This is a genomic window from Myxococcota bacterium, from assembly GCA_035498015.1.
Classification (GTDB): domain Bacteria; phylum Myxococcota_A; class UBA9160; order SZUA-336; family SZUA-336; genus VGRW01.
Map to the genome: position 1 here is coordinate 1 of DATKAO010000108.1, position 51686 is coordinate 51686.

Annotated in this window: 54 protein-coding genes and 1 pseudogene; 40 read left to right on the forward strand and 15 right to left on the reverse strand. The window is 71.2% G+C overall.

Annotated elements, in window-relative coordinates; all coding sequences use genetic code 11:
* Window positions 1–114: 114 nt before the first annotated feature.
* The 3 genes from VMR86_09360 to VMR86_09370 all read right to left on the reverse strand — a co-directional run bounded on the left by VMR86_09360 (window position 115) and on the right by VMR86_09370 (window position 1608).
* The gene (locus VMR86_09360; GenBank protein HTO07248.1) at window positions 115–393 is read right to left on the reverse strand and encodes a hypothetical protein; all 279 of its coding nucleotides are present in this window, start codon (window positions 391–393) and stop codon (window positions 115–117) included.
* Window positions 386–970: a tyrosine-type recombinase/integrase gene (locus VMR86_09365; protein ID HTO07249.1), complete on the reverse strand. Its 585-nt coding sequence runs from the start codon at window positions 968–970 to the stop codon at window positions 386–388. The genes VMR86_09360 and VMR86_09365 overlap by 8 nt, the downstream gene beginning before the upstream one ends.
* Before the next feature lie 374 nt (window positions 971–1344).
* Window positions 1345–1608 carry a TM2 domain-containing protein gene (locus tag VMR86_09370; GenBank protein ID HTO07250.1) on the reverse strand — a complete coding sequence of 88 codons (264 nt, stop codon included), beginning with the start codon at window positions 1606–1608 and terminating at the stop codon, window positions 1345–1347.
* Window positions 1609–1705: 97 nt separating this feature from the next.
* On the opposite strand from VMR86_09370, the gene VMR86_09375 reads away from it, so the two are divergent.
* Genes VMR86_09375 through VMR86_09385 form a run of 3 tightly spaced genes read left to right on the forward strand, consistent with a single transcriptional unit; the run spans window position 1706 to window position 3526 of the window.
* Window positions 1706–2554 carry a polysaccharide deacetylase family protein gene (locus tag VMR86_09375; protein HTO07251.1) on the forward strand — a complete coding sequence of 283 codons (849 nt, stop codon included), beginning with the start codon at window positions 1706–1708 and terminating at the stop codon, window positions 2552–2554.
* Window positions 2538–3266, forward strand: coding sequence for a class I SAM-dependent methyltransferase (locus VMR86_09380; GenBank protein HTO07252.1), 729 nt, complete (start codon window positions 2538–2540; stop codon window positions 3264–3266). The genes VMR86_09375 and VMR86_09380 overlap by 17 nt, the downstream gene beginning before the upstream one ends.
* Window positions 3267–3274: 8 nt before the next feature.
* Window positions 3275–3526 (forward strand): hypothetical protein, encoded by a 252-nt coding sequence (locus VMR86_09385; GenBank protein HTO07253.1) that lies wholly within the window; start codon window positions 3275–3277, stop codon window positions 3524–3526.
* Window positions 3527–3536: 10 nt separating this feature from the next.
* Here VMR86_09385 and VMR86_09390 read toward each other — a convergent pair whose 3' ends face one another.
* Genes VMR86_09390 through VMR86_09400 form a run of 3 tightly spaced genes read right to left on the reverse strand, consistent with a single transcriptional unit; the run spans window position 3537 to window position 8899 of the window.
* A complete protein-coding gene (locus VMR86_09390; GenBank protein ID HTO07254.1) occupies window positions 3537–5324 on the reverse strand; it encodes an MFS transporter in 1788 nt (595 codons plus the stop codon).
* A gap of 43 nt (window positions 5325–5367) precedes the next feature.
* Complete coding sequence (locus VMR86_09395) at window positions 5368–8493, reverse strand: fused MFS/spermidine synthase (protein HTO07255.1); 3126 nt, start codon at window positions 8491–8493, stop codon at window positions 5368–5370.
* Window positions 8494–8512: 19 nt separating this feature from the next.
* A complete protein-coding gene (locus VMR86_09400) occupies window positions 8513–8899 on the reverse strand; it encodes a hypothetical protein (GenBank protein HTO07256.1) in 387 nt (128 codons plus the stop codon).
* A gap of 116 nt (window positions 8900–9015) precedes the next feature.
* Here VMR86_09400 and nudC point away from each other — a divergent pair, with 116 nt between their 5' ends.
* Window positions 9016–9924 carry an NAD(+) diphosphatase gene (nudC, locus tag VMR86_09405; protein ID HTO07257.1) on the forward strand — a complete coding sequence of 303 codons (909 nt, stop codon included), beginning with the start codon at window positions 9016–9018 and terminating at the stop codon, window positions 9922–9924.
* Here nudC and VMR86_09410 read toward each other — a convergent pair.
* Window positions 9902–10333 carry a CoA-binding protein gene (locus tag VMR86_09410; GenBank protein ID HTO07258.1) on the reverse strand — a complete coding sequence of 144 codons (432 nt, stop codon included), beginning with the start codon at window positions 10331–10333 and terminating at the stop codon, window positions 9902–9904. The two genes, nudC and VMR86_09410, sit on opposite strands and share 23 nt — an antisense overlap.
* A gap of 25 nt (window positions 10334–10358) precedes the next feature.
* Between VMR86_09410 and VMR86_09415 the strand changes: the two genes are divergently transcribed.
* From VMR86_09415 to VMR86_09425, 3 genes are all read left to right on the forward strand, one after another.
* Window positions 10359–11447, forward strand: coding sequence for an acyl-CoA dehydrogenase family protein (locus VMR86_09415; GenBank protein ID HTO07259.1), 1089 nt, complete (start codon window positions 10359–10361; stop codon window positions 11445–11447).
* A 10-nt stretch (window positions 11448–11457) separates the two neighbouring features.
* Window positions 11458–12702 carry an acyl-CoA dehydrogenase family protein gene (locus VMR86_09420; GenBank protein HTO07260.1) on the forward strand — a complete coding sequence of 415 codons (1245 nt, stop codon included), beginning with the start codon at window positions 11458–11460 and terminating at the stop codon, window positions 12700–12702.
* A gap of 80 nt (window positions 12703–12782) precedes the next feature.
* Complete coding sequence (locus tag VMR86_09425) at window positions 12783–13175, forward strand: SCP2 sterol-binding domain-containing protein (protein HTO07261.1); 393 nt, start codon at window positions 12783–12785, stop codon at window positions 13173–13175.
* A gap of 151 nt (window positions 13176–13326) precedes the next feature.
* On the opposite strand, the gene VMR86_09430 is transcribed toward VMR86_09425, so the two are convergent.
* Window positions 13327–13860: a hypothetical protein gene (locus VMR86_09430; GenBank protein HTO07262.1), complete on the reverse strand. Its 534-nt coding sequence runs from the start codon at window positions 13858–13860 to the stop codon at window positions 13327–13329.
* Window positions 13861–13952: 92 nt separating this feature from the next.
* Between VMR86_09430 and VMR86_09435 the strand changes: the two genes are divergently transcribed.
* Together VMR86_09435 and VMR86_09440 are read left to right on the forward strand one after the other, a co-directional pair.
* Entirely contained in the window at window positions 13953–15314 is a 1362-nt protein-coding gene (locus VMR86_09435) for a metallophosphoesterase (protein ID HTO07263.1), read from the forward strand.
* Window positions 15315–15357: 43 nt separating this feature from the next.
* Window positions 15358–16512, forward strand: coding sequence for a PilZ domain-containing protein (locus VMR86_09440; GenBank protein ID HTO07264.1), 1155 nt, complete (start codon window positions 15358–15360; stop codon window positions 16510–16512).
* On the opposite strand, the gene VMR86_09445 is transcribed toward VMR86_09440, so the two are convergent.
* Window positions 16500–17771, reverse strand: a complete 1272-nt coding sequence (locus tag VMR86_09445) for an FAD-dependent oxidoreductase (GenBank protein HTO07265.1) — start codon at window positions 17769–17771, stop codon at window positions 16500–16502. The genes VMR86_09440 and VMR86_09445 overlap by 13 nt on opposite strands.
* Window positions 17772–17828: 57 nt before the next feature.
* Between VMR86_09445 and greB the strand changes: the two genes are divergently transcribed.
* The 18 genes from greB (at window position 17829) to secF (ending at window position 33265) form a co-directional block, all read left to right on the forward strand.
* A complete protein-coding gene (gene greB / locus VMR86_09450) occupies window positions 17829–18317 on the forward strand; it encodes a transcription elongation factor GreB (GenBank protein HTO07266.1) in 489 nt (162 codons plus the stop codon).
* Window positions 18318–18380: 63 nt separating this feature from the next.
* On the forward strand, window positions 18381–18743 hold the full coding sequence (locus VMR86_09455) for a hypothetical protein (GenBank protein ID HTO07267.1): 363 nt from the start codon (window positions 18381–18383) through the stop codon (window positions 18741–18743).
* A gap of 164 nt (window positions 18744–18907) precedes the next feature.
* A complete protein-coding gene (gene lptC, locus VMR86_09460; GenBank protein ID HTO07268.1) occupies window positions 18908–19432 on the forward strand; it encodes an LPS export ABC transporter periplasmic protein LptC in 525 nt (174 codons plus the stop codon).
* Window positions 19429–20076: an LptA/OstA family protein gene (locus VMR86_09465; protein ID HTO07269.1), complete on the forward strand. Its 648-nt coding sequence runs from the start codon at window positions 19429–19431 to the stop codon at window positions 20074–20076. Before lptC ends, VMR86_09465 begins: the two co-directional genes overlap by 4 nt.
* Window positions 20076–20801 carry an LPS export ABC transporter ATP-binding protein gene (gene lptB / locus VMR86_09470; GenBank protein ID HTO07270.1) on the forward strand — a complete coding sequence of 242 codons (726 nt, stop codon included), beginning with the start codon at window positions 20076–20078 and terminating at the stop codon, window positions 20799–20801. Before VMR86_09465 ends, lptB begins: the two co-directional genes overlap by 1 nt.
* A 3-nt stretch (window positions 20802–20804) precedes the next feature.
* A complete protein-coding gene (rpoN, locus tag VMR86_09475) occupies window positions 20805–22268 on the forward strand; it encodes an RNA polymerase factor sigma-54 (GenBank protein ID HTO07271.1) in 1464 nt (487 codons plus the stop codon).
* A gap of 31 nt (window positions 22269–22299) precedes the next feature.
* Window positions 22300–22761 (forward strand): PTS sugar transporter subunit IIA, encoded by a 462-nt coding sequence (locus tag VMR86_09480; protein ID HTO07272.1) that lies wholly within the window; start codon window positions 22300–22302, stop codon window positions 22759–22761.
* Window positions 22762–23304 (forward strand): hypothetical protein, encoded by a 543-nt coding sequence (locus VMR86_09485; GenBank protein HTO07273.1) that lies wholly within the window; start codon window positions 22762–22764, stop codon window positions 23302–23304. It begins immediately after the preceding gene.
* Window positions 23301–24176, forward strand: a complete 876-nt coding sequence (rapZ, locus tag VMR86_09490; GenBank protein ID HTO07274.1) for an RNase adapter RapZ — start codon at window positions 23301–23303, stop codon at window positions 24174–24176. The genes VMR86_09485 and rapZ overlap by 4 nt, the downstream gene beginning before the upstream one ends.
* Window positions 24173–24595 (forward strand): PTS sugar transporter subunit IIA, encoded by a 423-nt coding sequence (locus VMR86_09495; GenBank protein ID HTO07275.1) that lies wholly within the window; start codon window positions 24173–24175, stop codon window positions 24593–24595. Before rapZ ends, VMR86_09495 begins: the two co-directional genes overlap by 4 nt.
* On the forward strand, window positions 24592–24867 hold the full coding sequence (locus VMR86_09500; protein ID HTO07276.1) for an HPr family phosphocarrier protein: 276 nt from the start codon (window positions 24592–24594) through the stop codon (window positions 24865–24867). Before VMR86_09495 ends, VMR86_09500 begins: the two co-directional genes overlap by 4 nt.
* Complete coding sequence (gene ptsP / locus VMR86_09505; GenBank protein ID HTO07277.1) at window positions 24864–26633, forward strand: phosphoenolpyruvate--protein phosphotransferase; 1770 nt, start codon at window positions 24864–24866, stop codon at window positions 26631–26633. The genes VMR86_09500 and ptsP overlap by 4 nt, the downstream gene beginning before the upstream one ends.
* A gap of 36 nt (window positions 26634–26669) precedes the next feature.
* On the forward strand, window positions 26670–27833 hold the full coding sequence (gene metK, locus VMR86_09510) for a methionine adenosyltransferase (GenBank protein HTO07278.1): 1164 nt from the start codon (window positions 26670–26672) through the stop codon (window positions 27831–27833).
* Window positions 27834–27851: 18 nt separating this feature from the next.
* Window positions 27852–29291 (forward strand): adenosylhomocysteinase, encoded by a 1440-nt coding sequence (gene ahcY, locus VMR86_09515; GenBank protein ID HTO07279.1) that lies wholly within the window; start codon window positions 27852–27854, stop codon window positions 29289–29291.
* 2 nt (window positions 29292–29293) lie between these two features.
* On the forward strand, window positions 29294–30400 hold the full coding sequence (locus VMR86_09520; GenBank protein ID HTO07280.1) for a SpoIID/LytB domain-containing protein: 1107 nt from the start codon (window positions 29294–29296) through the stop codon (window positions 30398–30400).
* Complete coding sequence (gene yajC, locus VMR86_09525) at window positions 30397–30741, forward strand: preprotein translocase subunit YajC (protein ID HTO07281.1); 345 nt, start codon at window positions 30397–30399, stop codon at window positions 30739–30741. Before VMR86_09520 ends, yajC begins: the two co-directional genes overlap by 4 nt.
* On the forward strand, window positions 30738–32294 hold the full coding sequence (secD, locus tag VMR86_09530; protein HTO07282.1) for a protein translocase subunit SecD: 1557 nt from the start codon (window positions 30738–30740) through the stop codon (window positions 32292–32294). The genes yajC and secD overlap by 4 nt, the downstream gene beginning before the upstream one ends.
* Window positions 32294–33265 carry a protein translocase subunit SecF gene (secF, locus tag VMR86_09535; protein HTO07283.1) on the forward strand — a complete coding sequence of 324 codons (972 nt, stop codon included), beginning with the start codon at window positions 32294–32296 and terminating at the stop codon, window positions 33263–33265. Before secD ends, secF begins: the two co-directional genes overlap by 1 nt.
* A 7-nt stretch (window positions 33266–33272) precedes the next feature.
* Here secF and VMR86_09540 read toward each other — a convergent pair whose 3' ends face one another.
* The 3 genes from VMR86_09540 to VMR86_09550 all read right to left on the reverse strand — a co-directional run bounded on the left by VMR86_09540 (window position 33273) and on the right by VMR86_09550 (window position 36465).
* Window positions 33273–33740, reverse strand: coding sequence for a polymer-forming cytoskeletal protein (locus VMR86_09540; GenBank protein ID HTO07284.1), 468 nt, complete (start codon window positions 33738–33740; stop codon window positions 33273–33275).
* A gap of 335 nt (window positions 33741–34075) precedes the next feature.
* Window positions 34076–35836, reverse strand: a complete 1761-nt coding sequence (locus tag VMR86_09545; GenBank protein HTO07285.1) for a TolC family protein — start codon at window positions 35834–35836, stop codon at window positions 34076–34078.
* Window positions 35833–36465 (reverse strand): helix-turn-helix domain-containing protein, encoded by a 633-nt coding sequence (locus VMR86_09550; GenBank protein HTO07286.1) that lies wholly within the window; start codon window positions 36463–36465, stop codon window positions 35833–35835. The genes VMR86_09545 and VMR86_09550 overlap by 4 nt, the downstream gene beginning before the upstream one ends.
* 197 nt (window positions 36466–36662) lie before the next feature.
* Between VMR86_09550 and VMR86_09555 the strand changes: the two genes are divergently transcribed.
* From VMR86_09555 to VMR86_09600, 10 genes are all read left to right on the forward strand, one after another.
* Entirely contained in the window at window positions 36663–37145 is a 483-nt protein-coding gene (locus tag VMR86_09555) for a CarD family transcriptional regulator (GenBank protein ID HTO07287.1), read from the forward strand.
* 17 nt (window positions 37146–37162) lie between these two features.
* A complete protein-coding gene (ispD, locus tag VMR86_09560; protein HTO07288.1) occupies window positions 37163–37852 on the forward strand; it encodes a 2-C-methyl-D-erythritol 4-phosphate cytidylyltransferase in 690 nt (229 codons plus the stop codon).
* The gene (gene ispF, locus VMR86_09565) at window positions 37852–38331 is read left to right on the forward strand and encodes a 2-C-methyl-D-erythritol 2,4-cyclodiphosphate synthase (protein HTO07289.1); all 480 of its coding nucleotides are present in this window, start codon (window positions 37852–37854) and stop codon (window positions 38329–38331) included. Before ispD ends, ispF begins: the two co-directional genes overlap by 1 nt.
* On the forward strand, window positions 38328–39731 hold the full coding sequence (gene cysS, locus VMR86_09570; GenBank protein HTO07290.1) for a cysteine--tRNA ligase: 1404 nt from the start codon (window positions 38328–38330) through the stop codon (window positions 39729–39731). The genes ispF and cysS overlap by 4 nt, the downstream gene beginning before the upstream one ends.
* The gene (uvrB, locus tag VMR86_09575; GenBank protein ID HTO07291.1) at window positions 39724–41814 is read left to right on the forward strand and encodes an excinuclease ABC subunit UvrB; all 2091 of its coding nucleotides are present in this window, start codon (window positions 39724–39726) and stop codon (window positions 41812–41814) included. The genes cysS and uvrB overlap by 8 nt, the downstream gene beginning before the upstream one ends.
* Window positions 41811–43763, forward strand: coding sequence for an excinuclease ABC subunit UvrC (gene uvrC, locus VMR86_09580; protein HTO07292.1), 1953 nt, complete (start codon window positions 41811–41813; stop codon window positions 43761–43763). The genes uvrB and uvrC overlap by 4 nt, the downstream gene beginning before the upstream one ends.
* An 18-nt stretch (window positions 43764–43781) precedes the next feature.
* On the forward strand, window positions 43782–44705 hold the full coding sequence (locus VMR86_09585) for an aspartyl protease family protein (protein HTO07293.1): 924 nt from the start codon (window positions 43782–43784) through the stop codon (window positions 44703–44705).
* Window positions 44706–44878: 173 nt separating this feature from the next.
* A complete protein-coding gene (locus VMR86_09590; protein HTO07294.1) occupies window positions 44879–45211 on the forward strand; it encodes a hypothetical protein in 333 nt (110 codons plus the stop codon).
* A 101-nt stretch (window positions 45212–45312) separates the two neighbouring features.
* Complete coding sequence (locus tag VMR86_09595) at window positions 45313–47466, forward strand: DNA internalization-related competence protein ComEC/Rec2 (protein ID HTO07295.1); 2154 nt, start codon at window positions 45313–45315, stop codon at window positions 47464–47466.
* Window positions 47467–47478: 12 nt separating this feature from the next.
* A complete protein-coding gene (locus tag VMR86_09600; protein HTO07296.1) occupies window positions 47479–47634 on the forward strand; it encodes a hypothetical protein in 156 nt (51 codons plus the stop codon).
* Here VMR86_09600 and VMR86_09605 read toward each other — a convergent pair.
* Complete coding sequence (locus VMR86_09605; protein ID HTO07297.1) at window positions 47617–48114, reverse strand: HAD family hydrolase; 498 nt, start codon at window positions 48112–48114, stop codon at window positions 47617–47619. The genes VMR86_09600 and VMR86_09605 overlap by 18 nt on opposite strands.
* Window positions 48111–49064 carry an aminopeptidase gene (locus tag VMR86_09610; GenBank protein ID HTO07298.1) on the reverse strand — a complete coding sequence of 318 codons (954 nt, stop codon included), beginning with the start codon at window positions 49062–49064 and terminating at the stop codon, window positions 48111–48113. The genes VMR86_09605 and VMR86_09610 overlap by 4 nt, the downstream gene beginning before the upstream one ends.
* Before the next feature lie 41 nt (window positions 49065–49105).
* On the opposite strand from VMR86_09610, the gene VMR86_09615 reads away from it, so the two are divergent.
* On the forward strand, window positions 49106–49972 hold the full coding sequence (locus VMR86_09615; protein HTO07299.1) for a 50S ribosomal protein L11 methyltransferase: 867 nt from the start codon (window positions 49106–49108) through the stop codon (window positions 49970–49972).
* Here the strand turns inward: VMR86_09615 and VMR86_09620 are convergent.
* On the reverse strand, window positions 49954–50898 hold the full coding sequence (locus VMR86_09620; GenBank protein ID HTO07300.1) for an NAD-dependent epimerase/dehydratase family protein: 945 nt from the start codon (window positions 50896–50898) through the stop codon (window positions 49954–49956). The two genes, VMR86_09615 and VMR86_09620, sit on opposite strands and share 19 nt — an antisense overlap.
* Window positions 50899–50952: 54 nt before the next feature.
* On the opposite strand from VMR86_09620, the pseudogene VMR86_09625 reads away from it, so the two are divergent.
* Window positions 50953–51258 (forward strand): annotated as a pseudogene (locus VMR86_09625) (hypothetical protein).
* A 273-nt stretch (window positions 51259–51531) separates the two neighbouring features.
* On the forward strand, window positions 51532–51686 hold a 155-nt coding region (locus VMR86_09630; protein ID HTO07301.1), incomplete at its 3' end, for a cytidine deaminase.

Below are 51686 nucleotides of genomic sequence, written 5' to 3' on the forward strand. Positions count from 1 at the left end.
CCGGCTAGTTCACGTTGGCGGGAGTCTCGACTTCCGTCACGCCCTCGAAGATGTCCTGGAGCGCGGGCCAGGTCCACAGACCTAGGCCTGAGCGACCGCGCTCGGGTGGACCGGTCAGCCTCGGGACTTTGGATAGGGGAGCCGCGCGAACGCCTCGCTAGTAGCGTTCGCTCTACGCTCGTCGAGGGCGATAGCGTAGAGCGCCTGCACTAGTCCCTCAAACACGACGGGCCGAGACTCGGGCCGCAGGCCGAACGCCGCCACTAACTGGTCTGTCTTTTCGAGGAAAGGCGGTCTCTCCGACTCCTCAAGCAGAGCCTCGGAAGACGAGAGGTGGTCGTCGGCGTGCGGTGATTCTGCTTCGATCCGCGTGAACTTCGACGGCTCAGCCATCGCCGACGATCTCCATCAGCGCCTTCGACCACAGCTCCAGCGCGGCTCGCTTCTCGGCAGCCGCCTCGCTCTTGTCGTAGATCCGCTCGAGGCCGACACGCGCGTGCCCGAGCACGGCTTCGGCGACGTGCGGCGCGACGCGCAGCTCGGTGAGTCGCGTGCGTGCCGTCATGCGGAGGTCGTGCACGCGGAAGTGCGGCAGCTCCAGGCTGGCGTCGCGCCGCAGCACGATCGCGGCTGCGTCACGCAGTGCGTCGCTCGCGCGCGTGAAGCCCGAGATGGGCGAGCGCCCGAACGTGTTCGTGAACATGAAGTCACCTCGTCGGAACCGCGGTAGCGCGGTCACGACGCGCCACGCAGCCTCAGAGAGTGGGATGAGCTGGCCGCGCCGGCTCTTGTGGCGCTCGGGTGAAATCCGCGTAGGCCGAGATGTGCCCCGGCGACGCGGTAGCGAAGCCCGTCCAGCCCGCCCCGCTGAGTGGACACGGAGGGGTGTCACAGAGGGGGTTTTCCGGATCTCCGGCGCCCGCGGTCGTGAACATCTCGCTCGAACCACCGGTGACTGAAACCGAGCCACCCGGCCCGGCGGTGGGCACGAGCTCGGAGCGGTGAGGAGTCACACCGTCGTCCCCCGAGGTATACCCGCCGCCGCTGGCGCTCGCGGATGGGGCCGCTGCGCTCGGAAGCGGGTTGGCGACCGCAGCCAGGACCCACGATGCCAAGGCGAGACGACGCGCGATCACGCGGAGCCCCTTTTTCATGAGCGGAGCTTGATCTTCGCCATCCAAAGCATGACTCAGGGAGACATCGTAAATCAGTGACTGGGGGTCGGGTCAATCTCGAAATTCGCCGATCCGTGCCAGCGCAAGGCCAGTGCCTGAGGAGCTCGAAAGTGACGAGACTCCGAGGCTCTGAGTCGCGCGCCGACTCCGAGTCGCCACCCTGTGTCGGTCAGGTCGCGCTGGCGAGGACGCGGTCGGCGAGAGCCTGGGTCTCGCGCAGAAGCTTCTCGTTCGCGCGCTGCACCTGGCTCGGGATCGTGAACGTGTCGACGAGCACGCCGATCAGGAAGCCGCCCAGCGTGCACAGGTAGAACAGGCCCATGAGCGGGCGGTTGAGATAGAACTTGTGCGCGCCGAAGCCGCCGAGGAAGAGCCACCAGAGATAGGCCGTGCCGGTGCTCTTGAGCGGGACGACGTAAGTCGGTCGGGCCATGGGGATCTCCTCTCTGCCCCTGTGCGACCTTCCGGCGGGAAATCTTGAGTCCCTGCAGACGTCGAGCGACTCGACTACGCTTGGGACCCGAGGGAAGATGGTCGACCAGGCACCCGAAGAGACTCGCCGGCTGCCGCGGGGCTGGCTGCCGGCGCCGGCGATCCAGGCGACGGCGGCGCTGCACCTCGGAGGTGCGCTGGCGCTGGCGTTGGCGCGCACCGATTGGCGCTGGGTCGCGGGCGCGCTGCTCGCGAACCACGGGCTGATCCTCGCGGCGACGCTCGCGCCGCGCAGCCGCGTGCTCGGGCCCAACGTGGTGCGGCTGCCGGAGGCGAGCGCGGCGCGGCGCGAGGTGGCGCTCACCTTCGACGACGGGCCCGATCCCGAGGTGACTCCGCGCGTGCTCGACATTCTGGACCGGCACGGCGCGCTGGCGAGCTTCTTCTGCATCGGCGAGCGCGTGGCGGCGCAGCCGGAGCTGGTGCGCGAGATCGTCGCGCGCGGCCACGCCGTCGAGAGTCACAGCCAGACCCACTCACTGGCGTTCGCGGCCTTCGGCCCGGGACGGCTGCGGCGCGAGGTCGCGCAGGCTCAGGCCGCGATCACCGGCGCCGCGGGCGTCGCGCCCGCGTTCTTCCGCGCGCCCTACGGACCGCGCAGCCCCATGCTCGATCTGGTGCTGGCGCGCGCGGGACTCACCTATGTCTCGTGGCAGCGGCGCGGCTACGACTCGGTGGACCCCGATCCCGAACGGGTGTTCCGCCGGCTGGCCGACCCGCTGCGCGCGGGCGACGTGCTCTTGCTCCACGACGGCTCGACCGCGGCGCGGCGGCGCTTCGAGCCCACGGTGCTGCGCGCGCTGCCGCGGCTCTTGCGCCACTTCCAGGAGCACGGCCTCCGGCCAGTCACCCTGCGCGCGGCGTTCGGCGTTGCCCACGCCGCCTGACGCGTGGGTCGATGCGGTGGCGCGGCGCTACGCTCCGGCCGGCCGCTTCGCCCGGGCGTATGCGCGCGCCAAGCTGCGGCGTGACCCGATCTTCGCGGCGCTGCTGCGCCAGGGCCTCTTGCCCGAGTCCGGGCGGCTCCTGGACGCGGGCTGCGGCCAGGGCATGCTGCTCACCGCGCTGGCGGTGACTCGCGAGCCCGAGGTCAGCGCGCGCTGGCCGGCCGACTGGCCGAAGCCGCCCGCGGCGCTCGAGCTCACGGGCATCGAGCGCGACCCCAAGGACGCCGAGCGCGCGCGCGCGGCGCTGCGCGGAGCAGGCCGCATCGTGACCGCCGACCTGCGCGAGGCGATCCTGCCGCGCAGCGACGTGGTCGCGCTGGTCGACGTGATCCACTATCTCGAGCCGGCCGCGCAGGAGACACTGCTGCGCCGCGTGTGCGCTGCGCTCGCGCCCGGCGGTCTGCTCCTGCTGCGCATCTGCGATGCCGACGCCGGCGTGCGCGCGGTGCTGACGCGCGCGGGCGACCACCTCGGCGTGTTCACCCGGCGCGGGCGGGTGGGGCGGCTGCACCTGCGCAGCGCCGCCGCGTGGAGCGCGCTCTTGCGTGGCGCCGGTCTTGCGGTCGAGGCGGTGCCGATGGCCGAGGGCACGCCGTTCGCGAACGTGCTCCTGCTCGGCCGCGCGAATCCAGCGGGCAGCCGCGCGCCGTAGTGAGAGCGATGAGAGCTCGAATCGCCTGGGCCGTCCTGGTCGCTGCGCTGGCCTGCGCCGGCACACAGACTCCGCCGCCGGTGGCCGCCGAGCCCCCGCGCGATGCGCCGCCCGCCGACCTCCAGTCGGAGACACTCGTGCGCTGCCTGATCGACACGCCCGATGGCTGCAGCGGCTGCGATCAGGGAGACACCTGCGTGTACAAGCAGATGAAGGAATACGACTGCGTGTACATCGTCTACGGGACGAAGTGCTCGTGAGTCGCGCCGGCTAGGACGCGCGCTGCAGCGCCTCGGCCGCCGAGCCCACGGGCGGCAGCGTGCGCGCGGTCTGCTCGAGGTGCGCGCGCAAAAGCTCGGGCGCGACGGGCCGCGCCGCCATGCGAGCCGCGGGCCCGAGCCGCAGCGCGTGGAAGGCCGCGCCCGTGAGCGCGAAGCCGGCAGTCACGACCGACAGCACGGGCAGGAGGCCGGGCTCCTCGTGCACCGCAGGCAGCGTCGCGATGCAGGTGCCCACGGCCGCGATCGACAGCGCCAGACACGCGCCGGCTTTGGCCGCCACGCGCCCGCGCAGCCCGGCGGCGCCCTGCGCGATCACGCGCCGGAGCTCGCCCGGGGAGAAGTGATCGAGGAACCAGGCGGTGTCGGGATCGACCAGGCGCGCGGAGGGCGGCGGAATCACTCGTCCCGTGAGCGGGTCGACGGCGTTCTCGCCGCGTGCGTGCGCCGCGATCCCGGCACGGATCTTCTCGTGCACCTGTTGACTCACGTTGTACTGGCGGCCCAGGAAGAACGCGACGGTCGCGCACGCGGCCGGGACCAGCGCGTAGATCACGCGGATGCCCAGCAGCACGGTGGGTGACTGGTCCTGGTTCGGCACGTAGCCGAGCTGCGCCAGCAGCGCGATCGGCAGCGCCGCACCCGGGATCGCCACGAGCTTGGGCACCAGCGCCCAGAACGCGGTGAACTGCGCCTCGCGGCGCTGTCCGGTGTGCAGCTCGTCGTAGTCGATCACGTCGGCCTGCATCGCGGGGAAGAGCAGGAAGCCGGCGCCAAACGCAATGCCCGCCCACACGTGCAAGACCGCCACCCACGCGACGTCGCCCTTGCCCACGAAGAACAGGCCGATGCCCGCGCTGATCCCGATCATGAACGAGGCGAGCCAGGCGTGCAGCTTGCCGAAGCGGTGCGCCGCCCAGACCCACAGCGGCACGCAGAAGAAGCTCGTGCCGAAATACAGCACGAGGAACAGCGCGACCGTCTTCTGCGTGTCTGCGGGGTCGATCACGTAGTCGGTGTAGTAGGGCAGCATGAGCGCCGGGATCGCGGCCGGCAGGCTCGCGACCACGAGCGTGAGGAACAGGATCATGAACGGGCGATTGCGCACCGCGACGCGCACGCCGGGCACCAGCGCGTTCGCGGCGTGAGTCGTGCTGCGGCGGCGCTCGCGCACGCCCACCACGAGCAGCGCGTACAGCACCACCAGGAGCACCGCGAGCATCGTCCCGGTCGCCGCCATCGCGCCGCGCGGCCCGCGCGCCGCCAGCACCACCGGCAGCACGCTCGCGAAGAACGTGCCCGAGATCAGGAACGCCGTGCGCCAGCCGTACAGGCTCGAGCGCTCGTGGTAGTCGACCGTGAGCTCCGCGCCCATGCCGAGATAGGGGATCTCGTAGATGGCGTGGAAGAAGAAGTAGAGCGCGAAGGTGACTCCGAACCACACGCCCGCCTGCGCCGGCTCGAGTGACTCCGGCGGCGAGAGCATGAGATACAATGCCACCGCGCAGAACGGCGCGCCGATCAGGAGATACGGCCGGCGCCGGCCGAGCCGGGTGTGCGTGCGGTCGGACAGCCAGCCGATCGCCGGGTCGACCATGGCGTCGAGCGCGCGCGCGATCGCGATCGCCAGCGCGATGTAGCCGATCGGCACCAGCACCACGTCCGAGTAGAACTTCGGCAGGTGGATGAGCAGCGGGATCGCGATGGCCGCGCCCGCGAAGGTCGGCGCGCTGTAGAGCAGCTTCTGCAGCAGTGAGAGCTTCGGCTCGTTGGAAGTCACGGCGCGCAGTATGAGGGGAGCGCCCGCGCGCGGTAAAGCGAGCTCAGCCGCCGAGGCGCGCGAGCGCGGCGCGCGCCTGCGCGTTCTCGGGTTGGACCGCGAGCGCGCGCTGCAGCGTCTGCCGTGCGCGTGTGACGTCCCCCGCGCGCTCGGCCGCGAGCGCCATCCAGTACAGAGTGAGCGCCTGGTTGTGCCGCGCGCGCGCCGCTTCGGCGCTGCGACCCTGGCGCGCGCAGGCCTGCTCGAGCAGCTGCCAGGCCTGCACGAAGCCGGGCTCGGCGCCGGTGAAGGCCTCGAGCCGCCGGATACCGTCCGGTAGGTCGCCGGCCTGAAGCGCGGCGATCGCCGCCAGGAACCAGAGCGGCTTCGACTGGGCCCAGTACTCGCTGCGCTCGACCTCGGCCAGCGCCGCGCGCGCCTCGACGGGGCGCTTCAGCCGCAGCAGCGCGCTGGCGCGCACGCCGAGCAGCGCCGGATCGCCCGGCCTCCGGGCCAGCGCCGCGTCGACGTCGGCCAGCGCGCCCGGCACGGCCGAGTCCTCTTGGTCCAGACGCTCGCGCGCGCGCAGCATGCGCACGTCGTACGAGTCGGGCTCGCGCGCCGCCGCGCGGTCGAGCTCGGCGGCGTAGTGCGCCTCGTCGATCTGGCCGGCCGAGCGCGCGAACTGCGCGCGCGCCGCGATCACCTCGCCCGAGTCGGGCGCCAGCGCCGCGATGCGCGCGGTGGCGAGTGAGTCGTGGCGCACGTTCAGGTAGGCCAGCGCGAGCTCACCGGCCCGCGGCGCGCCGGGCGCGGCGAGCGCCGGCTCGAGCAGCCCCGCGCGCGACAGCGGCTGCGCGTCGATGCGCGCCCAGGCGCGCGCGCTCGGCCCCTCGCCCGGCGGCGCGAAGTGATCGGCGTAGAGCAGCCAGGGCGTGCGCAGCTCGACGAACAGGTTGTCGTCGCGGTTCTCGAGCGCGCCCGCGCCGACCAGCGCCGCGACGTCCTCGGGCATGAGCCGCAGGAGACTCCACAGCTCGGCCGTGGAGTGGGTGCCGATCCGGTACAGGTCGGACTGCACGGCCGGCGGGAGTGACTCGAAGCGCGGCAGGTCGGCGGGAGTGAGTGGCTCGAGCCGCGCCAGCACGATCAGGTCGGCCTTGTTGCGGTCGAGCACGAGCGTGTACACGCAGGGGAACTCGGCCTCCAGCGCGGCCAGGATCGCGCGCAGCGCGTCGAAGTCGATCGCGTACAGGGGGAACCAGGCCACGAAGCGCCCGTGGGGCGCGAGCGCGCCGCGCGCCGCATGGAAATACTCGCGCGTGAACAGGTTCGCGACGCCCGTGAGCCAGGGGTTCGACGGCTGCGAGATGATCACGTCGTACCTCTCGTGCGTGGCCGCCACGAAGTGGCGCCCGTCGTCGAGCACCACGTGCACGGCCGGGTTCGCGAGCGGGCGCCCGTTCACCGGCTCGAAGAAACGCGAGGCCTCGAGCATGGCCGGCTCGAGCTCGACCGCGTCGAGTCTCTCGACCGGATGGCGCGCCGCGGAGCCCACGGTGACTCCCGACGCCCAGCCCACCACCAGCACCCGCTTCGCGGGCGGCCCGAACAGCATGGCGGCCTGGGCCACCAGCACCTGCGTGGCCATGTCGCCGCCGGTCGAGGCGTCGGCCTTGCCGTTCAGGTGCAGCGAAGTGACTCCGCGCGCCTCGTGCACCGAGACCGTCGCGGAGAGCCCGTCGCGGTAGTAGAGCATGCGCTCCGGCGGCACGCCCTCGAGCAAGCTCGCGTCGGGTGAGTCGTCGAAGATGTGCGTCGACACGTAGCCGCCGCGCGCGAGCGGATCGGTGTCGAGCGAAGGCGGGTGGAGCGAGACCGCGGCCGCGAGCAGCGCGCAGGGGGCGGCCCGGGCGATCCGGCCGCGCGCGCTCGGCGCACCGCGCCACAGCAGGACGGCCGCGGCTGCCGCGAGATTGGTCGCGATCGCGAGCGCGGCCGTGCCGCGCAGGCCGAGCAGCGGCAGGAGCACGAAGCCCGCCAGGAACGCGCCCGTGGCCGAGCCCAGCGTGTTCGCGAAGTACACGTCGCCCGCGGCGGGCGCCGCGCCCTGGGTCGTTGCCTGCGCGCGCGCGAGCAGCGGGAAGAGGGCGCCCAGCACGAGCGCGGGCGGGAACATCACCGCCACTGCCATCGCCATCTGCGAGCCGAAGAGAGTCACGGGCGAGCCGCCGAAGCGTCGCACCAGCCCCATGAACGCGGCCGGCAGGACCGGCAGCAGCGAGAGCGAAGCCAGCGAGAGCAGCCCCAGGGCGGCGATTCCGCCCGCGTAGACCGCGAGCGGCCGGCGCAGCCGGTCCGCGAACGGCTGGACGGCGAGTGACCCGAGCGCGATCCCGAGCAGGAACGCCGCCAGCATGCACGCAAAGGCGTAGATCGACGAGCCCATCACCATCGACAGCGCGCGCGTCCACGCCACCTCGTACACGAGCGAGGTGAAGCCCACCGTGGCGTAGGCGAGCAGGGCCGGGTTCCAGCGCGCGAGTGACTCGCGGGCCGGCGCCGGCGCCACCGGCTCGACGGCCGGCCAACGCCGCGCCAGGGCCAGCGCCAGCGCGCCCACCGCGAGATACAGCCCGGCGCCGGCCAGGCTCGAGCCGCGCACGCCGAGCGCCGGCAGCAGCAGGAACGTCGACCCGAACACGCCGCACACCGCGCCCAGCGTGTTCACGCCGTAGAGCAGCGCGATCCCCCGCCCGGCAGCGCCCGTGTCGCGCACCAGGGCCCGCGTCAGGAACGGCAGCGTCATCCCCATGCCGACCGTGGGCACCACCAGCACGGCCAGCGACAGGGCGAAGCGCGCGAAGGCGGCCGGCCAGAACGAGAGACCGTCGAGCCACGCGCGGCCGAGCGCCGGGAAGACCGCGAAGATCGCCGGCACCGCCAGCGCGTAGAGCCCGACCGCGAGCTCGATCGCCCCGTAGGCGCGCACGCCGTCGCGCACGCGTGGCGCGAGCCGGCCACCGAGCAGCCCGCCGATCCCGAGCCCCGTCATGTAGGCGACGAGGATCGTGCTGATCGCGAGCGTGGTCGTGCCGAACACGAGCCGCAGCACGCGGCTCCAGGCGACCTCGAGCACGAGGCTGCCGGCGCCGGACAGGAAGAAGCAGAGCGAGAGGAGAACCGGCACCGCGGGATTCTAGCTGGCGTCAGTCGTCTTCCCGCCGGCCGTACTGGAGACGCCCCGAGGCCACTGCGGTGAGCGTCTTCTCGCGCAGGTTCTCGAGGTGCTCGCTCAGGAACAGCACCAGCGCCTCGCAGTCTTCCGCCGAGCGGCGCAGGGCGTCGGGGGAGCTCCAGTCGACGGGGAGCACGGCTTTGAAGCTCGGCACGCCGTCGATCCGCACCACGGCCCTGGCCTGGTGCGCCGAGTCGTGGTGGTACTCGAACTGCAGCGTGGCCACGTCGCGCTTGCGGCGCTCCATGCGATCGGCCGCCTGTCTCACCGTGAGGTCGTAGTCCTGCTCCAAGACGTCCAGCAGGAGCTCCTCGAACTCGCGCTCCAACGCTCTGCGCTTGCCGCCCTTGCCCGCCATCGCCGCCCTCTCTTCATCCCCCTCGGCCAGTCTGTTTCGGCGCGGAGGCGGCGGAGGTTGACCCCGCTGTCCATCCGTGGCTGCGCGTGACTTGCCGGCTCGTGTACGCTGCGCGCGTGTCGCGCCCCATCACGTTCGCCGGCAGCCCGCTCGATCGCGCCGCATTGCGGCGGCGCGACGCCGCCTGGGTGGCCGCGCAGCTCGAGTCCGAGGCCAGCCGCTTCCTGCCGTTCTGGCGCCTGAACGTGTTGGTGAAGTCCGAGAAGCCCGAGCTCGCCTGGGCCACCACGGCGATCCGCGCAGCGCAGGACCCGCGCACCGGCTGCGTGTTTCTCGGCGTGCGCGACGAAGTGGCGCACTTCGCGCTCGACATCAGCCCGCTGCACGACCCGGTGACCGAGCTCGGCCTGGCCGGCTCGGCGAGCTTCGTCGAGCTGCGCGCCGCAGCGGCCACGCTCCCGGCGAGTGACTCGGCGATCGCCGCGCAGGGCCGGCAGATGCTCGACTGGCACGCGCGCCATCGCTTCTGCGCCGTGTGCGGCCGCAGCACGAGCGTGAAGGAGGCGGGCTACATGCGCGAGTGCGACGAGTGCGACGCGCAGCACTTCCCGCGCACCGACCCGGTGGTGATCATGCTGGTCGAGTCGGGCGACCGCTGTCTCCTGGGCCGCCAGGCCGCCTGGCCGGCCCAGATGTACTCGGCGCTGGCGGGCTTCGTGGAGGCCGGCGAGTCACTCGAGGAGGCGGTGCGGCGCGAGGTGCAGGAGGAAGCGGGCATCACGGTGGGCGAGGTGCGCTACGTCGCCTCGCAGCCCTGGCCGTTCCCGTCCTCACTCATGATCGGCTGTCTCGCGCGCGCCGAGAGCGAGAGCGTCACGGTCGACAAGAGCGAGCTCGAGGACGCGCGCTGGTTCGCGCGCGGCGACATTCTCAAGTCACTCGCGCAGCCGGGCGCCGGCGGCGTGTTCGTGCCGCCCCCGCTCGCGATCGCGCACCACCTGATCAGGTTCTGGGCGGAATCCTGAGCCGCGGGATCTCGATCTTCGGGCAGCGGTCCATGACCACCGACAGGCCCGCCTTGCGCGCGCGCTCCGCCGCCGGCTCGTTCACGACGCCCAGCTGCATCCAGACCGCGCGCGCTTTGGCCGCGATGGCGTCGTCGGTCACGGGTCCGGCCGCTTCGGAGTTGCGAAACACGTCGACCAGGTCGATCGGCTCGTCGATCTCGGCCAGGCTCGCGCGCACGCGCTCGCCCAGGATGGTCTCGCCGGCGCAGACCGGGTTCACCGGAATCACCCGGTAGCCCTGCTGCTGCAGGAAGGCCATGACCTCGTGGCTGTCGCGCTCGGGCTTGGGGCTCGCGCCGACCAGGGCAATCGTGCGCGTTTCTCCGAGGATCCGCCGGATTTCTGCGTCACTCGTGCGTTCGCTCATGCCTCAGTCTGACATAATCGCGTACGTGATCGATTTTGAGCCGAGCGAGGAGCAGACCCTGATCGTCGAGACGGTGCGCGAGTTCGCCAGGAGCGAGCTGCGGCCGTTGTCGCGCGAGTCCGACGAGTCGGCCAAGCTGCCGAGCGAAGTTCTGCAGCGCGCGCACGAGCTCGGGCTGGTGGCGAACGGCCTGCCGGAGGAGTTCGGCGGCGGCGGCGCGCGCAGCGCGGTGACCGGGGTGCTGGTGGCCGAGGAGCTGGCCTTCGGCGACCTGGCGCTCGCGCTCGGGATCCTTTCGCCGAGCCTCCTGGGCTACGCGGTGGCCGACTTCGGCACGCCGGCGCAGCGCGCGGCGCTGCTGCCCGCGCTGGTCTCGAGCCCGGTCTGCTCGGGCACGCTGGCGCTGGTCGAGCCGCGCTTCGACTCCGACCCGTACCGGCCGCGCACCACGGCGCGGCGCGAGGGCGCGGGCTGGCAGCTCGACGGCGCGAAGTGTCTCGTGCCGTGGCCCGAGGGCGTGCGCCACGTGCTGGTGCTGGCGCGCGCGGGCGAGTCACTGGCGGGGTTCGTGGTGCCGGCCGACGCCGGCGGCTTGAAGCGCAGCCCCGACGCCTACATGGGCATCCGCGCGCTGCCGCTCGCCGAGCTCGCGCTCGACGGGGTCCGCGTGCCGTCCGAGTCACGCCTGGGCGGCGTCGCTGGCCCGGACCTGCGGTCGCTGGTGGCGTGCGGACGCGTGGGGCTCGCGGCGCTCGGCGTCGGCGTGGCGCGCGCGGCCTTCGAGCTGGCGCGCGACTATGCCAAGGAGCGCGAGGCGTTCGGTGCGCCGATCGCGACCAAGCAGGCCATCGCCTTCAAGCTCGCCGACATGGCGATCGAGCTCGACGGCGCGCGCCTGCTCACCTGGGAGGCCGCCTGGAAGCTCGACCGCGGCGAGGACGCGACGCGCGAGGCGGCGCTGGCCATCCACCAGGTGCGGCGCGTGGCGCTCGAGGTGGCCGACGGCGCGGTGCAGGTCTTCGGCGGCCACGGCTACGTGCGCGAGTATCTGCCCGAGCTCCTGCTGCGCAACGCGCGCGGCTTCGCGTGCTTCGAAGCACTCACTCTGGTCTGAGAGGTATCTCGTGATCTCGTTCGATCCCACCGAGAACAGCCTGCAGGCGCGCGCCTTCTACCGGCGCATGGCGCTCGAGCAGATGCGGCCCATCTCGCGCAAGTACGACGAGCAGGAGCACGCGCTGCCCAGCGAGTGGGTCGAGTACTACTGGAACCACGCGCGCAGCGGCGCGCCGGGCCTGATCGGCGGCCAGAGCGACGGCTTCGTGCAGGTGTGCATCCAGGCCGAGGAGCTGTGCTTCGGCGACGCCGCGCTGTATCTGCGCATGCCGACCGCGGCGCTGGGCGGCTCGGCGGTCGGCGCCGCCGGCACGCCCGAGCAGCGCGAGCGCTTCCTGCGGCCGTTCCGCGAGTCGCCGCACCCGATCTGGGGCGCGATGGCGATCACCGAGGCCAATGCCGGCTCGGACTCGGCCGCGATCCAGACCACGGCGCGCTTCGACGAGGCCACGCAGGAGTGGGTGCTGAACGGCACCAAGATCTTCTGCACCGCGGGCGAGGGCGCGTCGCAGGTCGAGGGCGGCTTCGTGGTGGTGTGGGCCACGACCGACAAGTCACTCGGCCGCGGCGGCATCAAGTCGTTCGTGGTGCCGGCCAAGACGCCGGGCATGCGCCTGGTCGGGCTCGAGAAGAAGCTGGGTATCCGCGCCAGTGACACGGCCACGCTGGTGTTCGAGGACTGCCGCGTCCCGGCCGGCAACCTGCTGGGCAAGCCGCCCCAGCCCAAGAGCGAGGCGCAGAAGGCCGAGGGCGCCGCGCGCTCGGGCGACAAGGGCTTCAAGGGCGCCATGGCCACCTTCGACGCCAGCCGCCCGATCGTCGCGGCCATGGCGGTCGGGGTCGGCCGCGCGGCCCTCGATTTCACGCTCGAGGAGCTCGCGCGCCAGGGCGTGACCGTGCGCTTCGACGCGCCGCCGCGGGAGATCACCGCGCTCGAGCGCGACCTGATCGACATGCAGGCCGAGCTCCAGGCCGCGCGCCTTCTCACCTGGCGCGCCGCCGCGATGATGACCCGAGGCAAGCCCAACAACCTGGAAGCCTCGATGGCCAAGGCCAAGGCCGGGCTGGCAGTCACGAAGATCACGCAGAAGGCGGTCGAGCTGTTCGGGCCGCTCGGCTATTCGAAGAAGCTCCTGGTCGAGAAGTGGATGCGCGACGCCAAGATCAACGACATCTACGAAGGCACGCAGCAGATCAACCAGCTGATCGTCGCCCGGCGGATCCTGGAGTATTCCTCGGCTCAGCTCCGTTGACGTATGTGTGACTTGAAAGTGCGTACGCCGCGAGTCGATAATCGCGCGCACCACCGACCCCCCTTAAAGGAGACCCCCCAGTGGCAGAAACATTCCTTTCCGACGGCTGGTTCGCTGCGGCCGAGAAGATCCAGGCCGAGGTGAACCCGCCGGTTCCGCCGGCGATCCAGGGCCTGAAGGTCAACATGCAGATCACCGGCGGCCCGAGTGGCGACGTCGCGTTCCGCATGGACAACGGGCGCATGCTGAAGGGCTTCGCGAACGACGCCCCGACCAAGCTCGTGATCCCGTTCGCGGTCGCCAAGGCGATGCTGATCGACAACAACCAGCAGGCCGCGATGCAGGCCTTCATGTCGGGTCAGATCCGTGTCGAGGGCGACATGGCCAAGCTGATGCAGATGCAGATGGCCGGCGCTCCAGGCCCCGAGGCCCAGAAGGTCTCGCAGCTCATCAAGGAAATGACTCAGGCCTGAGATCGCTCGGGAAACAGGGCCGAGCGAAGGCCGCCCTGAGCGAGGCCGCAAGCGGCGTGAGCTGCGCGCAGCGAGCCAGAGGCGAGCGTAGATAAACCGACGGGGCGACGGCGCTGACGCGCCGCCGCCCCGTTTTCTTTTTGAGCTCTGCCTACTTGCCCATCGAGGTCGGCGTGGGCGCCGGCTCCTTGCAGGCCTGGATGTCGGTCTTGAACGTGTCGCGGCAGTCACGGAGGCCCTTGAAGACGTCGGTGCTGAGGCGGCAGTTCTTGCGGCAGATGAACTTCTGCAGCTGCGCGTTGTTGATGCAGACCGCTCGGTCCGCGCTGTGCGCCGGGAAGTCGGTCCGGCACTGATCGATGTCGGTGTCGAACTGCGCGCACTCGGTGCTGATGCACTGGTTGAGCGCGTCGAACACGCCCTTCACGCAGGTGTCGCGATTCTCGCGGGCCGTGTCGGCGCAGTCGTGGTTCACGTTGCGGCAGGTGTCGACCGCCGTCAGGAAGTCGTCCTTGCAGGTCTGGTTGCAGGTTCTCTGCGTCGCGCGTGCATCGGCGACGCACTGCCTGGTCACGTCGGGGTTGTTGGGATCGTTGGGGTCGCTCTTCGAAGCCGCTGCAGGGTGAGCGCCGAAAAAGGTGACGCCGGTCACCAGAGCCAGCGCCAGAATCCAAGTCCGCTTCATCTCTCTCCTCCTTCGAGTAAGGGCCGTTCGACCCTTCACACAGCAACCGGTGTGCGGCGCGCGGGTTGCGTCCGCTACGCTCGGCGTCCGCGATGATACGCCGGGGGGTGTGCGCGCTCGCGCTCTTTCTCGCGCTGGGCTGCGCGCGCGAGCGGAATCTGTGTGTCGCCGTGATCGGTGACTTCGGCGGGGACACCCCGGGCGAAGCGCAAGTCGCGGTGCTCGTGGCCGGATTCCAACCGGATCTCGTGGTCACGGTCGGTGACGACAACTACCCCAACGGCGCAGCCGAGACGATCGACCGCAACATCGGGAAGTACTACGCGCGCTGGATCCACCCCTACCGCGGCGCGTTCGGGCCGGGCGCGAGCGAGAACCGCTTCTTTCCGACGCTGGGCAATCACGACTGGCGCACGCCGGGCGCGCAGCCCTATCTCGACTACTTCGAGCTGCCCGGCAACGAGCGCTACTACGATCTGGTGCGCGGCGACGTTCACCTGTTCTTCGTCGACAGCGATCCGCACGAGCCCGACGGAGTCACCTTCGACTCGGTCCAGGGCCGCTGGCTGCGCGAGGGCCTGGCGAAAGCCAGGGAGCCGCACCGCTGGGTGTTCTTCCACCACCCGCCGTACTCGTCCGGACCCCACGGCTCGACCCCGGAGCTGCAGTGGCCGTTCCGCGCCTGGGGCGCGACCGCCGTGTTCTCGGGTCACGACCACGACTACGAGCGCTTCGCGGTGGGCGACATGCCGTACGTGGTGGTGGGGACGGGCGGGCAGAGTCTCTACCGCTTCCGCGAGCCGCAGCCCGGCAGCGCGCTGCGCATCGGGCAGCGCTACGGCGCGCTGCGGCTCGAGCTGCGCGACGGCGTGGCGCGCGGTGAGTTCGTCGCGGTGGGTGACCCCGAGGGCGACAAGTTCGCGCTGCCAGGCGCGGCGGAGCTGCCGCTGCCGCTGACTCTGGTCGCGCCGACCGCGAGCTGGCACGTGCGCGACGGGCTCGCGCCGCAGGACGGCTGGCTCGCGCCGCGCTTCGACCAGAGCGAGTGGGCCGCGGCGGGCACGCCGTTCCGGATCGTCGACCGCGGCGCCGCGGCCGGCGCGCCCGCGCGCGAGACTTACTACCGGATCGAGTTCGAGGCCACGGGTCTGCCGGCCTTGCGCACGCTCGAGCTCGGGCTGCCCAGAGACAACCGCGCCGTGGCTTATCTCAACGGGCGCGAGGCCGTGCGCTGGGTGCGTCTCTCGCCGGTGCGCGAGAAGCGCTGGCTCGTGCCGCGCGGCCCGCGCGCCGAAGCGGCAGCCCAGCCGGTGCTCGCGCACCACCTGCTCGACCCGGCGCTGCTCGTGCCCGGCACCAACGTGCTGGCGGTCGAGATCCAGCGCATTCCCGGCGACGGCGGCGACCCGAGCTTCGCCGCCGAGCTAGTTGCGCATCCGAGAGCCGCACCTTAGGTCCGTCTTCAAGCCCGCGCGGTAGCGGGCCGAAAGCGAACGCGTGGAAAACTCGGCGTCGATCGTGCTGCTCGACGACGGCGAGCTGGACCGCGTGCGAGTGATCCTCGAGCGGCTCGGCGTGCCGTTCAGCCTGTGCCGCCGGCCGCGTGACTCGCGCGCGATCCCGCGCGCCCGCGACCTGTTGATCAGCACGGGCAACCGCGCGCTCGAGCTCGGCCGGCTGCCCAAGCCGGAAGACGGCGGCCCCGGGCCGCGCTGGCTGTGCGTGCACGGGCAGGACTTCGACGAGCTGCGCTCGGAGCTGCGCGAGCTGGGCGTGCATTACCTGGTGCACAGCTCGGTGGACCAGGAGACGCTGCGGCTGTTGATCTCGACCATGCTCCACGACCGCAACGAGCGGCGCGCGCTCTCGCGCCTGCCGCTGGGCACGGCCGCGGCCGTCAAGGTCGACGGGGCGACTCACTCGGCGAAGCTGCTCGAGCTGTCGGCGGCCGCGGCGCGCCTGCGCGTCGACGCGCCGCTCGAGGCCGGTGACTGGATCGAGATCGGGCTGCCGCCCGAGCTGTCGAGCGTTGCGCTCGACGCGCTCTCCGGTCACGTGTCGCGCTCCGAACGCGAGGGGCATCCGACGGACTCTCCGGCCTGGTCGGTCGCGGTCGAGCTCGATCCCTTGGCGCCCGAGGCCAATGCCGAGCTCGAGTCGATCCTGTCGGGCAGTCACCTGGGCACCCGCGTCTCGGTGCTGTCCGAAGCGCCGCAGCGCGCGCCGCGCGAGCGGCGCCGCACCGAGCGGCGCGCGTACCGCCGCCGCGTGGCCGCGCTCACGGCCTTCGACGCCGACGCTCCGCAGGCGGTGCTCGGTCACGACCTCTCGGTCGACGGCATCCGGATCGCGCGCCAGCCCGGCATCGTGGTGGGCCAGCGCATCGCGCTGGGCCTGTATGGCGCCGCCGGCGGCGGCGCGCTCGTGATCGAAGCCGAGGTCGTGCGCGATCACGGCGCACGCGGCTTCGGGCTGGTGTTCCGCGGCGTGCGCGCCGAGCAGCGCCGCCAGCTGTCCGAGCTCGTGGCCGGGCTCGCGCCGCTCGAGTCACTCGAGGGCGACGACGCCACGCGTCTGGTGGTGTCGCGCGTGCTCGAGACGCGCGTGCTCGACCAAGCCGAGGTCGAGGCCGCCCGGCGTCAGAAGGGGTAGTCGACGATCGCGCCCCGGTCGCGCAGGCGCGCGCGCAGCGTCTCGACCGGGACCTGGTCCACGCGCCCGCCGTGCTCGAGCGCCAGCGCCACCGCCACGCCGGCGGCCTCGCCCGTCGCGAAGCAGGGCGGGATCTCCTTGGTGGCATTGTGCGTGCGGTGATCGGCCGAGAGACAGCGGCCCACGGCCAGCAGGTTCTCGACCTCGCGCGCCTGGAGACAGCCGTACGGGATCGCGTAGACCGCGCCGTACTTCGTCCAGTGACCGGTGATCGCGATCGTGCCCGGCTGTGGCTTCTGGCGGTCCGCGTGAGCCAGCACCACGCGGCCCACCAGGCGGCGGCTCTCGGTGACTCCGAGCAAGCGCGCGATCTCGCACAGGTGCGCGTCGCGCAGCTCGGGGTGCTTCTCGCGCAGCGCCCGGAACTCCTCCATCACCAGCGTGCGGCACTCGAGCTCGGCCGCGGTCAGGTCGCGCGGATCGGTGGCGTCGATCTTGCGGCCGGCGCGGGTGACTGCGCCCCAGGGCAGGAGCGCCTGGCCCGGGTTCGGCGTGCGGAACAACGGCGCGCCGGCGGAGATCGCGGCATCCACGTCGCGGATCCCGCCCACGCGGAACCACAGCCACGGGTGCACGCGCTCGAGCTCGAACGCGCAGCCCGCCGAGGCGAGCACGTGACCGTCGCCGGTCGCGTCGATCACCACGTCGGCCGCGAGCGCGTGCCGGCCCGCGCGCGACTCGACCGCGACCCCGTGCACGCGCCCATCCGCAACGAGCGCCCGCGCGCCCCAGACGTGGAACAACAGCTCTACACCAGACTGTGTCACGAGCTCGTTCAGCGCCTCGCGCATGACCTCCGGGTCGTACGCCACCGAGTAGCGCACCACGTGCTCGGCGGGCGCGCCGCCCCAGACCAGGCCCCAGCGCCGGTAGCGCTCCACGAGCTCGGGGTCGGGCCGGCCCCAGTGCTCGCGCGGGGGCGCGAAGGCGCCGCCGCGCGCGCTCATGCGCTCGGTCACCTCCTGACACAGGCCGCCGATCACCTGTCTGCCGCGGCCGTCGTCGAGCGTGAGCAGGAGCGCGATCAGCCCGTTGGTCGCAAGCCCGCCGAGCGAGCTCGAGGCCTCGGCCAGGAGCACGCGCGCGCCGGAGCGCGCCGCGGCTACCGCGGCGGCGACGCCGGCCGTGCCGCCGCCGACCACCAGCACGTCGGCGCGCGCGAGGATCTCGAGGTCGCGCGCGGGCTCGCGAATCGCCATCTGCCGGATTGGAGCACAGGTGCGGCCGCGCGTGGCGCGCGCTATCTCGGCCGGGCCGTGGCTCCACAGGGCAAGAAGGTCCACATCACGCCGGAAGGCGCGCGCCGCCTGCAAGAGGAGCTCGAGCAGCTCTGGCGTGTCGAGCGCCCGCGCGTGACTCGCGAGGTCGCCGCCGCGGCGGCGCTCGGCGACCGCTCGGAGAACGCCGAGTACATCTACGGCAAGAAGCGGCTGCGCGAGATCGACCGCCGCATCGAGTTCCTGCGCAAGCGCTTCGACCAGCTCGTGGTCGTGCGGCCCGGCGAGGTCGCGCGCGACCGGGTCTACTTCGGCGCCTGGGTCACGCTCGAAGACGAGACCGGCGCCGAGCTCTGCTACCGCCTGGTGGGGCCCGACGAGAGCGACGTCGCGACCGGCGCGATCAGCGTCGAATCGCCGATCGGCCGCGTGCTGATGGGCAAGCGCGCGGGCGACGAGGTCGAGGTGATGCGCCCGGCGGGCCGCGCGCGCTTCGTGGTGCTCGAGATCCGCTACCCGGACCCGTGACCGGCAGGACTATGGTGTTTCCCACGGCGCGCCGATGCGAAATCGGGTAGAAAAGGAATCGCGATGAGAAAGCCCGGGCTCGCCCTCGCGCTCGCTTTTGCCCTGGCCGCGCTCTCGAGCCCGGCAGGGGCGGGCACGACCCGCTACAACCCGCAGCGCTCGGGGCACCCGCTGCGCATCATCGCGTACATGCTGCACCCGGTCGGGGTGGTCGCCGACACACTGCTCTTCCACCCCGCCTGGTGGCTCGGCACGCACGAGCCGCTGCGGACTCTGTTCGGCGTCGACGTCGTGTTCGACGACTCGGCGGAGATCGCGCGCGACATCCAGGAGAAGCGGGCACAGGCCCTCCAGCCGCCCGCGGCTCCGCCTCCGCAGGAGCCGGACGTCCAGCCCGCTCCCACGCCCGACTCCGACAGCCCGTAGCCGCGCTTCTCGTCTTCGTTCCATGACGAGAAGCGGCGCACCCGCTCCAACCAAGGTATGCTTCTTGCTTATCCCGGACGCACTCCGACCGAGGAGCAGCGGGGGGCTCGGAGGAGAGCGAACGGATGCGAGGGAGCGCGAGGCCACGTCTCAGCCGCGGCAGCATGGCCGCGGTCGTGTGCCTGTCACTCGGCTGTGGACCCGCGTCCGACTTCCTCGACAACGGCGGGCCACGCGCGGCGCCGGAGATGCCTCCGATCGAGATGGACCGAGTGATCTACGAGGGATACCACGGCGACTTGCAGGACCTGCTCGTGACCGCGGCCGGGGCCACGGTCGACATGGCGACCAAGGTCGCGCACCTGCGAGACGTGTCGATCCATTTCGCGACCGAGGACGCGAGCAAGGTCGAGATCGCCGCGCCTCACGGCCAGTTCCATCTCGACAAGGACGACTTCGTGCTCACCGACGGAGTCACCGGCACGACCGAGGAGGGGCAGAAGTTCAAGACAAGGGCCGTGCACTACGTGGGCGCGCGGCGCGTGATCGCGAGCGACAGCCCGGTCGAGCTGCGGCGCGACAATCTCGTGCTCACCGCCACGGGCATGGAGCTCGAGGTCGCGACTCACAAGCTGCACCTGACCGGGAACGTCAAGGCGCGCGTGACGCCGAAGGCGCAGCCACAGTGACTCGTGCGGCGGCGCTCGCCTGTCTGGTGGTGCTGGCGTGGGCCGCGCGCGCCGACACCCCTGCGCCCGCGCCGCCCGCTCCGCCCAGCGAGCCGCCGAAGACCTCCGCCGAGGCCGCCGACCGGCTCGGGCTGAAGTTCACGCCCGGCGCGGAGCTCGTGATCACCTCCGACGAAGCCGAAGGCGTGAAGGCGGCCGACGGCCGCCAGACGGTCGTGTTCACCAAGCGCGTGAAGGCGCGCCAGGGCGACATGAACCTGACCTGCGACTGGCTGCAGGCGATCTACCCGCCGACCGCCGCCGGTCACCCGGACAAGATCAACGCCAAGGGCTCGGTCGTGATCACGCAGGGCACGAACCAGGCGCTGTGCACCGAGGCGCAGGTCGACAACGTCAACTGCACCGCCGAGTGCCACAGCGGCGGCGACCAGGCGAGCTTGCACCGCGCGACCGACGACGTGCTCGCCGACACGATCTACTTCGACCTGTGCAAGAGCACCGTGAAGGCGGTCGGGAACGTGTCGGTGCGCGTGCGCCAGACCGACCCGAACACCCCGAGCGCGACGCCCGCGACGGGCACCACGCCGGCGCCCGCGAAGGCTCCTGCCCCAGCGCCGGCGCCGGCCAAGGCGAGCGGCGGATGATGACCCCGACGCTGCACGCGCGCGACCTGTGCAAGCGCTTCGGCGCGAAGGAAGCGGTGCGCGACGTGCGCGTCGCCGTCGGCCCGGGCGAGGTGGTCGGCCTGCTCGGCCCCAACGGGGCGGGCAAGACCACCACGTTCAACATGATCGTCGGCCGCATCCACCCCACGGCCGGGCACGTGTACCTCGGTGAGGAGGAGATCACCGATCTGCCGATGTACCAGAGGGCGCGGAAGGGCATCACCTACCTGCCGCAGGAGCCCTCGATCTTCCGGAAGCTCACGGTGGAGGAGAACATCCTGGCGATCCTCGAGACACTGCCCATGCGCCGCCACGAGCGACACGAGCGCGCCAGGGAGCTGCTGGGCGAGCTCGACCTGGTGGCCAAGCGCAAGCAGAAGGGCGCCACGCTCTCGGGCGGCGAACGGCGGCGCGTGGAGATCACGCGCGCGCTCGTGCTCGACCCGCGCTTCATGCTGCTCGACGAGCCGTTCTCGGGCATCGACCCGATCGCCGTGATCGACATCCAGAAGATCATCTCGCAGCTGCGCGAGCGCGGCATCGGCATCGTGATCACCGACCACAACGTGCGCGAGACACTCACGATCTGCGACCGCGCGTACATCATCAAGGACGGGCGCATCATCCGCGAGGGATCGCCCAACGAAATCACGGAGGACCCGACGGTTCGCGAGATCTATCTCGGGCAGAACTTCCGGTTGTAAGTCATGGCGCTCGAGCTCAAGCAGACCGTCAAGCTCACCCAGTCGCTGGTGATGACTCCCCAGCTGCAGCAGGCGATCAAGCTCCTGCAGCTGTCGCGGCTCGAGCTGCAGAACACGATCCAGCAGGAGCTGGTCGAGAACCCGGTGCTCGAGGAGGCGCTCGAGGACGAGGCGGCGCCCGAGGAGATCGCCGCCGACGAGAACGAGCCCGGCGAGGTGCCCGCGGCGCCCGAGGCCGCGCAGACCGCGGCCGCGGAGGCCGAGACGGCCACGCCCAGCACCGACGACATGGTCGGCGACCTCGACTGGGAGAGCTACATGGAGTCGAAGCCGCAGACCAGCCTGTCGCGCGGCGACGACGACCGGCCGGCGCTCGACGCGAACCTGACTCCGGCGACGTCGCTCAACGACCACCTGATCTGGCAGCTCGGCTTCGTGGAGCTGGAAGAGATCGAGCGCGAGATCGCGCTGCGCATCGTGTGGAACCTGAACGACGACGGCTATCTCCAGGAGGACCTCGAGGCGATCGCGGCCGAGACCAAGACCGAGGTCAGGACGGTCGAGAAGGTGCTGGCGCGCGTGCAGGAGCTCGACCCGGTGGGCGTGGCCGCGCGCAGCCTGGCCGAGTGTCTCTTGATCCAGATGCGGGTCGCGGGGGTCACCGAGGGCCTGGCCGTGCGCATCATCACCCAGCACCTCGACGCGCTGCAGAAGCACGACTTCCGCGGCATCGCGCGCATGGAGAACTGCGAGCTGGCCGAGGTCGCGGCGGCGGCCAAGCTGATCGGCTCGTTCGAGCCCCGGCCGGGCCGGCAGTTCGCGGGCGACGAGCCGGTCTACATCACCCCGGACATCTTCGTGCACAAGCTCGGCGACGAGTACCACGTGGTCCTGAACGAGGACGGCATGCCCAAGCTGCGCGTCAGCCTGGCCTACAAGCAGGTGCTGGCGAACAAGGACGGCAACGGCAAGCAGACGCGCGAGTACGTGCGCGAGAAGCTGCGCTCCGCGGTCTGGCTGATCAAGTCGATCCACCAGCGCCAGCGCACGATCGTGCGGGTCATGGAGTCGATCATCCGCTTCCAGCGCGAGTTCTTCGACAAGGGCCCGGAGCACCTGCGGCCGCTCAACCTGCGCGACGTGGCGGACGACATCGGCATGCACGAGTCCACGGTGTCGCGAGTCACCACCAACAAGTACACGCAGACCCCCCATGGGGTCTTCGAGCTCAAGTTCTTCTTCAACTCGAGCATCCGCACCTCCGACGGCGACGGGATCGCATCCGAGTCGGTCAAGGAGAAGATCCTGCAGATCATCCGGGCCGAGGACTCGCGCAATCCGCTCTCGGACCAGAAGATCGCGGAGCTGCTGTCCGACGCGAGCATCCAGATCGCGCGGCGGACCGTCACGAAATACCGCGAGGCGCTGCGTATCCTGTCTTCGACGCAGCGCCGGCAGATCGGCTAAATTCGCGACCGCTGCGGGCGGGGTTGGGTCCATGAAGCTCACCGACATTCTCGTGCGAGACGCATGTCGTACCGACCTGCACGGAGAGACCAAGCTCGAGGTCCTGCGCGAGCTGGCCGAGGCCCTGGCCGGCCAGGTGAGCGGGCTGGACCCGGACAAGCTGTACGGCATGCTGATCGAGCGCGAGAAGCTCGGCACCACGGCCATGGGCGACGGCATCGCGATCCCGCACGCCCGGATCGAGTCACTCCAGCGCCTGCTCGCGGTCTTCGGCCTGTCGCGCGCCGGCGTGCCCTTCGACTCGCTGGACGGTCAGGAGACCCACCTGTTCTTCCTCCTCGTCGCGCCCGGCAAGGAGGGCAGCGCGCACCTGCTGCTCCTGGCGCGCCTGTCGCGGCTGCTCGGCTCCGAGGCGTTCCGGGCGCGCCTGCGCCAGGTCCAGTCCACCGACGAGCTGTTCCGCGCCTTCGAGGAGGAGGAGTCGAGGCAGTAGATGGCCGCCGAGTCTCACGCGCCGCCGCGCATCCACGGCAGCCTGGTGGAGGTCGCGGGCGTGGGCGTCCTCTTGCTCGGGAAGAGCGGCATCGGCAAGAGTGAGTGCGCGCTCGAGCTGGTGATGCGCGGCCATCGCCTGGTCGCCGACGACGTGGTGCTCCTGGGCCGCGATGCCGACGGCGCGCCGCTGGGCTTCAGTCCCGAGCTGGTGCGCCACTACATCGAGCTGCGCGGGATCGGGATCGTGCACGTGCCGAGCCTGTTCGGCGAGCGCGCGGTCGCGGAGCGCACGCGGGTCGAGCTCGTGGTGCAGCTCGAGGCCTGGGGCGCGGGCGAGGTCGAGCGCGTGGGCCTGGACCAGCACAAGGAGGTGTTCGCCGGCTTCGAGATCGCGGCGCTGCACCTGCCGGTCGCGCCGGGCCGCAACATCGCCTCGCTGGTCGAGGTGGCGGCGCGCGTGCACCTGTTGCAGCGCCAGGGTCGCAGCGGGGCGGCGGAGCTCGACGAGCGCCTGTTCGCGCTGCTGCGTGGGCGCTCGTGAGTCTCGGGCCGTCGCTGGTGGTCGTCTCGGGTCTCTCGGGCGCGGGCCGCACGACCGCCATGAAGGCGCTCGAGGACCTGGGCTTCTTCTGCGTCGACAACCTGCCGGTGGTGCTGCTCGAGCCGTTCGTGGCGCTGTTCCGCGCCGGCAGCGACCGGCTGGCGGTGGCGGTCGACGTGCGCGAGCGCACGTTCCTGGCCGCGTTCCCCCACGTCCACGACCACCTGAAGGAGAGCGGCCTGCCGACGCAGCTCCTGTATCTCGACGCCGAGGACGAGGTGCTCGCGCAGCGCTTCAGCGAGACGCGGCGCGTGCACCCCACGCGCGGCAGCGGCTCGCTGTTCGACGACATCGGCCGCGAGCGCGAGATGATGCTGCCGATCGCGCGCCGCGCGGACCTCGTGATCGACACGAGTCACATGAGCGTGCACGATCTGAAGCGCCAGGTGACCCGGCACTTCACCGGCGCGCAGCGCACCGCGCCGATGGAGATCGAGCTGGTCTCGTTCGGCTTCCGCCACGGCGTGCCCGAAGCCGCCGACCTGATGATCGACGTGCGCTTCCTGCCCAACCCGAACTTCGAGCCCACGCTGCGCGAGCGCACGGGCCTGGACCCCGAGGTGGCGGCGTTCGTGCTCGAGGCGCCGGGCACGCGGGAGTTCATGGCGAAGCTGTGTGAGTTCGTCGACTTTCTCGTCCCGCGCTATCAGGAGGAGGGCAAGGCCCACCTCACGGTCGCGCTGGGCTGCACCGGGGGCCAGCACCGCTCGGTGGCGGTGGCCCGGGCGCTGGAAAGACATCTCACGGAGCGCAAGATTGACGTGCGGGTGACTCACCGCGACGTCCAACGCGCGCGGAGGACGGAATCGTGATCGGAATCCTCATCTTGTCCCACTACGGGCTCGCCGACGAGTTCGTGGGCGCGCTGCGCCACATCGTCGGTGAGCTGCCTCACGTGCGCGCCATCGGGCTCGATCCCGCGACCGCCACGCCGGAAGACATGCGGGCTCAGATCGACAAGGCGCTGCGCGAGGTGGACCAGGGGCAGGGGGCCCTGGTGCTGGTCGACATGTTCGGCGGCACCCCTTCGAACCTGTCACTCTCCTTCCTGGAGGAGGGCCGGATCGAGGTCGTGACTGGTGTGAATCTTCCCATGTTGGTCAAAGTCGCGCGGCCCAAGCCCGGCATGGGCATCCACGAGCTGGCCGAGACCGCGCGCGACTACGGCCGGCGCAACATCTCGGTGGCCAGCGACCTGCTCGCCAACCGCGCGGAGAAGCGGGACGCATGAGCCGCGCGGAGCGCGACTGCACGATCGCCAACCAGCTGGGGCTGCATCTGCGCGCCGCGGCTGCGTTCGTGAAGGTCGCCGAGCGCTTCAAGAGCGACGTCGCGCTCGAGCGCGAGGGGACGCGCGCCAACGGGAAGAGCATCATTGCGCTCGTGACTCTGGCCGCGCCCGTCGGCACGCAGGTGCGCGTGGTCGCCGACGGCGCGGACGCGGACGACGCCGTGGCCGCATTAGCGCAACTCATTTCGGACCGCTTCGGAGAAGGCGCGTGAAGTCGCGCGGCTCCGAGCACCGCGGACTGCCCGTCTCACCGGGAATCGCGATCGGTCCCGCGTACGTCCTACGGCGCGAGCGCATCGTGATTCCCGAGCACCGCATCCGCGACGAGCAGGCCGACGGCGAAGTCGAGCGCTTGCGCATGGCCTTTGCGTCGACGCGCGCCAAGCTCGACGAGATCAAGCGCGGCATGCAGGGCACGGGCCTGGTCGGCACGATCTTCGACGCGCAGTTCCTGTTCCTCGAGGACCCCACGCTCCTGCAGCACGCCGAGGCGAACATCCGCGAGCACGGGCTGAACGCGGAGTGGGCGCTGCAGCGCGAGCTGCGCCGGCTCGAGGAGCTGTTCGAGTCACTGCCCGACCCGTACCTGCGCGAGCGCGCCAGCGACATCGGCTTCATCGTGCGCCGCGTGCTGCAGGCGCTGATGGGCCGCGAGCCCGAAGGCCTGCGCAACGCGCCGCCCGGCGTGATCGTGGTGGCCGAGGACCTGTCACCCGGCGAGGTCGCACAGGTGACTCGCCAGAGCGTGGCCGGCTTCGTGACCGAGACCGGCTCGCGCACCTCGCACGTCACGATCATGGCGCGCAGCCTGGAGATCCCCGCGGTGGTCGCGGTGGGCGCCGAGCTCGTGCGCGAGCTGGCCGACGGAGTCACGCTGATTCTCGACGGCCGCACCGGCCGCGTGATCGTCGACCCCGATCCGACCACGATCGCCGAGTACCAGAAGCAGCTCGCCGACCTGAAGGCGCTGTCGCGCGAGCTGTTCCGCTACGTGGACCTGCCCGCCGAGACCAAGGACGGCGTGGCGATGAGCCTGCTCGCGAACGTCGACCAGCTGGAAGAGGCGCGCGACGCGCTGCGCTACGGCGCCGAGGGCATCGGGCTGTACCGCACCGAGTTCCTGTTCCTGAACCGGCACGACCTGCCCGGCGAAGACGAGCAGTGCGCGGCCTACGCGCGCATCCTGGCCGCGGTCGCGCCGTACTCGGCCACGATCCGCACGCTCGACATCGGCGGCGAGAAGGTTCCGACCGGCCTGGACCTCTCCGACGAGGCGAACCCGGCGCTCGGGCTGCGCGGCATCCGCATGTCGCACCACCGGCCCGACGTGTTCCGCACCCAGCTGCGGGCGCTCTTGCGGGCCAGCACCCAGGGGAAGCTGAAGATCCTCCTGCCCATGGTCTCCAGCCTGGCCGAGGTGGAGCAGGCGCGCGCGGCGCTCGACGTGGCCAAGCGCGAGCTGGCGCGCGAGCGGGTGGTCTTCGACCGCGACGTGCCGCTGGGCGTCATGATCGAGACTCCGGCCGCGGCCATGATCGTGGACCTGATCGCGCCCTACGCGGACTTCCTGTCGATCGGGACCAACGACCTCTTGCAGTACACGCTCGCGGTCGACCGCTCGAACGAACAGGTCGCCTATCTCTACGAGCCGCTGCACCCGGCGCACCTGCGCATGATCCAGCGCATCGGTCAGGCGGCGCGGCGCTCGGGAATCGTGGTCGGGATGTGCGGTGAGATGGCCGGTGACCCGCTGCACGTCTGGATCCTCCTGGCGCTGGGCATCCGCGAGCTCTCCATGGCGCCCTTCGCGATCCCGCTGCTCAAGCGCATCCTGCGCGACTCGACCGCAGCGGAAGCCCGCGAATTGCTGATGGAATGCCTGCGCCTGGGCGGCCCCCAGGACATCCGCCAGCGGGTCGAACAGAGGATGCGCGAGCGCTTTCCCGTTGAGTTTGAGCGAATGGCCCTTCAGGGTTAGGATTCGCCGCGATTCGGGGGAAAGGACGGCATTCTCATGGGGCGCAGACTGTTCACTTCGGAGTCGGTTTCGATGGGCCACCCCGACAAGGTGGCCGACCAGGTTTCCGACGCCGTGCTCGACGCGTATCTCGCGCAGGACCCGCAGAGCCGGGTCGCGTGCGAGACGCTGACCAAGACCGGCTTCGTCTGCGTCGCGGGTGAGATCACGAGCCAGGCTCACGTGAAGATCCCCGACGTCGTGCGCCAGGCGGTGCTCGACATCGGCTACGACGACTCGCGGCTCGGCCTGGACGGCGCGAGCTGCGGCATCCTGGTCGCGATCGAGGAGCAGTCGCCCGACATCTCGCAGGGCGTGACCGAGGGCGAAGGGCTCTACAAGGAGCAGGGCGCCGGCGACCAGGGAATGATGTTCGGCTACGCGTGCACCGAGACCGAGGAGCTCATGCCGCTGCCGATCATGCTGGCGCACAAGCTGGTCGCGCGGCAGGCCGAGTGCCGCATGTCGGGCGAGCTCGACTTCCTGCGGCCCGACGCGAAGTCACAGGTCACCGTCGAGTACGGCGGCACGGGCCCGATCCGGCTCGACGCGATCGTGCTCTCGACCCAGCACAGCCCCGACATCGCCTACGAGGCGCTGAAGTCGAAGGTGATCGACGCGATCGTGCGCCCGGTGCTGCCCAGACACCTGCTCGACGAGAACACGCGCATCTTCGTGAACCCGACCGGCCGCTTCGTGGTCGGCGGGCCGCAGGGCGACGCGGGAGTCACCGGCCGCAAGATCATCGTCGACACCTACGGCGGCATGGGCCGCCACGGCGGCGGCGCGTTCTCGGGCAAGGACCCCTCGAAGGTCGACCGCTCCGCCGCCTACGCCTGCCGCTGGGTGGCGAAGAACCTGGTCGCGGCCGGCGCCGCCGAGAGACTCGAGGTGCAGGTCAGCTACGCGATCGGCGTGGCCGAGCCGGTCTCGGTGCTGGTCGACACGTTCGGTACCGGCCACGTCGACGACGACCGGATCGAGCGCGCGATCCGCAAACGCTTCGACCTGACTCCGCGCGGGATCATCGATGCGCTCGACCTGCTGCGCCCGATCTACCGGCAGACCGCGTTCCACGGTCACTTCGGGCGCACCGGCGACGCGTTCACCTGGGAGAAGACCAGCCTGGCGGACGACCTGCGCCGGGACCTCGGTCTCTAACTCGAAGAGAGGTCCTCCATGTTCGATGCGTTCAAGGTCGCCGATCTTTCGCTGGCGGATTGGGGCCGCAAAGAGATCCGCCTGGCCGAGCACGAGATGCCCGGGCTCATGGCGCTGCGCAAACGCTTCGGTGCGGCCCAGCCGCTCAAGGGCGCGCGCATCATGGGCAGCCTGCACATGACGGTGCAGACCGCGGTGCTGATCGAGACGCTCACCGCGCTCGGCGCCGAGGTGCGCTGGTGCAGCTGCAACATCTTCTCGACCCAGGACCACGCCGCGGCGGCGGTGGCGGTGGGACCCCACGGCACGCCCAAGGACCCGCGCGGCATCGCGGTGTTCGCGTGGAAGGGCGAGTCACTCGAGGAGTACTGGTGGTGCACGCGCGAGGCGCTGCGCTTCCCCGACGGGGGCGGCCCGGACCTGATCGTCGACGACGGCGGTGACGCCACGCTCCTGATCCACAAGGGCCTCGAGTTCGAGAAGGCCGGGGCCGTGCCCGCGTTCAAGCGCGGCGCGGAGCCGGAAGAGTGGGGGATCATCCTCGAGCTCTTGCGCAAGATGCAGCGCGACGAGCCGGGTGTGTTCGGGCGCATCGCGCCGCGCATCCGGGGTGTCTCCGAGGAGACCACGACCGGCGTGCACCGGCTGTACCAGATGGAGAAGGCGGGCACGCTGCTCTTCCCGGCGATCAACGTGAACGACTCGGTCACCAAGTCGAAGTTCGACAACATCTACGGCTGCCGGCACTCACTGCCCGACGGCCTGGCGCGCGCCACCGACGTGATGCTGGGCGGCAAGGTCGCCGTGGTGATGGGCTTCGGCGAGGTCGGCAAGGGCTGCGCAGCCGCGCTGCGCGGCCAGGGCTGCCGCGTGATCATCACCGAGATCGATCCCATCTGCGCGCTGCAGGCCGCGATGGAGGGCTACCAGGTCACGACGCTCGACGAGGTGGTCGAGACCGCCGACATCTTCATCACCGCCACCGGCAACGTGAATCTGATCACGGTCGACCACATGGCGCGCATGAAGGACAAGGCGATCGTCGGCAACATCGGTCACTTCGACAACGAGATCGACATCGCGGGCCTGAAGCAGGGCGAGGGCATCCAGAAGGTCCAGATCAAGCCCCAGTACGACGAGTTCACCTTCCCCGACGGTCACTCGGTGCTGATCCTCGCCGAGGGCCGGCTGCTCAACCTGGGCTGCGCCACCGGTCACCCGAGCTTCGTCATGTCGGCCTCGTTCACGAACCAGGTGCTGGCGCAGCTCGAGCTGTGGAGCAACGCGGGCAAGTACCAGAAGAAGGTCTACGTGCTGCCGAAGTCACTCGACGAGGAGGTGGCGCGGCTGCACCTCGACCACCTGGGCGTGAAGCTGACCAAGCTCACGTCGGAGCAGGCCGCGTACATCGGCGTGCCCGTCGACGGACCCTACAAGCCCGATCACTATCGGTACTAGGCGTGCGCGCTCGGCTCGCCGCCGCCGCTGTCTCGCTCGCGCTGCTGGCAGGCACGTCGGTTGCCGACGAGCTGGTGCGGGTGCGGATCGCGGCGGGCGTCTCGAGCGTGACCGTCTCGGGCGACGACCTGCGCGCCGACGGCCACGCTCTGCGCGCCGGCAGCGTGGCGCTCAGCGCGGCGGGCGGGCAGGTGCGCTCGGGCGGCAAGGCGCGCGGTGACTCGATCGTGCTCGATGCTCGCGGGCCCGTGCGCGTCGACGGCCGGGCGTTCCTGGGCAGCGTGCGGGCCACGGCGCGCGGCGGCGTGCTCGAGCTCGTGAACGTGGTCCCGCTCGAGCCCTACGTGGCGAGCGCGATCGCCAGCGAGACACCGGCCGACTGGCCCGAAGAGGCGCTGAAGGCGCAGGCCGTGGTCGCGCGCACCTACGCGCTGCACGAGCGCGACCGGCGCGGCGCGGAGTCGTTCGACCTCGAGTCCTCGGTGATCTCGCAGCGCTACGGCGCGGGCCCGGTGCCCGAGGGCGCCGCGTCGGCCGCGCGCGCCACCGCCGGCGAGTATCTCGCCTTCGCCGGCCAGCCGATCCTGGCGGCGTTCCACTCGTCGTCCGGCGGCACCACCGCCTCGTCGGAGGAGGTCTGGGGCGAGGACCTGCCCTATCTGCGCAGTGTCTCGTCGCCCGACGACGCCGCACCCGACTACTTCTGGAGCTACGACATCTCGCTCGACGACCTGGCGGCCGCGCTGCGCGACGCGGGCTACGCGCCGGGGTCGCTCGACCGCGCGCACGTGACCGAGCGCAGCGACAGCGGGCGCGTCGAGCGCATCCAGCTGGGCTCGGTGCTGCTCTCGGGCCGCGACCTGCGCGAGCTGCTCGGCGGCCGCGCGCTGCGCAGCGCGCTGTTCGACGTGCGCGTCGAGGGCGGCCGCGCACGCTTCCTGGGCAGCGGCTCGGGCCACGGCGTCGGACTCTGTCAGTGGGGCGCGAGCGAGCTCGCGCGCCGGGGCTCGAGCTATCGCCGGATCCTGGCACACTACTATCCCGGCAGCGACCTGCGCCGAGTGCGCGCGAATGGCTCGACGCCGATCGACTGGAGCGCGCGGCGTTGAACACCCAGGCCGAGACCCAAGCCCCGAGCACCCCCCAGACTCCGCCGGCGGGATCGCCGGGCAGCATCCTGGGCAGCCCGATCTTCGTGCTCGTGGCGATGCTCCTGCTCACCTGGGCGCTGTTCATCCGCCCGCAGCAGCGCCGCGACAAGGAGCAGAAGGCCATGCTCTCGCAGATCGAGAAGGGCGACACGATCGTCACCACGGGCGGCATCCACGCGCGCGTGACCGGCGTGACCGACACGGTGCTCACGGTCGAGATCGCGCCGAACGTGCAGGGCGTGAAGCTCGACCGCAGCGCGGTCGCGTCGCGCGTCGCGAAGAAAGCCGACAAGTCGTGACCCTGCGCAACCGCTGGATCCTGATCGGCGCAGTCACGGCCATCATGGCCTACCTGTCGCTGCCGAGCTTCTTCCCGGAAGACCAGCGCAACGCTCACTGGTGGCTGCGCGGCGACGGCATGACGCTCGGGCTCGACCTGCAGGGCGGCATCCACTGGCTGCTGCGCGTGGACACCGACGCGGCCGTGCAGCGCGAGCTCGAGAAGGTCGCGAGCGCCGTGACCGACGCGGCGGGCGAGCAGAAGCTCGAGGGCGTCACCACCGAGATCAAGGGCGACACACTGCTCCTGCACGGAGACACTCCGGCGATCCGCAAGCTCCTGGACGAGAATGCCCCGCAGGTCGACGTCGACGAGCAGGAGGGCGCGCTCTCCGCCAAGCTGAAGGAGCGCTACAAGAAGGAGGCGATCGACCGCTACGCCGCCAGCGCCCTCGAGGTGCTGCGGCGCCGCGTCGACGGGCTGGGCGTGCGCGAGCCGATCATCGCGCCCCAGGGCGGCGGCCGGATCCTGGTGCAGATGCCGGGCGTGAAGGACCGCGAGGCCGCCGGCGACGTGCTGAAGAAGACCACCTTCCTCGAGTTCAAGGCCGTGACCGATTCCGCGCCGAGCAAGGAGCTGCTGCTCGCCAAGCTCAAGAACGGCGTGCCCGAGGACCAGGAGATCATCACCAGCGCGACGCGCGGCGGGAAGGAAGAAGAAGCGCTGCTCGTGCCCAAGAAGGCCGTGCTCAAGGGCGACATGCTCGAAGACGCGCGCATGGACTTCGATCGGCGCAACCGCCCGATCATCACGTTCCAGTGGAACTCGGAGGGCGCCAAGATCTTCCGCGACTTCACGGGCGCGAACATCGGCAACCGCCTGGCCGCGATCATCGACGGCCACGTGATCACCGCGCCCAAGATCCAGAGCCGCATCGGCCGCACCGGCGAGATCACCGGTGACTTCACGCGCGAGGAGGCGAGCAACACGGCCCTCCAGCTGCGCTCCGGCGCGCTGCCGATTCCGCTCGTGGTCGAGGAGGAGCGCACGGTCGGGCCGTCGCTGGGCGCGGACTCGATCCGCGACGGCGTGCACGCGTCGCTGCTGGGCGCGGGCCTCGTGTTCGTGTTCATGGCCATCTACTACAGCGTGACCGGCATGTTCGCGAACACGGCGCTGATCGTGAACGTGATCATGATCATCGGCCTGATGAGCGCGTTCAAAGCCACGATGACCCTGCCGGGCATCGCGGGTGTCGTGCTCACGGTCGGCATGGCGGTCGACTCGAACGTGATCATCTACGAGCGCATCCGCGAGGAGCTCCGCAAGGGCGAGCCCGCGCGCAAGGCGATCCAGGTCGGCTACGCGCGCTCGTTCTGGACCATCTTCGACGCGCACGTGACTGCGCTTCTGTCGTCCATGATCCTGGTCGTGATCGGCCGCGGCCCGGTGCAGGGCTTCGGAGTCACGCTCACGATCGGCCTCCTGGCGAGCATGTTCACCGCGCTGGTCGTGACTCGCGCGCTGATGGACACGTTCTACGGCCAACACCCCGAAAGGCTGCGCATCTGATGGAGCTCTTCAAGACCAAGACCCACATCGACTTCGTGCGGCAGATGCCGTTCATGGTCGCGTTCTCGATCACGATCATCGTGCTGTCGCTGGCCTCGATGGCCTTCAAGGGCTTCAACTTCTCGATCGACTTCGTGGGCGGCACGGTGATCGAGCTGCAGGCGCCGCCCGAAGCCGCCGACGTCGACGAGGCCAAGCTGCGCGGGATCATGGACAAGCTGGGCCAGCCCGACGCCACGATCGTGCGCCTGGGCAAGCCCGAGGAGCGCGAGTTCCGCATCAGCCTGCGCGGCTCGCAGGAGACCGACCGAGACCTGTCGGTGAACCTGCTGAAGGGCATCGGCGACTCACTGGGCGCGCCCGTGGTGGCGAAGAGCGTCGAGTCGGTCGGCCCGCGCGTGGGCGGCGAGCTGCGCCGCGCCGGCGTGCAGGCGATCATCCTGTCCTGGATCGGGATCCTGATCTACGTGTGGTTCCGGTTCGAGTGGCAGTACGCGCCGGGCGCGGTGCTCGCGCTGGTGCACGATGTGTGTTTCACCGCGGGGCTGTTCTCGCTGTTCGGCTGGGAGTTCGACATGAACGTCCTGGCGGCGCTGCTCGTGATCATCGGTTACTCGATGAACGACACGATCGTCATCTACGACCGCATCCGCGAGACCGTCGCCACGCGCGGCACGACCGAGCTCGAGAGCGTCGTGAACGAGGCCATCAACGCGACGCTGTCGCGCACGGTGCTGACCTCGGGGCTGACCCAGCTCGTGGTGGTCGCGATCCTGCTCGTCGGCGGGCCCGTGCTGCGCGGCTTCGCGCTCGCGCTGTTCATCGGGATCGTGATCGGCACGTACTCGTCGATCTACGTGGCGAGCGCGGTCCTGATCTGGCTGGCGCGCCGCTACGGGCACGTGGTGCAGGCGCCGAAGCCTTCGGGTCAGCGCCGGGACCGCGCGCGCCGCGCGACGACGACGAGCTGAACGGCGCTCAGCTCGCCTTCTGGCCGACGATCGGCGAGGGCGCGGCCTCGAGCTTCTTCTCCGCGGGGCGGAGCTGCTTCTCGAGCGCGCTCGCTTCCTTCATGGTGATGGCGCCGTTGATCACGGCACCCTCGGCCACGGTGAGCCGCGGGGCGATCAGGTCGCCCTGGATGCGGCCCGTCTCGCGCACCTCGATGCGCTCGCTCGCGATCACGTTGCCCGCGATCTTCCCCACGACGGTCACCTGCTTGGCCGACACCTCGCCCTGGATATCGCCGTTGGGCCCGATCGTGAGGTGGAAATTCCGCAGTGACACGCGGCCTTCGACGCGCCCCTCGAGGATCGTGTCCTCGTCGCCGACGACGTCGCCCTTGATGCTGATCGACTTCCCGATGTTCGCCATCTCGTAACCCCCCGGGTGGCGGCGCTCCGGCGGCGTCGGGCTCGGCGTCGTGATCGGCGGTGCGCTGATCACTCGGCTCGGCTCGACGCTGCGCTCTTGCGCTTCACCCTCACCCTTGTTTTTCCACAACGCCATGATCACCCCGAACGTACTGGCGCCGCATGCGCACTTACGTTGCGGCGCGCTGCGGCTTCCGTTCCGTGAGACGGCTCACAAACCCACCATCGTCGACGACGACGGCGAGGCGCAGGGTACTCCCCAGCGGCAGAAGCTGACAACCGCGTCTCCCGGGCAGGGTGCCCACGCGACCATCCGGAGCGTGGGTAGGGTGCCCACGCGACAATCCGGAGCGTGGGTAGGGTGCCCACGCGACAATCCGGAGCGTGGGTAGGGTGCCCACGCGACAATCAGTACTGATCCATGCCCCGGTCGCGTTCCTGTTCGACGGAGATTCCCCTCGATTCGAGCAGCGTCCCCTGCGCGCGCTCGAGCGCGGAGATCGCGACGCGGTAGTTCCGCAGCGCCGTGATCTCGCGGCCCTGCGCGCTGAGGAAGTCGTCCTGGAAGAGCGAGACGTTGTGCGGCGTCGAGTCACCCAGCCGCAGGCGCTCTTGCTCCGCGCGCAACGCCTCTTCGGATGCGACGCGCTGGCGCTGCGCGGCCTTGACCGCGTCGATGTTGCTCTGCAGCTCGCGCACGGCGCTGCGCACGTCGAGCACCACGTCCTGGCTGGTGCGCGAGTAGACGGTCTTCGCGCGCCGCAGCTCGATCTTGCGCTGCACGTAGCGCGCGTCGGCCGTGTCGTTCGGGATCGGATAGCTGAAGGTCGCGCCGACGCTCCAGCTGTGGAAGCCGTGGCCGTCGAAGAAGCTCGAGTTCGCCGCCGCGGGCGTGCGCCCGAAGCCGAAGTCGGGCTGGTTCTGCACCGGGACCTGGGTGCCCGAGTAGAAGTCGTCGGCGGTGCCGGGAATCGTGTCGAGTCCCGGGTTCAGCGCGGAGGTCACGGGGTTGATGCTGAGCCCCGGCTGCGGCTGGCCGGTGATGCCCAGGGTGTTGTTCAGGCGCGTGGGCCCGAACAGCACCACGCCCGGCTTCGTCTTCTGTGACCCCGAGAGTCCGTTCATGGTGTAAGTCGCACCCAGGTTCAACAGCGGCAGCTTCTGGTTCCAGCTCCACTTCTCCGCCATGTCCGCCTGCTCGACCTGCATGGCCGCAGTCGACAGCTCGGGCCGGTTCACGCGCGCTTTCTCCACCGCGGCGTTCACGTCGACCTGGTACTCGACGAAGTCCGGATCGTGGGTGCGGATGTTCGTGTTGGCGTAGTCGTTGATGTCGGGGGCCAGGATCACCGTCAGCAGGTTGTCTTGCGCGCGGCGCACGTTGTTCAGCGCCGTGATGTGCTCCGACTCGCGCTGGGCGAGCGTGGCTTCGGCCTGGGTCACGAGCACCTTCGAGACCGTGCCTACCTGGTACTGGACCTGCGTCTGGTCGAGCAGCTCGTGCGCCGTGTCGAGCGCCTGCTGCGTCGCGACCTCGAGTGCGCGGAAACCCGAGAGGTCCCAGTACGCGGTCTCGACGCGCAGCACGCCGTCCTCGAGCAGACTGCGGAAGTTCTCGTCGCTGATCTTCTGGTCGAGGCGCGAACGCCGAACGAGATAGTCGGGCGTGCCCCAGTACAGGTCGCGCAGCAGGGGCAGGGTGAAGGCGCTGGCCCAGGCCGCGGTGTACTGCGGCTTGAGCGAAGTGAGTCCCGAGGTCGAGCTCAGGTCCTGGAACACGTAGCCCGAGGTGTAGCTCGCGCCGTAGGGCAAGATGCCGTTCAGGCTCGTGCCGTAGTTCTTGCTGTTGTCCTCGGTGCGATCGCCGACCGTGCCGAAGAACGCCTGCAGCGAGCTGGCGACGGGCGTCTCGCTGTGGTTCTGCAGGAACGTTCCGTTCAGCGTCGGGTCCCACACGCCCTCGGCCTCGCGCACGCGCTCGCGCGCCAGCGCGGGATCGTTGCGGATGATCTGCAGGTTCAAGCTGTTCTCCAGCCCGAGCTGCACGGCCTGCTGCACGCTGAGGTCGAGGTCGTGGCCGAGCACGTCCTCGGGCTTCAGCTCCTGCGCGGCCGCGGCGCGCGCGATGGCGATCACCAGGAACAGAGTCATCCCTCGAGAGCAGCTCATGTCTTCTCCGTGGCGCCGACTCCGTGAAGGAAGAAGTCGACGATGGCTTCGGCGTCGCGTTCGACGCTCTTCAGTGACGCGTTCTGGATGCGGTCGATGATCGCGCCGCGCATGGTCTCGATCAGGAAGCGCGCGGCGCGCCGGGTGTCACACTTGCGCAGCTCGCCGCTGTGTGCGCCCGCCTCGACGATGGACAGCACGTACTGCAAGAGGCTTTCGCGGTTCTCCTCGAGCTTGCGCCCCAGGAGTGACTCGCGGCGGAAGCCGAGCTGGGTGCGCTCCTGCACCACGCGGAAGATCTCGCGGTTCTCGCGCGTGTGCTCGAGCGCAGCGCGCATCAGCGCCACGAGCTGGGCCTTCGTGCCGCGCGCGCGCGCGGTCTGCGCGCGGGCGCGCGCGATCAGCTCCTCGTAGCCGAGCTGCGCCACGTTGGCGAGCAGGTCTTCCTTGTTGCGGAAGTAGAGATAGATCGTGCCCTTGGAGATCCCGGCCTCGCTGGCGATGCGCTCCATCGACGCGTCGTCGAAGCCCGACTCGCCGATCACGCGCCGCGCCGCGCGCACGATCTCGCTCGTGCGGAAGTCCTTGATGACTTCCTCTTTCGTCCGCGCGTGATGCGGCGCCGCCACGGTTCCCCCAAATCTCGGTTCAGTGCGATGAAACGAGGTCCAGTCGACTGAACGCTCAGTCATCAGCCTACGCGGACAGGCAGGGCATGTGCAACTCGCCCGGTGCCCCGAGCCGAAGTGTTACGATGGGCGCGGCCGGGCAGGGTGGGCGACGGTTCCGGGGGGTCGTCTTGGCGGCAGGGGCCAGGAAATGGGAAGTGAAGGTCGGTGAGCTCGCGGTATACCCCGGGCACGGCGTCGCACGCGTCGAGGCCCTGCAGGTGCGGGAGATCGCCGGCCGCCGGCTCGAATTCCTGGTGCTGCGCAAGCTCGACGACGAGTCGCGCATCCTGATCCCGCGCGACCGGATCGAAGAAGTGGGTCTGCGCCCGCCGATCGAGGGCAACGACGCCGCGCGCATCTGGAAGATCCTGAAGGAGCGCAAGCGCACGCGGCCGCGCAGCGGCATTGCCTGGAGCCGCCAGTTCCGCGAGCTGCAGGAGAAGCTGAAGGTCGGCACGATCTTCGAGACTGCCGAGGTGCTGCGCGACCTGCTGCGGCTGCAGCACACCAAGGAGCTGTCGTTCGGCGAGCGCAAGCTGCTCGAGAACGCCCGCTCGCTGCTCGTGCAAGAGCTCGCCGCTGCGGAGAAAACCGGCGCGGAAGAGATCGAGGCTTCGATCCGCGCGGCGGTCAAGTAGCGTTATATTCGAAAGCCATGCGTGCGCTGGCTGTGGTGCTCGCGGCCGGGCAGGGAGTCCGCCTGGGCCGAGACGTCCCGAAGGGATTCGTGCGCCTGCGCGGCCGGACTCTTCTCGAGTGGAGCGTGGCGGCGCTGGCGCGCAGCGCCGAGGTCGAAGCGATCCAGCCGGTGCTGCCACCGGGTCTCTCCGCCGAGCCGATCTCGGGCCTGGGCGAGGTCGCCTGGCTTCCGCCCGTGACCGGCGGCGAACGGCGCCAGGACTCGGTGCTGCGCGGGCTCGAGGCCGGCGCGGCGGCGCGGCCGGACCTGCGCTGGGTGCTGGTGCACGACGCGGCGCGCTGCCTGGTCGAGCCCGCCGACGTGGCGGCCGTGCTCGCGGCGGCGCGCGAGACCGGCGCGGCCCTGCCGGTGCTGCCCGCGAGTGACACCGTGAAGCTGCTCGACGGAGCCCGCGTCGAGCGCACGCTCGAGCGCGCCCGGCTCGGGCTCGCACAGACGCCGCAGGCATTCCGGATCGAGGTCCTGCGGGAAGCGCTCGAGAAGGCCGAACGCGACGGCTTCGAGGGCACCGACTGCGCGTCGCTGGTCGAGCGGCTGGGCGTCGAGGTGCGCACCTCGGCCGGCCGCGCCGGGAACTTCAAGGTGACCCATCCCGAGGACCTGGCGCGCGCGGAGGCCGCGCTGGCCGCGCGCGGAGACGCGTGATGCGCATCGGGCAGGGCTACGACGTACACCGGCTGGTGTCGGGGCGGGCGCTCCTGCTGGGCGGCGTGCGCATTCCGCACGCGCGCGGGCTCGAAGGTCACTCCGACGCCGACGTGCTCGCGCACGCGGTCGGCGACGCCTTGCTGGGGGCGCTGGGCCAGGGCGACCTGGGCGTGCACTTCCCGTCGAGCGACGCGCGCTGGAAGGACGCCGCGGGCTCACTCCTGTTGAGTCAGATCGTCGCCAAGCTCGCGCCGGCCGGCCTCGCGATCGCCAACGTCGACGCCACGATCATCGCGCAGGAGCCGCGTCTCGCGCCGTTCCGGATCGAGATCCAGGAGAGCCTGGCGAAGCTGCTCGGCGTGGAGCGCGAGCGCGTGAACGTGAAGCTCAAGAGCAGCGACGGCCTGGGGGCGATGGGCCGCGCGGAGGGCATCGCCGCGCAGGCGGTCGTGCTGCTGGAGCGGGCCGCGCGATGAGCGAGCTCGTGCTCTACAACACGCTGACCCGGCGCAAGGACCCGTTCGTGCCGCTCGAGCCGGGCTTCGTGCGCATCTACTCCTGCGGGCCCACGGTCTACAGCCGCCAGCACCTGGGCAACCTGCGCGCCTACGTGTTCGCGGACCTCTTGAACCGCACGCTGCGCTACTTCGGCTACCGGGTGAAGCACGTCATCAACATCACCGACGTGGGTCATCTGACCAGCGACGCCGACTCGGGCGACGACAAGATGGAGAAGGCGGCGCGCGAGTCGCACCAGAGCGCCTGGGACATCGCGGCCAAGTGGACCGGCGTGTTCCGCGCCGACCTGGCGAAGCTCGCCTTCCGCGAGCCCGACGTCTGGTGCAAGGCGACCGACTACATCCCCGAGCAGATCGCGATGATCCGGACCTTGGCTGCGAAGGGCTTCACATACGCGACCCGCGACGGGCTGTACTTTGACACCTCGAAGGACCCGCACTACGGCGAGCTCGCGCGCCTGGATCTCGCCGAGCAGGAGACCCAGGAGCGCATCGAGCACGCCAGCGAGAAGCGAAACGCCGCGGACTTCGCGCTGTGGAAGCTCTCGCCGCCGGGGGAGTCACGACAGATGGAGTGGGACAGTCCCTGGGGCCGCGGCTTTCCCGGCTGGCACATCGAGTGCTCGGCGATGAGCGTGAAGCACCTCGGCGAGCGCTTCGACATCCACACCGGCGGCGTCGACCACATCCCCGTGCACCACCCCAACGAGATCGCGCAGTCCGAGGCGGCGCTGGGCGTGCACCCGTGGGTGCCGTACTGGCTGCACGGCGGCTGGCTCATGTTCGGTGACTCGAAGCTGTCGAAGTCGACGGGCGGGAGCGTCTTGAACCTCGACGCGCTGCTCGACGCGGGCATCGCCGCGCTCTCCTACCGCTACTTCCTGCTGGGCGGTCACTACCGCCAGCAGCTCGCGTTCTCGGAGGAGGCCATCCGCGGCGCCGAGCAGTCGCGCAAGCGCCTCCTGCGCCATGCGCTCGAGGCGCGCGAAGACGCGTCGAGCCGCGGGCCGGAAGAAGCGGCCGAGCTGCGCGCGCGTTTCCGCGCCGCGCTGGCCGACGACCTGAACGCGCCGCGCGCGCTCGCGGTGGCCTGGGAGGTGGCGCGCAGCGACTCACTGGGCGGGCGCGAGAAGTGGCAGCTCTTGTGCGAGTTCGACCAGGTGCTGGGGCTCGGCCTGGCCGACGCCAAGCCCGAGGAGCAGGAGAGCGACGCCGAGATCGACGCGCTGGTGCGCGCGCGCGATGCCGCGCGCGCCGCCAAGGACTGGAAGCGCGCCGACGAGCTGCGCGGCGAGCTCAAGCGCCGCGGCATCACCTTGACCGATTCGCCGCAGGGCACACGGTGGAAGCGTGGCTGACTTCGAGGTCGTCTCCGACTACCGGCCGCTCGGCGACCAGCCGCGCGCGATCGAGGAGCTGGTGGATGGCCTGACCCGGGGTATCTCGCACCAGACGCTGCTCGGCATCACGGGCAGCGGCAAGACCGCGACCATGTCGTGGGTGATCGAGCGCGTGCAGCGCCCCACGCTGGTCATGGCGCCGAACAAGACCCTGGCCGCGCAGCTCTACGGCGAGTTCAAGAAGCTGTTCCCCAAGAACGCCGTCGAGTACTTCGTCAGCTACTACGACTACTACCAGCCCGAAGCCTACATCCCGACCACCGACACCTACATCGAGAAGGACTCCTCGATCAACGAGGAGATCGACAAGCTGCGCCACTCCGCGACGCGTTCGGTGTTGTCACGGCGCGACGTGATCGTGGTGGCGAGTGTCTCGTGCATCTATGGCCTGGGCTCGCCCGAGACCTACGGCCAGATGCACGCCTACGTCGAAGTCGGCCAGCGCATGCGCCGCGACGAGTTCACGCGCAAGCTGGTCGACATGCTCTACGACCGCAACGACCTCGACTTCCACCGCGGCACGTTCCGCGTGCGTGGCGACGTGGTCGAGGTGTTTCCGGCCTACGAAGACGAGCGTGCGATCCGAGTCGAGTTCTTCGGCGACGAGGTCGACACCATCTCCGAGATCGACCCGTTGCGCGCGCGCGTGCTCGCCAAGCCGCGCGTGGCCGTGGTGTTCCCGAACAGTCACTACGTGCAGACCCGCGAGCGGCTCGAGCGCGCGATCGAGGGCATCCGCGGCGAGCTCGACGAGCGCATCCAGCAGTTCAAGGGCGAGAACAAGCTGCTCGAGGCGCAGCGCATCGAGCAGCGCACCATGTACGACCTCGAGATGCTGTCCGAGATGGGCTTCTGCCACGGCGTCGAGAACTACTCGCGCTGGCTCGACGGTCGGGTGCGCGACCAGCCGCCGTACACGCTGATCGACTACTTCCCCAAGGACTTCCTGTGCTTCGTCGACGAGAGTCATGTGACCGTGCCGCAGATCGGCGGCATGTTCCGCGGCGACCGCCGGCGCAAGGACACACTGGTGGACTTCGGCTTCCGGCTGCCCTCGGCGGTGGACAACCGGCCGCTGCGCTTCGAGGAGTGGGAGCAGCGCGTCGGCCAGGTGCTGTTCGTGTCGGCCACCCCGGCCGAGTACGAGCTCGAGAAGAGCGTGGGCGTGGTGGTCGAACAAATCATCCGCCCCACGGGTCTGATCGATCCCCAGGTCGTGCTGCGGCCGGCCAAGAACCAGGTCGAGGACCTGCTCGGCGAGATCCGCGAGCGCGTGGCGCTCGGCGACCGCGTGCTGGTGACCACGCTGACCAAGCGCATGGCCGAGGAGCTGACCAGCTATTACCAGGACGTGGGGATCCGCGTGCGCTACCTGCACTCCGAGGTGCCGACGATCGAGCGCACCGAGATCCTGCGCGACCTGCGCAACGGCGAGTTCGACGTTCTGGTCGGGATCAACCTGCTGCGCGAGGGCCTGAACCTGCCCGAAGTGTCTCTGGTCGCGATTCTCGACGCCGACAAGGAGGGCTTCCTGCGCTCGACGCGCTCGCTGATCCAGACCATGGGCCGCGCCGCCAGGAACGTGCGCGGGCTGGTGCTGCTCTACGCCGACGTCGAGACCGACTCGATCCGCGACGCCATGGCCGAGACCACGCGCCGGCGCGCGCTCCAGGCCGAGTACAACGAGAAGAACGGAATCACTCCGCGCACCGTGGAGAGCGCGATCACGGCGCTCTCCGACAGCCTGTACGAGGCCGACTACGTGACGGTGCCGAAGGCGGCCGACCTCGACTTCAGCCCCGAGGAGCTGCGCAGCGAGGTCCAGAAGCTGCGCGCGCAGATGCGCAAGGCCGCCGAGGACCTCGACTTCGAGCGCGCGGCCGAGCTGCGCGACCGCATCAAGACACTCGAGGAGGGCGCGCTGCTGGCGGGCTACGAGGGCGAAGCCGGCGCGAGCCAGCCCGCTGCGGCCTCGCCCCGGCGCGGCGGCGGCATGCGCGGGCCCGGCGGCAGACGGGGCGGCGGGCGCAGGCGGCGGTGACTCCGCTCGAGGAGCGCATCGCGCTGCTCCCGGTCGAGCCCGGCGTCTACCTGTTCCGCGACGCCGACGCGCGCGTGCTCTACGTGGGCAAGGCGCAGAGCCTGCGCGCGCGCGTGCGCAGCTACTTCAACCGCGGCGGCGACGGCCGCATGCAAGTGCCGTTTCTGGTCGAGCGCATCGCCGACGTGGAGGTGATCGCCACCGCCAACGTGAAAGAGGCGCTGCTGCTCGAGAACCAGCTGATCAAGCAGCACAAGCCGCGCTTCAACGTGCGGCTGCGCGACGACAAGAACTACCTCGCCCTGCGGCTCGATCCCGAGGAGCCGTACCCGCGCTTCACCGAGACACGGCGCTTCGCGCGCGACGGAGCGCTGTACTTCGGGCCGTACACCTCGAGTCTCTCGCTGCGCGAGACGCTGGCCACCCTGCAGCGCATCTTCCCGCTGCGCACCTGCAGCGACCCGGTGTTCCGCAGCTACCGGCGCCAGGGCCGGCCGTGTCTCGAGCACTCGATCGGACGCTGCGCGGCGCCGTGCTGCGGGCGCATCTCGGACGAGGCCTACGGCGAGCTGGTCTCGGGGGCCGCCTTGTTCATGCGCGGCAAGGCCGAGGACCTGCTGGCCGAGCTGAAGCAGCGCATGCGCGCTGCCGCCGAGGCGGAGCGCTTCGAGGAGGCGGGCCGGCTGCGCGACCGCGTGCGCGCGGTCGAGCGCACCGTCGAGTCACAGGCCATGGTCTCGCGCCAGTTCGTGGACCGCGACGCGTTCGGCATCGCGCGCGAGGGGCCGCGGCTGGAGATCCAGGCGCTGCACGTGAGACAGGGCAAGATCGCGGGCAGCGCCTCGTACCAGTTCCGCGACGTGGCGGGCGACGACGCCGAGGCGCTCGGCTCGTTCCTGACCCAGTTCTACGCCGAGCGCGAGATCCCGCGCGAGGTGCTGGTACCGGTCGAGCTCGAGAGCGCCGCGGCGTTCGAGGAGCTGTGGCGCGAGCGCGCCGGGCACGCGGTCGAGATCGCGCTGCCCAAACGCGGCGAACGCCGCCGGCTGGTCGAGCTCGCGACCCGGAACGCCGCGCTCGCGCTCCAGGCGCGCGACCAGAAGGAGCAGAACACGGCCGAGCTGCTCGAGTCGGTGCGCGAGGCGCTGCGGCTCGAGCGCGTGCCCGTCACGATCGAGTGCTACGACATCTCGCACCTGCAGGGCAGTCTGGGCGTGGCGTCGCGGGTCTCGTTCGTAGACGCGCGCCCGAACAAGGCCGGCTACCGGAAATACAAGCTGCGCGAGACCCAGCCGGGCGACGACTACGGAGCCATGCGCGAGGTGCTGCGCCGGCGGCTCGAGAGACTCGAGAGCGAGCCCGCGCCCGACCTCCTGCTGCTCGACGGCGGCAAGGGCCAGCTCAACGCGGCGCGCGCGCTGTTCACGGACCTGGGCGTCGAGGGCATCGCGCTGGCCTCGCTGGCCAAGGAGCGCGACGAGGAGTCAGCCTCACCGCGCGTCTTGCGCCACGGCGGGCAGAAGCGCGAGAAGCTGTTCCTGCCGGCCGTGAAGGACCCGATCCTGCTTGCGACCGACTCGCCGGCGCTCTTGCTCCTGCAGCGGGTGCGCGACGAGTCACACCGCTTCGCGATCTCCTATCACCGCGAGCTGCGCCGCAAGTCGCAGTTCCGCTCGATCCTCGACGAGCTGCCGGGCATCGGCCCGACCCGCCGGCGCGCGCTGCTGCGCCACCTGGGCAGCCTGGAGAAGGTGCGCGCCGCGACGCTCGAGGAGCTCGCAGCGGTGCCCAAGCTGGGCCGGCGCGCGGCTGCCATCGTGCACCGCTTCTTCCACCCCGAGGTGCCCGCTGAAGTAACCCCGCCCGAGCTGACCCCATCCGAGGTGACCGACGGGGTCAAGTCGGACACACCCGCCGCCGATCCTACCCCCGAGTCGGACCTTTCCTAGTCCGTTCGGGAGCGGGACATGCGTGGGAAGCTCGTGGTTGCCGCGGCTTGCCTGTCACTCTGCGCGTTCGCTGCCGGCGCGCGGGCCGATCTGTACCGTTGGGTCGACTCCGAGGGCCAGGTGCACGTGACCGACGACCGCGCCCAGGTGCCCCCGGGCGCGACGGTGACCGTGCAGCCGACGCGCGGCAAGAAGCCCGCGAGTGCGCCGGCGCCCACCAGCGCCCCCAGCCCCGCGGCGGCAAGTCCGGCGCAGCCCGCCAGCAAGCGCTCCGCCTCGCGCGTGCTCGCGCTGGAGCCGCAGGACGGCTCGCGGCCCGGACGGGTGCACGTGCTGCACTTCGAGAAGGCGAGTCACGAGATCTCGCTCAACGTGACCCTCGCCGACCGCGCCCAGTGCGAGTTCAAGGTCGACACGGGCGCCTCGCTCAACACCGTGCCCGCCTGGGTGGTACGCGAGCTGGGGATCGAGATCGACGACGACACGCCGCGCATCTCGCTGGTGGGCATCTCGGGCAAGCCCGCGCTCGTGCCGCTGATCGTGATGCCGCTCGTGCGCGTGGGCGACGTCGCCGTCGAGAACGTCGAGATGGCGGTGCTCGACACCATGAGCGAGGGCCTGCTCGGCATGCCCTTCTTCAATCACTTCCAAGTGGCGATCGACCCGGCCCAGGGCGAGCTGCGACTCACCGAGATCGACCTGTCCAAGGTCGACGGCGTGTACGACGGCATGAACGAGGCCGCCTGGCGCCAGCGCTTCCGTCAGCTGCACGAGCGGCTGGCCATGATCCAACGCGCGCGCGAGAAGGTGCCCGAGGAGTCGGAGACCATCGCCGCGAACTACCTCGACAAGCTCGACAAGCTGGAGAGCGCGGCGCAGCACGAGCTCGACGAGCTCGAAGACCGCGCGCAGGCCGCCGGCGTTCCGCCCGGCTGGCGGTGAGAAGCGCGGTCCTCCGCAGCGGGAAAGCTTTTCTCCTTGCGCCGGCAGCCCCGAGAGCGCTCCGCGCCACGGGGCTGCGCAACTCCTGACGCAGCTGGGTGTAGGGCGGGGTGATTCGCGCGAACGCCCGGCGGGAGCCGCGTTTGGCACCGAGCTTGCTACTCACGCGGCGCATGTCGCCGTTTCACCGGAAGATCGTCGAGCTCCTGGAAGGTCGCTACGGAGTCAGCCCTGCGTTTGCAGAGCAGTTCGTGCCGGTCTTCGAACAGGTCGCGCAGAGCCGCCCGTCGTCGGATGACTGGGAGGCGCTGATGGCCTGCCTCGCCTCGGCCTACCGCTCGCTGCCGCAGGCCGAAGACAAGACGCTCGCCGAGGCCCAGGTGCTGGTCGGGCAGTTCGTGGGCGAGCTGCAGAAGATCGACGAGTCACTGAAGGTGGTCGGCGTGTTCCTCGAGCGGCTGCGCGAGCAGCTCGGCGCCCCCCAGGTCCTGCGCACGCTGCACTGACCGGCGTCCCTCTACTCCTCCTGCTGGCGCCGTTTGCGGCGGGAATCTGGCTCGAGGACGGGCTCGAGCTCGAGCCGGCATGGGCTGCCGGCGCGGCGGGCGTGCTCGCTGCGCTGTGGGCGCTGTTTCCGCGCAGCCGGACTGCCGAAGCGGCGCTCGGCGGGGCGCTCGGCGCCCTCGCGCTGGGCCTGCGCCTGCACGCCCCCGTGCCGACGGCGGAGCCCGGCCCGGTGGCGGTCACCCTGCTCGAGGCACCGCGCGCCAGTCATGGCGCGTGCCGGGTCACCGTGTGGCTGCACGGGGCGCGGCCGGGCCGGGCGCTGCTGCTCGCGCGCGGCGAGGCCTGCGAGTTGCTCCCCGGCCAGCAGGCGCTCGCGCGCGTGCGGCTCGAGCCGCTGCGCCCGCCCTCGAACCCGGGCGCGAGTGACTCGCCGCGGCGCCTCGCGCGCCGCGGCGTGCTGCGGCTGGCGAGGCAGAGCGGCGAGGCGCTGGCCCCGATCGGTCTTCCGCCGCAGGGCCCGGCCGCCCTCTTGGAACGCGCCCGCCGGCACGTGGCCGAGACCCTCGATCCGCCCGCGCTGCCCACGCGCGCCGGGGCGCTCTTGCGCGCCATGGCCGTCGCCGACACCTCGCGTCTCGACGAGCCGCTGCGCGCCGCCTTCTCCGACTCGGGCACGACGCACCTGTTGTCGGTCTCGGGCACGCACATCGTGTGGGTGTTCTGGCTGACACAGATCTGTGTCACCGGGCTGCTCGGCCGCCTGCGCGCGTTGGCGTGGGTGCGCGCCGCGCGCGCGGCGGGCATGGTCGCTGCGGCGGCAGCCGGGCTCGGCTACGCGGCGCTGTGCGGACTGGAGGCGCCGGCGCTGCGCTCGGCGGCGATGGCTGCGGCGGGCGGCATCGCCTTGCTCGGCGGACGCCGCGGGCTGGGCTGGAACGCGCTGGCCGCCGCGGCCCTGGTCGTGCTCGCGTTCGATCCGGGAGCGCTCTTCGAGGCGTCGTTCCAGATGTCGTTCGCGGCCGTGGCGGGGCTCCTGCTGTGGCGGGCGCCGGCGGGCGCGCTGCGCGGTCTGGCGCACGCCTCGCTGGCCGCGGGCACGATCACCGCGCCGCTCGCGGCCGGGCTGGGCGCGCCCCTGCCGGCCGGCTGGCTGCTCGCCAACGCGCTCGCGGTGCCCTGGTTCGGCGCCGCGGTCGTGCCGCCGGCGCTCGCGGCCGGGCTGGTGCCGGTGCTGGCCCCGCTGGCACGGGCCGCGGCGGAGCTCGGGGTGCGAGGGCTCGAGCTGCTCGCGACGCCCGACCTGCTCGCGGGCCCGCGCGACCGCGTCGCGCGGGCCGCTCTGTTCGCCGCGCTGGCCTACGGAGCGCGCGGCGCCGCGCAGCGGCGGCGCGCGCTCTGCGCGTGCTCGGCCGCCGTCGCCGCGCTGAGTCTCTGGCTGGCGTGGCCGGCGGAGAACGAGCCCGTCGACGCCCCGCGACTCACCTTCTTCGACGTGGGTCACGGCGATGCGGTGCTGGTGCGCGCCGGGCGGCACGCGTGGCTGGTCGACACGGGCACGCGCGCGGCCGACTTCGATGCCGGGCGTTCGGTCGTCGTGCCGGGCTTGCGCGCGCTCGGCGTGCGCCAGCTCGATGCACTGGCGCTGACTCACGCCGACCTGGACCACGTGGGCGGTGCGCCCGCCGTGCTCGCCGGGGTGCCCGTCGGCGAGCTGTGGCTCGGCCGCGAGACACACGCCGCCCCGGCGCTGCGTCCGCTGCGCCTGGCAGCGGCGCGGCTGGGCGTGCGCGTCCGGATCATCGCCGCGGGTGACGCGCTCGGCGTGAGCGAGCTCGCGCTGCGCGTGCACTGGCCGCCGGTCGAGTATCTCGCTCCGACCACGAACGCCGGGTCACTCGTGCTGCAGGTCGGCGGTCCGCGGGCCTGTGCGCTGCTCGGCGGCGACGCGCCCGGCGCGGTCGAGCGCGCGCTCGCCGGCACACTCCCGCAGTGCGACGTGCTCAAGCTCGGTCACCACGGCAGCGCGACTTCGAGCGATCCGGAGTGGCTCGATGCGCTCGAGCCCGTGGTCGCGATCGCCAGCGCGGGCCGCCGCCCGCGCTCGCCGCTGCCGCACCCGGCGGTGCGCGCACGTCTGGGCGCGCGCGCGATCAGCCTGTGGGAGACACGCCGCGCCGGCGCGCTCGACGTCGAGCTCGCGCGGCCGGGTCCGCGCGTCGCGCCCTGGCTGAATCCGGAGTGGCGCGACTGGTAAGATCCCGCGCCGATGGCTCGCAGGCCCGACAACGTCGACCCGGAGACCTGGAAGGCGCAGCGCGCCGCGCACTGGAAGCGGGTGAATCGCGTCTGGAACGTGCTGATGGTGCTCGCCATCCTGCTGGTCGCTTTGCGCTGGTTCGGCTGGCTACCGGGATTCGGCTAGCACGTAGCGGCGCACCGCCTCGAGCAGACTCGAAGCATCGGCTCCGATCCGCACCGCGGCGCAGCCCACCGCGCGCGCCAGGCCCACGTCGCTGTCCTGGTCGCCGATCACCCAGCTGCGCGCGAGATCCACCGCCAGCTCGCGCTGCGCGCGCACGACCAGCCCCGGCCGCGGCTTGCGGCACTCACAGCCCGCGTCCGGCCGGTGCGGGCAGTGGTAGTCGGCGTCGAGCTCCGCGCCGTGCGCGGCGAAGTCCCGGCGCAGGTGCGCCTGGAAGCGCCCGTAGTCGTCTTCGCCGTACAGACCGCGTCCGATCCCGGACTGGTTGGTGACGATCGCGGTCCCGAAGCCCGCGGCGCGCAGCGCGCGCACCGCCTCGTAGGCGCCCGGCAACGGCGCGTAGTCCTCGAGCTTGTGCACGTAGCCGCGGTCCTCGATCAGCGTGCCGTCGCGGTCGAGGAACACGAAGGGGCGAGTCACTTCGCCTCCTCGCAGCCCTCGGGCCGGTGACCCGGCTTCTCGCGATGGGCCTTCACGAACGCCGTCAGGTCGCCGCCCAGGCCGGCGAGCTCGCGCTCGAAGCAAGGCACCAGGCCCAAGTAGTCGCGGTTCCCGACGATCCACGCGTTGCTGAGCTCGAGTGACTGGAAGCGCGCGAAGCGCTGGCTCTTCCAGGGCTGCGCCGCGTACACCTCGGTCTGGTAGCGCGCGAAGATCGGCGCGCGGCGCGCGCGCGCTTCTTCGGGCGTGAGCTTCTCGGCGTAGAGCGCATCGAGCGCGTTGCGCAGCTCGTTCAACAGGCGCGCGAACGTGAGCTCGTCGGCGAAGGCCTCACGGGCGCGTTCGGCGAGCTCGGGCCGGTCGGCGAAATACTGCAGCGTCGCGTGGTGCGCGACGAACGTGGCCAGGCTCTCGTCGTAGGACACGTCGCTCGGCACGTACACCGTGAGGTGGGTCTGCTCGTGGATCGCGGTGTCGACCAGCTCCTCGATCGGCCAGCGCAGGATCGGGCGGGGCAGCGGGTCCTCGAACCAGCCCAGCGTGGAGTAGAGCGGCGAGGGCCGCAGATACACGTCGAGGCCCTCCGAGCGCAGCTCGTCGGCGAAGGCCTGCGCGCGCGCCGCGTCGAAGTAGCCGCGGTACGACACGCTGCCCACGATCGGGAACCACCACTCCACCGGCCGCAGCGCGTTCGCGGGCGCGGCGGTCACCACCTGCACCAGCCAGTCCTTCCCCGTGTCGGCCAGGCGGCTGTAGCTTGTGGTCTGCCTGAGGCCGAGCGACTCTCCGAAGGCGATCGCGCTGCGGAACGCCTCGTAGTTGGTGCGCTCCTCGGGCGGCAGCTGGGCGATCTTCTCGGGCGTGAGTGACTCGCGCGACCACAGGAGCCGGAGCTGCCCGATGCCCACGTGAGTGAGATAGGACAGCATGTTGTCGGCGCGCGCGGACGCGCCGGGGAGGAGGAGCCAGAGTGCGCAGGCGAGCGCCCGCCGAAAGCTGGATCGCCCGGCTCGAGGCGCCGCAGGCCGAGGCGGAGCGCCTGGTGGCCGAGCTGTGGTCACTCGGCACCTCCGGCATCGAGGAGCGCGCCGCCGACGGCGCGCTCGAGCGGGTCGAGCTGCGCGCGTGGTTCGCGGCCGCGGGCGCGCCCGCCGAGGCGCTGCGCGCGCTGGCCGACCCGGCGCGCGCGGTCCGGCTCGTGGAGCTCGCGCCCGTGGTGGCGCAGGACTGGGAGGTCGCCTGGCGCGCGGGGCTCGCGCCCCGGCGCATCGGCGGGCTGTGGGTGCGGCCGAGCTTCTGCGCCCAGGCCGGCTCGCCCGAGCTCGTGATCGACCCGCAGCAGGCGTTCGGCTCGGGCGAGCACGCGACCACCCGGCTCTCGCTCGAGCTCTTGCAGGAGGCGCTGCGGCCCGGAGACACGGTGCTCGACCTCGGCACCGGCAGCGGGATCCTGGGCCTGGGCGCGCTGCGCCGCGGCGCGGCGGCCGCGACCGGCATCGACGCCGATCCCGTGGCGCTGGTGAACGCGGCCGAGAACCGCGCGCGCAACGGGCTGCCGCTGCGTCTGGCCTGCGCCACGCTCGACGCGCTCGCGCCCGGGGCGCGCTTCGACGTGGTGGTCGCGAACCTCCTCTTGCACGAGCTCCTGCCGTGTCTCGCCGACCTGCTCGCGCGCGCGCGGCGCGTGGCGATCCTCTCCGGCTATCTCGCGCGCGAACGAGTCAGCCTGGAGCGGGCGCTCGCGAGTCACCCGTTCGCGACCGCCCGGGAGTCGAGCGAGATCCAGTCCGGCGACCGCTGGTGCGCGCGCCTGTTGACTCAAGCCGCGGCCCGGTAGGCGTCGAGCAGCGCGTCGAAGGCGTCGTCCGCGGAGCGCTGCGGCGCCCAGCCGAGCGCGCGCAGGCGGCTGGCGTCGCCCGCGAACGCCACGCCGTCGGGCGGGAGCTCGCGGAAGCGCGCGGGGTCGACTTCGACCCGCGGCCGCGCGCTCGAGCGCGCGATCAGGCGCTCGAGCACGGATCGCATCGAGCGGCGCACGCCCGAGCACACGTTGTACGTGTCACCGCGCGCGCCGCGTTCGAGCAGCAGCACGTAGGCGGCCGCGACGTCGCGCACGTCGGAGTAGTCGCGCACGGGCGCGAGGTTGCCGACGCGCAGCACGGGCTCCTGCGCGCCGCGCTCGATGCGCGCGAGCTGCTCCGCGAACGACGACTCCGCGTACAGCGCCGGCCGGCCCGGCCCGGTGTGATTGAACGGCCGGGCGATCACGGCGTCGAGCCCGGCGTCCTCCACCGCCCAGCCCACGCGCACTTCGCCCGCGGCCTTGGTCGCCGCGTACAGGTTCATGGGCCGCAGCGCATCGCTCTCGACGCGTGCCGGTGCGTCGGCGCGCGCGGGGCCGTAGACCTCGCCGGTGGACACGAACAGGAGCCGGGCGGGCGCGGCCGCGAGCGCGGCCAGCAGTGAATCGAGCGCGAGATAGTTGGCGCGCAGCGCCTCGAGCGGCGCGCGCTCGGCCTCCGCAGGCGCGGCAAGCGCAGCCAGGTGGATCACCTCGACCGGGCGGACCTCGGCCACGAGCCGCGCGAGCGCTCCCCGGTCCCGCAGGTCGCAGGCGCGCCAGTCCACGTCGCCGGCGGCCCCGGGCGGAAGACCCGGCAGGTGCACGCCCACGACCTCGCGGCCGGCGGCGCGCAGGGCGGGAATCAGGTGACCCCCGACGAAGCCGGCGGCGCCCGTGACGAGTGTCCGCACGCGATTCACCGGGCGCGAGGCTAGCACGCAAGTGTTACTCTGCAGCCCAGGGGAGGAGAGACGATGAAGGTCGGCGTCGCCGGAACGATCGCGGCAGGCAAAGGCGAGGTGGTGCGCCTGCTGGAGCGCCGCGGCTTCTACCCGGCCTCGCTCTCCGACGTGATCCGCGCCGACCTGGCGCGCGACGGGCTCGAGCCCACGCGCGAGAACATGATCGAGCGCGGCCGCGCGCTGCGCGAGCGCTTCGGCTCGGCGGTGCTGGCCGAGCGGGTGCAGCGCATGCTGCCGTCGGACCGCAACCACGTGATCGACTCGATCCGCCACCCCTCCGAGGTCGAGGCGCTGCGCGCGGGCGGCGACTTCCTGCTCCTGTGGATCGACGCCGACCCGCGGCTGCGCTTCGAGCGCTCGCTCACGCGCGCACGGCCGGGCGACGGCGCCGACTTCGAGACCTTCCAGTCGCTCGAGGCGCGCGAGCTCGGCAGCGGCGACCGGGCCGCGCAGCAGCTGCTCGCCGTGCGCGACCTCGCCGACCGAGTGATTCGCAACGAGGGCGACCTGGCTGCGCTCGAGGCGCAGCTCGAGGAGGTGCTGCGCGACCGTCTGTTCTTTCGCGACCGGCCGCCGTGGGACGAGTACTTCATGAACATCGCGCGCGTGGTCGCCTCGCGCAGCAACTGCATCAAGCGCAAGGTCGGCGCCGTGATCGCGCTCGACCGCCGCATCATCTCGACCGGCTACAACGGCACGCCGCGCGGCATCCGCAACTGCAACGAGGGCGGCTGCCCGCGCTGCGC

Coding starts and splice junctions, on each gene's coding strand:
- VMR86_09545 (HTO07285.1), bottom strand. CDS start 35,836: ATGAGCTGCTCTCGAGGGATGACTCTGTTCCTGGTGATCGCCATCGCG.
- rpoN (HTO07271.1), top strand. CDS start 20,805: ATGGCGCTCGAGCTCAAGCAGACCGTCAAGCTCACCCAGTCGCTGGTG.
- secF (HTO07283.1), top strand. CDS start 32,294: ATGGAGCTCTTCAAGACCAAGACCCACATCGACTTCGTGCGGCAGATG.
- lptB (HTO07270.1), top strand. CDS start 20,076: ATGACCCCGACGCTGCACGCGCGCGACCTGTGCAAGCGCTTCGGCGCG.
- VMR86_09400 (HTO07256.1), bottom strand. CDS start 8,899: ATGGCGGGCAAGGGCGGCAAGCGCAGAGCGTTGGAGCGCGAGTTCGAG.
- ispD (HTO07288.1), top strand. CDS start 37,163: ATGCGTGCGCTGGCTGTGGTGCTCGCGGCCGGGCAGGGAGTCCGCCTG.
- lptC (HTO07268.1), top strand. CDS start 18,908: ATGGCCGCGGTCGTGTGCCTGTCACTCGGCTGTGGACCCGCGTCCGAC.
- VMR86_09445 (HTO07265.1), bottom strand. CDS start 17,771: ATGGCGATTCGCGAGCCCGCGCGCGACCTCGAGATCCTCGCGCGCGCC.
- metK (HTO07278.1), top strand. CDS start 26,670: ATGGGGCGCAGACTGTTCACTTCGGAGTCGGTTTCGATGGGCCACCCC.
- VMR86_09430 (HTO07262.1), bottom strand. CDS start 13,860: ATGAAGCGGACTTGGATTCTGGCGCTGGCTCTGGTGACCGGCGTCACC.
- VMR86_09590 (HTO07294.1), top strand. CDS start 44,879: ATGTCGCCGTTTCACCGGAAGATCGTCGAGCTCCTGGAAGGTCGCTAC.
- VMR86_09385 (HTO07253.1), top strand. CDS start 3,275: ATGAGAGCTCGAATCGCCTGGGCCGTCCTGGTCGCTGCGCTGGCCTGC.
- VMR86_09480 (HTO07272.1), top strand. CDS start 22,300: ATGAAGCTCACCGACATTCTCGTGCGAGACGCATGTCGTACCGACCTG.
- VMR86_09610 (HTO07298.1), bottom strand. CDS start 49,064: ATGCTGTCCTATCTCACTCACGTGGGCATCGGGCAGCTCCGGCTCCTG.
- VMR86_09485 (HTO07273.1), top strand. CDS start 22,762: ATGGCCGCCGAGTCTCACGCGCCGCCGCGCATCCACGGCAGCCTGGTG.
- VMR86_09375 (HTO07251.1), top strand. CDS start 1,706: ATGGTCGACCAGGCACCCGAAGAGACTCGCCGGCTGCCGCGGGGCTGG.
- VMR86_09585 (HTO07293.1), top strand. CDS start 43,782: ATGCGTGGGAAGCTCGTGGTTGCCGCGGCTTGCCTGTCACTCTGCGCG.
- VMR86_09360 (HTO07248.1), bottom strand. CDS start 393: ATGGCTGAGCCGTCGAAGTTCACGCGGATCGAAGCAGAATCACCGCAC.
- VMR86_09455 (HTO07267.1), top strand. CDS start 18,381: ATGAGAAAGCCCGGGCTCGCCCTCGCGCTCGCTTTTGCCCTGGCCGCG.
- ahcY (HTO07279.1), top strand. CDS start 27,852: ATGTTCGATGCGTTCAAGGTCGCCGATCTTTCGCTGGCGGATTGGGGC.
- ispF (HTO07289.1), top strand. CDS start 37,852: ATGCGCATCGGGCAGGGCTACGACGTACACCGGCTGGTGTCGGGGCGG.
- VMR86_09600 (HTO07296.1), top strand. CDS start 47,479: ATGGCTCGCAGGCCCGACAACGTCGACCCGGAGACCTGGAAGGCGCAG.
- VMR86_09500 (HTO07276.1), top strand. CDS start 24,592: ATGAGCCGCGCGGAGCGCGACTGCACGATCGCCAACCAGCTGGGGCTG.
- VMR86_09410 (HTO07258.1), bottom strand. CDS start 10,333: ATGAGCGAACGCACGAGTGACGCAGAAATCCGGCGGATCCTCGGAGAA.
- VMR86_09370 (HTO07250.1), bottom strand. CDS start 1,608: ATGGCCCGACCGACTTACGTCGTCCCGCTCAAGAGCACCGGCACGGCC.
- VMR86_09435 (HTO07263.1), top strand. CDS start 13,953: ATGATACGCCGGGGGGTGTGCGCGCTCGCGCTCTTTCTCGCGCTGGGC.
- cysS (HTO07290.1), top strand. CDS start 38,328: ATGAGCGAGCTCGTGCTCTACAACACGCTGACCCGGCGCAAGGACCCG.